The sequence below is a fragment of the Pseudomonas sp. GW821-FHT09E12 genome, assembly GCF_059416085.1.
This window is the reverse complement of record NZ_JBWKOM010000009.1, coordinates 221522-278484: the sequence shown is the minus strand read 5'-3', so window position 1 is coordinate 278484 and position 56963 is coordinate 221522. Positions and strand designations below refer to the sequence as shown.

52 protein-coding genes and 4 tRNA genes (2 of these 56 running past the window's edge) are annotated in these 56963 nt (G+C 62.9%); 32 read left to right on the top strand and 24 right to left on the bottom strand.

All coding sequences use genetic code 11. The annotated features are described in order from the left end of the window. The 4 genes from AC07PQ_RS25390 to AC07PQ_RS25375 all read left to right on the top strand — a co-directional run. Window positions 1-179: the final stretch of an oxygenase MpaB family protein gene (locus tag AC07PQ_RS25390; protein WP_493186750.1), read on the top strand. It extends 688 nt beyond the left edge of the window; the window shows 179 of its 867 coding nt (coding positions 689-867); the start codon falls outside the window, past its left edge; it ends in the stop codon at window positions 177-179. 151 nt (window positions 180-330) lie between these two features. Next, window positions 331-1509: an acetyl-CoA C-acetyltransferase gene (locus AC07PQ_RS25385; protein ID WP_493186749.1), complete on the top strand. Its 1179-nt coding sequence runs from the start codon at window positions 331-333 to the stop codon at window positions 1507-1509. Window positions 1510-1693: 184 nt separating this feature from the next. Next, complete coding sequence (locus AC07PQ_RS25380) at window positions 1694-2710, top strand: class I SAM-dependent rRNA methyltransferase (RefSeq protein ID WP_007924670.1); 1017 nt, start codon at window positions 1694-1696, stop codon at window positions 2708-2710. 113 nt (window positions 2711-2823) lie between these two features. Further along, window positions 2824-5742: a DUF748 domain-containing protein gene (locus AC07PQ_RS25375; RefSeq protein ID WP_493186748.1), complete on the top strand. Its 2919-nt coding sequence runs from the start codon at window positions 2824-2826 to the stop codon at window positions 5740-5742. A 203-nt stretch (window positions 5743-5945) separates the two neighbouring features. Here AC07PQ_RS25375 and AC07PQ_RS25370 read toward each other — a convergent pair whose 3' ends face one another. Beyond that, window positions 5946-6302, bottom strand: coding sequence for a BON domain-containing protein (locus AC07PQ_RS25370; protein ID WP_493186747.1), 357 nt, complete (start codon window positions 6300-6302; stop codon window positions 5946-5948). Between the two features lie 286 nt (window positions 6303-6588). After that, on the bottom strand, window positions 6589-7005 hold the full coding sequence (locus AC07PQ_RS25365; RefSeq protein ID WP_007924673.1) for a pilin: 417 nt from the start codon (window positions 7003-7005) through the stop codon (window positions 6589-6591). A 363-nt stretch (window positions 7006-7368) separates the two neighbouring features. Here AC07PQ_RS25365 and AC07PQ_RS25360 point away from each other — a divergent pair, with 363 nt between their 5' ends. Genes AC07PQ_RS25360 through yacG form a run of 4 tightly spaced genes read left to right on the top strand, consistent with a single transcriptional unit; the run spans window position 7369 to window position 10281 of the window. Further along, window positions 7369-8586, top strand: coding sequence for a type II secretion system F family protein (locus tag AC07PQ_RS25360; protein ID WP_493186746.1), 1218 nt, complete (start codon window positions 7369-7371; stop codon window positions 8584-8586). A gap of 2 nt (window positions 8587-8588) precedes the next feature. After that, on the top strand, window positions 8589-9461 hold the full coding sequence (locus tag AC07PQ_RS25355; RefSeq protein ID WP_007924675.1) for a prepilin peptidase: 873 nt from the start codon (window positions 8589-8591) through the stop codon (window positions 9459-9461). Then, window positions 9458-10081: a dephospho-CoA kinase gene (gene coaE / locus AC07PQ_RS25350; protein ID WP_007924677.1), complete on the top strand. Its 624-nt coding sequence runs from the start codon at window positions 9458-9460 to the stop codon at window positions 10079-10081. The genes AC07PQ_RS25355 and coaE overlap by 4 nt, the downstream gene beginning before the upstream one ends. Further along, window positions 10078-10281, top strand: coding sequence for a DNA gyrase inhibitor YacG (yacG, locus tag AC07PQ_RS25345; RefSeq protein WP_007924679.1), 204 nt, complete (start codon window positions 10078-10080; stop codon window positions 10279-10281). Before coaE ends, yacG begins: the two co-directional genes overlap by 4 nt. Before the next feature lie 4 nt (window positions 10282-10285). Here the strand turns inward: yacG and AC07PQ_RS25340 are convergent, their stop codons facing one another. From AC07PQ_RS25340 to AC07PQ_RS25330, 3 genes are all read right to left on the bottom strand, one after another. Then, entirely contained in the window at window positions 10286-10501 is a 216-nt protein-coding gene (locus AC07PQ_RS25340) for a hypothetical protein (protein ID WP_007924682.1), read from the bottom strand. A 65-nt stretch (window positions 10502-10566) separates the two neighbouring features. Then, window positions 10567-11256, bottom strand: coding sequence for an energy-coupling factor ABC transporter permease (locus tag AC07PQ_RS25335; protein ID WP_007924684.1), 690 nt, complete (start codon window positions 11254-11256; stop codon window positions 10567-10569). After that, the gene (locus tag AC07PQ_RS25330; protein WP_007924686.1) at window positions 11253-11720 is read right to left on the bottom strand and encodes a hypothetical protein; all 468 of its coding nucleotides are present in this window, start codon (window positions 11718-11720) and stop codon (window positions 11253-11255) included. Before AC07PQ_RS25330 ends, AC07PQ_RS25335 begins: the two co-directional genes overlap by 4 nt. Window positions 11721-12175: 455 nt before the next feature. On the opposite strand from AC07PQ_RS25330, the gene AC07PQ_RS25325 reads away from it, so the two are divergent. The 20 genes from AC07PQ_RS25325 (at window position 12176) to AC07PQ_RS25230 (ending at window position 35508) form a co-directional block, all read left to right on the top strand. Next, window positions 12176-13612 (top strand): undecaprenyl-phosphate glucose phosphotransferase, encoded by a 1437-nt coding sequence (locus AC07PQ_RS25325; protein ID WP_037034433.1) that lies wholly within the window; start codon window positions 12176-12178, stop codon window positions 13610-13612. Next, complete coding sequence (locus AC07PQ_RS25320; protein ID WP_053262709.1) at window positions 13612-15072, top strand: mannose-1-phosphate guanylyltransferase/mannose-6-phosphate isomerase; 1461 nt, start codon at window positions 13612-13614, stop codon at window positions 15070-15072. The genes AC07PQ_RS25325 and AC07PQ_RS25320 overlap by 1 nt, the downstream gene beginning before the upstream one ends. After that, entirely contained in the window at window positions 15072-15983 is a 912-nt protein-coding gene (locus tag AC07PQ_RS25315) for a glycosyltransferase family 2 protein (RefSeq protein ID WP_037034435.1), read from the top strand. The genes AC07PQ_RS25320 and AC07PQ_RS25315 overlap by 1 nt, the downstream gene beginning before the upstream one ends. A gap of 6 nt (window positions 15984-15989) precedes the next feature. Beyond that, complete coding sequence (locus tag AC07PQ_RS25310) at window positions 15990-16823, top strand: polysaccharide biosynthesis/export family protein (RefSeq protein WP_007924693.1); 834 nt, start codon at window positions 15990-15992, stop codon at window positions 16821-16823. A 67-nt stretch (window positions 16824-16890) separates the two neighbouring features. Next, window positions 16891-18873: a GumC family protein gene (locus tag AC07PQ_RS25305; protein WP_007924694.1), complete on the top strand. Its 1983-nt coding sequence runs from the start codon at window positions 16891-16893 to the stop codon at window positions 18871-18873. Beyond that, window positions 18873-20054 carry a glycosyltransferase gene (locus AC07PQ_RS25300; RefSeq protein WP_101339490.1) on the top strand — a complete coding sequence of 394 codons (1182 nt, stop codon included), beginning with the start codon at window positions 18873-18875 and terminating at the stop codon, window positions 20052-20054. The genes AC07PQ_RS25305 and AC07PQ_RS25300 overlap by 1 nt, the downstream gene beginning before the upstream one ends. Next, window positions 20051-21400, top strand: coding sequence for a glycoside hydrolase 5 family protein (locus tag AC07PQ_RS25295; protein ID WP_493186745.1), 1350 nt, complete (start codon window positions 20051-20053; stop codon window positions 21398-21400). The genes AC07PQ_RS25300 and AC07PQ_RS25295 overlap by 4 nt, the downstream gene beginning before the upstream one ends. A 25-nt stretch (window positions 21401-21425) precedes the next feature. Continuing rightward, window positions 21426-22640, top strand: a complete 1215-nt coding sequence (locus AC07PQ_RS25290) for a glycosyltransferase family 4 protein (protein WP_493186744.1) — start codon at window positions 21426-21428, stop codon at window positions 22638-22640. Next, window positions 22631-23734 (top strand): glycosyltransferase family 4 protein, encoded by a 1104-nt coding sequence (locus AC07PQ_RS25285; protein ID WP_007924700.1) that lies wholly within the window; start codon window positions 22631-22633, stop codon window positions 23732-23734. Before AC07PQ_RS25290 ends, AC07PQ_RS25285 begins: the two co-directional genes overlap by 10 nt. After that, complete coding sequence (locus AC07PQ_RS25280) at window positions 23734-25131, top strand: O-antigen ligase family protein (protein ID WP_007924702.1); 1398 nt, start codon at window positions 23734-23736, stop codon at window positions 25129-25131. Before AC07PQ_RS25285 ends, AC07PQ_RS25280 begins: the two co-directional genes overlap by 1 nt. Then, complete coding sequence (locus AC07PQ_RS25275) at window positions 25128-25949, top strand: acyltransferase (protein WP_007924704.1); 822 nt, start codon at window positions 25128-25130, stop codon at window positions 25947-25949. Before AC07PQ_RS25280 ends, AC07PQ_RS25275 begins: the two co-directional genes overlap by 4 nt. Further along, a complete protein-coding gene (locus AC07PQ_RS25270; protein ID WP_007924706.1) occupies window positions 25949-27355 on the top strand; it encodes a lipid II flippase MurJ in 1407 nt (468 codons plus the stop codon). The genes AC07PQ_RS25275 and AC07PQ_RS25270 overlap by 1 nt, the downstream gene beginning before the upstream one ends. A 115-nt stretch (window positions 27356-27470) precedes the next feature. Further along, on the top strand, window positions 27471-28100 hold the full coding sequence (locus AC07PQ_RS25265) for a DUF1780 domain-containing protein (RefSeq protein ID WP_007924708.1): 630 nt from the start codon (window positions 27471-27473) through the stop codon (window positions 28098-28100). Between the two features lie 210 nt (window positions 28101-28310). Further along, a complete protein-coding gene (locus AC07PQ_RS25260) occupies window positions 28311-28484 on the top strand; it encodes a DUF3094 family protein (RefSeq protein WP_007924710.1) in 174 nt (57 codons plus the stop codon). Window positions 28485-28544: 60 nt separating this feature from the next. Further along, window positions 28545-29843, top strand: coding sequence for an NAD(P)/FAD-dependent oxidoreductase (locus AC07PQ_RS25255; RefSeq protein WP_087091958.1), 1299 nt, complete (start codon window positions 28545-28547; stop codon window positions 29841-29843). A gap of 648 nt (window positions 29844-30491) precedes the next feature. After that, the gene (locus AC07PQ_RS25250) at window positions 30492-31085 is read left to right on the top strand and encodes a fimbrial protein (RefSeq protein ID WP_007924713.1); all 594 of its coding nucleotides are present in this window, start codon (window positions 30492-30494) and stop codon (window positions 31083-31085) included. Window positions 31086-31135: 50 nt separating this feature from the next. Then, a complete protein-coding gene (locus tag AC07PQ_RS25245; protein WP_007924714.1) occupies window positions 31136-31861 on the top strand; it encodes a fimbrial biogenesis chaperone in 726 nt (241 codons plus the stop codon). 113 nt (window positions 31862-31974) lie between these two features. Then, complete coding sequence (locus AC07PQ_RS25240) at window positions 31975-34467, top strand: fimbria/pilus outer membrane usher protein (RefSeq protein WP_493186743.1); 2493 nt, start codon at window positions 31975-31977, stop codon at window positions 34465-34467. A gap of 29 nt (window positions 34468-34496) precedes the next feature. Further along, window positions 34497-34898 carry a hypothetical protein gene (locus AC07PQ_RS25235; RefSeq protein ID WP_493186742.1) on the top strand — a complete coding sequence of 134 codons (402 nt, stop codon included), beginning with the start codon at window positions 34497-34499 and terminating at the stop codon, window positions 34896-34898. Between the two features lie 67 nt (window positions 34899-34965). Next, the gene (locus AC07PQ_RS25230; RefSeq protein ID WP_493186741.1) at window positions 34966-35508 is read left to right on the top strand and encodes a fimbrial protein; all 543 of its coding nucleotides are present in this window, start codon (window positions 34966-34968) and stop codon (window positions 35506-35508) included. A gap of 145 nt (window positions 35509-35653) precedes the next feature. Here the strand turns inward: AC07PQ_RS25230 and AC07PQ_RS25225 are convergent. From AC07PQ_RS25225 to rluD, 7 genes are all read right to left on the bottom strand, one after another. Next, a tRNA-Pro gene (locus AC07PQ_RS25225) sits at window positions 35654-35730 on the bottom strand. A 93-nt stretch (window positions 35731-35823) separates the two neighbouring features. Next, window positions 35824-35899 (bottom strand) — tRNA-Lys (locus AC07PQ_RS25220). A gap of 5 nt (window positions 35900-35904) precedes the next feature. Further along, window positions 35905-35981 (bottom strand) — tRNA-Pro (locus AC07PQ_RS25215). A 9-nt stretch (window positions 35982-35990) separates the two neighbouring features. Next, window positions 35991-36066, bottom strand: a tRNA-Asn gene (locus AC07PQ_RS25210). A 314-nt stretch (window positions 36067-36380) separates the two neighbouring features. Further along, window positions 36381-38945 (bottom strand): ATP-dependent chaperone ClpB, encoded by a 2565-nt coding sequence (gene clpB / locus AC07PQ_RS25205; protein ID WP_493186520.1) that lies wholly within the window; start codon window positions 38943-38945, stop codon window positions 36381-36383. Between the two features lie 130 nt (window positions 38946-39075). Then, entirely contained in the window at window positions 39076-39801 is a 726-nt protein-coding gene (pgeF, locus tag AC07PQ_RS25200; RefSeq protein WP_493186521.1) for a peptidoglycan editing factor PgeF, read from the bottom strand. Then, window positions 39798-40760, bottom strand: coding sequence for a 23S rRNA pseudouridine(1911/1915/1917) synthase RluD (gene rluD / locus AC07PQ_RS25195; protein WP_007924719.1), 963 nt, complete (start codon window positions 40758-40760; stop codon window positions 39798-39800). Before rluD ends, pgeF begins: the two co-directional genes overlap by 4 nt. Before the next feature lie 152 nt (window positions 40761-40912). On the opposite strand from rluD, the gene AC07PQ_RS25190 reads away from it, so the two are divergent. The 3 genes from AC07PQ_RS25190 to AC07PQ_RS25180 all read left to right on the top strand — a co-directional run bounded on the left by AC07PQ_RS25190 (window position 40913) and on the right by AC07PQ_RS25180 (window position 43913). Continuing rightward, window positions 40913-41935, top strand: coding sequence for an outer membrane protein assembly factor BamD (locus tag AC07PQ_RS25190; protein ID WP_007924720.1), 1023 nt, complete (start codon window positions 40913-40915; stop codon window positions 41933-41935). Between the two features lie 134 nt (window positions 41936-42069). After that, the gene (locus AC07PQ_RS25185) at window positions 42070-42303 is read left to right on the top strand and encodes a PP0621 family protein (RefSeq protein ID WP_007924721.1); all 234 of its coding nucleotides are present in this window, start codon (window positions 42070-42072) and stop codon (window positions 42301-42303) included. Between the two features lie 281 nt (window positions 42304-42584). Then, the gene (locus AC07PQ_RS25180; protein WP_493186522.1) at window positions 42585-43913 is read left to right on the top strand and encodes a sigma-54-dependent transcriptional regulator; all 1329 of its coding nucleotides are present in this window, start codon (window positions 42585-42587) and stop codon (window positions 43911-43913) included. Here AC07PQ_RS25180 and thiO read toward each other — a convergent pair. From thiO to AC07PQ_RS25145, 7 genes are read right to left on the bottom strand one after another with little or no spacing between them, the layout of a single operon-like run. Then, window positions 43910-45010, bottom strand: a complete 1101-nt coding sequence (gene thiO, locus AC07PQ_RS25175) for a glycine oxidase ThiO (RefSeq protein WP_493186523.1) — start codon at window positions 45008-45010, stop codon at window positions 43910-43912. The genes AC07PQ_RS25180 and thiO overlap by 4 nt on opposite strands. Before the next feature lie 54 nt (window positions 45011-45064). Further along, window positions 45065-45466: a type IV pilin protein gene (locus tag AC07PQ_RS25170; RefSeq protein WP_007924724.1), complete on the bottom strand. Its 402-nt coding sequence runs from the start codon at window positions 45464-45466 to the stop codon at window positions 45065-45067. Between the two features lie 13 nt (window positions 45467-45479). Further along, window positions 45480-48551 carry a pilus assembly protein gene (locus AC07PQ_RS25165; protein ID WP_493186524.1) on the bottom strand — a complete coding sequence of 1024 codons (3072 nt, stop codon included), beginning with the start codon at window positions 48549-48551 and terminating at the stop codon, window positions 45480-45482. Further along, window positions 48538-49014 carry a pilus assembly PilX family protein gene (locus tag AC07PQ_RS25160; RefSeq protein ID WP_238437658.1) on the bottom strand — a complete coding sequence of 159 codons (477 nt, stop codon included), beginning with the start codon at window positions 49012-49014 and terminating at the stop codon, window positions 48538-48540. Before AC07PQ_RS25160 ends, AC07PQ_RS25165 begins: the two co-directional genes overlap by 14 nt. Window positions 49015-49025: 11 nt before the next feature. Beyond that, window positions 49026-49736: a PilW family protein gene (locus tag AC07PQ_RS25155; RefSeq protein ID WP_007924728.1), complete on the bottom strand. Its 711-nt coding sequence runs from the start codon at window positions 49734-49736 to the stop codon at window positions 49026-49028. Beyond that, complete coding sequence (gene pilV, locus AC07PQ_RS25150; RefSeq protein ID WP_007924729.1) at window positions 49733-50188, bottom strand: type IV pilus modification protein PilV; 456 nt, start codon at window positions 50186-50188, stop codon at window positions 49733-49735. The genes AC07PQ_RS25155 and pilV overlap by 4 nt, the downstream gene beginning before the upstream one ends. After that, complete coding sequence (locus AC07PQ_RS25145) at window positions 50185-50655, bottom strand: GspH/FimT family pseudopilin (protein ID WP_493186525.1); 471 nt, start codon at window positions 50653-50655, stop codon at window positions 50185-50187. Before AC07PQ_RS25145 ends, pilV begins: the two co-directional genes overlap by 4 nt. Before the next feature lie 133 nt (window positions 50656-50788). On the opposite strand from AC07PQ_RS25145, the gene AC07PQ_RS25140 reads away from it, so the two are divergent. Then, complete coding sequence (locus AC07PQ_RS25140; protein ID WP_007924731.1) at window positions 50789-51313, top strand: GspH/FimT family pseudopilin; 525 nt, start codon at window positions 50789-50791, stop codon at window positions 51311-51313. Here AC07PQ_RS25140 and ispH read toward each other — a convergent pair whose 3' ends face one another. The 5 genes from ispH to ribF all read right to left on the bottom strand — a co-directional run. Further along, window positions 51314-52261, bottom strand: a complete 948-nt coding sequence (gene ispH, locus AC07PQ_RS25135) for a 4-hydroxy-3-methylbut-2-enyl diphosphate reductase (protein WP_007924732.1) — start codon at window positions 52259-52261, stop codon at window positions 51314-51316. Between the two features lie 123 nt (window positions 52262-52384). Continuing rightward, on the bottom strand, window positions 52385-52822 hold the full coding sequence (gene fkpB, locus AC07PQ_RS25130) for an FKBP-type peptidyl-prolyl cis-trans isomerase (protein WP_177323788.1): 438 nt from the start codon (window positions 52820-52822) through the stop codon (window positions 52385-52387). Window positions 52823-52829: 7 nt separating this feature from the next. Continuing rightward, window positions 52830-53342: a signal peptidase II gene (gene lspA / locus AC07PQ_RS25125; RefSeq protein ID WP_025807545.1), complete on the bottom strand. Its 513-nt coding sequence runs from the start codon at window positions 53340-53342 to the stop codon at window positions 52830-52832. Then, a complete protein-coding gene (gene ileS, locus AC07PQ_RS25120; protein ID WP_007924735.1) occupies window positions 53335-56166 on the bottom strand; it encodes an isoleucine--tRNA ligase in 2832 nt (943 codons plus the stop codon). Before ileS ends, lspA begins: the two co-directional genes overlap by 8 nt. 13 nt (window positions 56167-56179) lie before the next feature. After that, on the bottom strand, window positions 56180-56963 hold the 3' portion of the coding sequence (ribF, locus tag AC07PQ_RS25115; protein WP_007924736.1) for a bifunctional riboflavin kinase/FAD synthetase. The gene runs 161 nt beyond the window's last position; 784 of the gene's 945 nt are visible here — the last part of the coding sequence; its start codon lies beyond the right edge, outside the window — the gene reads right to left on this strand; it ends in the stop codon at window positions 56180-56182.

Here is a 56963-nt window from a genome sequence, read left to right as displayed (position 1 = left end):
TGATGATGCAGGCCGGCATCGACCTGTTGCCCAACTGGGCCAGCGATATGCTCGACGTCAACCAGGGTCTGCTGCAACGCCAGTTGATCCGCGCCAGCGTCAACCGCAGTGCGCCGATGCTGCGCTGGGCGGTACGCAACGGCTCGATACATCGCGCACGCCGACGCATGGGCCTGTAATACCCGACCGGGCGAACAGAACGCGACCCACCGGTTCGCGATTGGCGACGTCGCGACCTTCTATGCAACCATGATTTTCCAAGTTCTCGCGCACCGGTCACCTGCCAATGGCCGCCGACCGATGCCGCCAATAACGATGAGGATTCGCGCCATGCAAGACGTCGTAATCGTTGCCGCCACCCGCACCGCGGTCGGCAGTTTCCAGGGTTCGCTGGCGAACATTCCCGCGGTCGATCTGGGGGCCGCGGTGATCCGCCAGCTGTTGGCCCAGACCGGCCTGGACGGCGCCCAGGTCGATGAAGTGATCATGGGCCAGGTGCTCACCGCCGGCGCCGGTCAGAACCCCGCGCGCCAGGCCGCGATCAAGGCCGGCCTGCCCCACGCCGTGCCGGCGCTGACCCTGAACAAGGTCTGCGGCTCCGGCCTCAAGGCCCTGCACCTGGGCGCCCAGGCGATCCGCTGCGGCGACGCCGAGGTGATCATCGCCGGCGGCCAGGAAAACATGAGCCTGGCCAATTACGTGCTGCCCGGTGCCCGCACCGGCCTGCGCATGGGCCACAGCCAGGTCATCGATAGCATGATCAGCGACGGCCTGTGGGACGCCTTCAACGACTACCACATGGGCATCACCGCCGAGAACCTGGTGGACAAATACGCCATCAGCCGCGAAGCCCAGGACGCCTTCGCCGCCGCCTCGCAGCAGAAGGCCGTGGCCGCCATCGAGGGCGGGTGCTTCGTCGATGAAATCACCCCGATCCTGATTCCCCAGCGCAAGGGCGAGCCCGTGGCCTTCGCCACCGACGAACAACCGCGCGCCGGCACCACCGCCGAATCCCTGGGCAAGCTCAAGCCGGCCTTCAAGAAGGACGGCACGGTCACCGCCGGCAACGCCTCGTCGCTGAACGACGGCGCCGCCGCGGTGATCCTGATGAGCGCCGCCAAAGCCCGGGCCCTGGGCCTGCCGGTGCTGGCGAAGATCGCCGCCTACGCCAACGCCGGCGTCGACCCTGCGATCATGGGCATCGGCCCGGTGTCGGCCACCCGCCGCTGCCTGGACAAGGCCGGCTGGTCCCTGGAGCAGCTGGACCTGATCGAAGCCAACGAAGCCTTCGCCGCCCAGGCGTTGTCGGTGGGCAAGGAGCTGGGTTGGGATGCGAGCAAGGTCAACGTCAACGGCGGTGCCATCGCCCTCGGCCACCCGATCGGCGCCTCGGGCTGCCGGGTGCTGGTGACCCTGCTGCACGAAATGCTCAAGCGCGATGCCAAAAAAGGCCTGGCCACCCTGTGCATCGGTGGCGGCCAGGGCGTGGCGCTGGCCATCGAACGCTGATCACAATCCCCTTGTAGGAGCGGCCGGTCGACGCTCGATTGCTCGCGATGGACCTCAACGGTAACGCGGTCTGCCTGGTGCATCGCGGTGTTGCGGCCGATCTTTCGCGAGCAAGCTCGCTCCTACACAGAGGACAAAACGAAACTGGTAGACTGCCCCGCCCAATCATCCGCAAGGCGCCCGCATGTCTTCCTTGAATCAGGCGCTGCGCGCCGCCCTCGATCATCGCCAGGACCTGCTCGTCGAGCTGCATCAGCAAGGCACCGACTGCTATCGGCTGTTCCATGGCAGCCAGGAAGGCGCCGGGGGCCTGACCATCGATCGTTACGGCCCGCAGCTGCTGGTGCAAAGCTTTCACCAGACGCTGGAACGCGATGCCTTGCTGCAATTGCACGAGACCGTCCAGCAGCAACTGGGCCTGGACACCCTGCTGGTCTACAACGACCGCTCCCGGGGTAACTCACGCATCGACCGCGAGGACTCGGTTTACCGCGCCGAAGAAGAGGCGCTCAAAGACCTGGTCGGCCACGAATGGGGCTTGAACTACCGGGTACGCGGTCGCCATGCCGGCCAGGACCCACTGCTGTTTCTCGACCTGCGCAACGCCCGTGGCTGGGTCAAGGCCCACAGCGCCGGCAAGAGCGTGCTGAACCTGTTCGCCTATACCTGTGGCGTCGGCCTGAGTGCCGCGGCAGGTGGTGCCCGCGAGGTGTGCAACCTGGACTTCGCCGAGGGCAACCTGGCGGTCGGCCGCGAGAACGGCCAGCTCAATCCGCAATTGCCAGCCATGCAGTTCGTGCAATCGGATTACTTCCCGGCGATCCGGCAACTGGCCGGCCTGCCCATCAGCCAGCGCCGTGGACAAAAGCTGCCCAGCTACCCACGCCTGGAACAACGCCAGTACGACCTGGTGCTGCTCGACCCGCCGGCCTGGGCCAAGAGTGCATTCGGCACCGTCGACCTGCTGCGCGACTATCAGAGTCTGCTCAAGCCTGCCCTGCTGGCCACCGCCGACAATGGCGTGCTGATCTGCTGCAACAACCTGGCGAAAGTCACGCTGGACGACTGGCGCGAACAGGTGCTGCGCTGTGCCGAAAAAGCCGGTCGCCCGGTACGCGAATGGCAGGTGTTGACACCCGCTCGCGACTTCCCGTCCATGGACCAGCAACCGCCGCTCAAGACCCTGATCCTGCATCTGTGATCTGCTGCGAGGAATCTGAACAATCCTGTTTGCGACCGTCACGGGATTGTTTCGGAACCGGAAACGCATGCCATACTCCAACGCACTTCCGATTCAGATAGATGAAGCCTCGCATGTCCAAAGGATTGATCCGCGCTATCGGCGCCTTGTTGACCGCTCTCGCCCTGTACAGCCTGTTGGGCTTTCTGATTTTGCCGGGCATCGCCTTGCGAGTGGCCAATCAACAGTTGGCCAACTACGCGACGGTACCGGCAAAGATCCAGCGCATCGAACTCAACCCGTTCAGTCTCGAACTGACGCTCTGGGGCCTGAATATCGGTGAGTCGGGCAAGGAGCAGGTGGCCTTCGAACGTCTCTACGCCAACCTGCAACTGGACAGCCTCTGGACCCGCGCGCTGCACCTGGCCGATATCGAACTGGACAAACCCAAGAGCGAGATCCTGTTCGCCAAGGATGGCAAGCTCAACCTGCTGGGCCTGTTCAACCTGCCCGCCAGCGAACCGATTCCGGACGACCCCGAGGCCAAGCCATTCCCGCTGCGGATCGAACGCATCAAGCTGGCCGACGGTTATGTGCATTTCGAGGACCAGCGCCCCAGCGAACCCATCAAGTTTCTCTACGACAAACTCGACCTTGAACTGAAGAACCTCAGCACCCTGCCCGACGACAGCACCGACATGACCCTGGTCGCCATGGGCCCCGCGGGTGGCCAGCTCGACTGGAGCGGTAACTTCAGCCTGACGCCGATCGCCTCCGAGGGCCGCCTGAAAGTCACCAACGGCCAGATGAAAGCCTGGTGGCCCTATGTCCGCGACGCGGTACCACTGGTTCTCGAAGACGGCGTGCTGAACCTGGATACCCACTACAAGCTGAACCTGGCCAAGGAAACCGAGCTGTTGCTCAGCGATGCCTCGGTCAGCGTCGCCCCCTTCGCCATCAAGGCCCCCGACGGTCGGCCGCTGGCCCGCCTGGAGCGCCTGGACGTCAGTGAAACCACGGTCGACCTGGCCAAGCAGCAAGTGGTGGTCGGCAAGATCCGCAGTCAGAAACTGGAAACCTGGGCCGCCCTGGAGGCCGATGGTCAACTGGACTGGCAGAAGCTGTTCGCCAGCCAGCCGGCCAAACCGGCCGCCAAGCCCGCTCCGGCCGCCGCCGATACTCCGCCGGCTCCCGCTCCAGCGCCAAGCAAACCCTGGCAGGTGCTGCTCAAGGACGTGCAACTGCGCAATTACCAGGTGCACCTGGCGGACCGTCAGGCCAAGCCGGCCGTAGCTTTGGAAGTCGGCCCGCTGAACGTCGACGTGCAGAACTTCGACAGCCTCAACCAGTCGCCTTTCAACCTCAAGCTCGACACCGGAGTGGGCAAACAGGGCAAGATCCTGGCCAACGGCGTGGTCAACCTGCAACCGGTGACCGCCAAGCTGGCGGTGCAGACCAAGGACATCGACCTGCGGGTCGCCCAGTCCTACATCAGCCCGTTCATTCGCCTGGAGCTGCGCAGCGGCATGCTCGGCAGCGACCTGGCGGTGGACCTGAAAAACATCGATCCCCTGACATTCAGCGTGACTGGCCGCGCCCAGGTCGACCAGTTGCACACCCTGGACACCCTGAAAACCCGCGATTTCGTGAAATGGCAGCAACTGGTGCTCGAAGGCCTGAACTATCAGCACGGCGAAAGCCTGACGATCAACAAGGTCAACCTGATGCAGCCCTATGCGCGCTTCATGATCAACGATGACCGCACCACCAACATCGATGACCTGCTGATCCCGCAACCGGCCGACAGCGCGCCGAAAGGCGCAGCCAAGTCGGCCGCCAAGGAAAAACCCCTCGGCATCCATATCGGCCAGATCGCCATCAACGACGGTTCGGCCAACTTCGCCGACTTCAGCCTGACCCCCAACTTCGCCACGGCCGTCCAGCAACTCAATGGCCAGATCGGCACCATCGACAGCCGCCAGGCAAAACCGGCCAGCGTCGATATCAAGGGCAAGGTCGACCGTTATGCGCCGGTCACCATCAAGGGCAGCGTGAACCCCTTCGATCCAATGGCCGCCCTGGACATCGCCACCAGCTTCAAACGCGTCGAACTGACCAACCTGACCCCCTACTCCGGCAAGTTCGCCGGCTACCGCATCCGCAAGGGCCGGCTCAACCTCGACCTGCACTACGTCATCACCAACGGCCAGCTCAAGGCCGAAAACAAAGTGGTGGTCGAACAACTGGAGCTGGGGGAAAAAGTCGACAGCCCGGATGCCGTGAGCCTGCCACTGAAACTGGCGGTCGCCTTGCTCAAGGATGTCGACGGCAAGATCTCCATCGAACTGCCGGTGACCGGCGATCTGAACAACCCACAGTTCAGCGTCATGCCGATTGTCTGGCAGACCCTGCGCAACCTGATCGTCAAGGCTGCCGCGGCACCGTTCAAACTGATTGGCGGGCTGGTCGCGGGTGGCGGTTCGGAAGACTTGGGCAGTGTCTCGTTCGCCCCGGGCTCGAGTGACTTGAGCCCGGAATCGGAAGCAACGCTGGTCAAGCTGTCCAATGCGCTCAAGGAACGTCCGGCCCTGCGCCTGGAGATCGAAGGCACCGCCGCGCAGAGCAGCGATGGCCCGCTGATTGCCGAGCAACGCCTGGAGCGGGAATACCAGTACAACTACTACAAGATGCTCCAGCGTCGCGGCGACAAGGTGCCGGCCCAGGCGTCGCTGCTGGAAGTACCGGAGAAAGAGAAAGCCCCGCTGCTGGAAGGCATCTATCGCACACGCCTCAAGACCCAGCCACCGGCCGATTGGAAGGACCTGGGCAAGGAAGAGCGCACCGCGAAAATGCATGAAGGCGTGATCAAGTTCTGGAGTGGCAGCGATGTGCTGTTGCGCCAGTTGGGCCAGGAACGGGCCAGCAGCATCAAGGACTTCCTGGTGGACAAGGGCCAACTGGCGGACGACCGGGTCTACTTCATCGATGCCAACCTTGGCCAGGCCGAAAGCGATGGTCGGGTCATTACCCCCATGCACCTGGACGCCGAATAGCCCCCCTCCCCGCCGCCCCGGAAACGGGTCGGCCCGGCGGTTTTCCCCCGCCATAAACAGAACAGGCCCCGACACACTGTGCCGGGGCCTGTTCTGTTTACAAAAGGAGCCACTTCCCTGTGGCCATTCGCATGAACCTTCAAGGAAGCGGTAGATGAATCCTCTACCGCATCTTCTCCCTGTCCAGGAAAGAAGCTTGAGGCTTAGTCGGTTTTCAAACCGTCAGCCGATACTGCCTTCACGCCTTTGATGTTCTTGACGATGTTGACTGCGGTTTCTTTCTGCGCCGCGGTCAGAGCAGTGGTGGAGGACAGGGAAACCACACCCTTGTTGGTTTCGACCTTGATGTCGGTACCAGGAATGCCTTTTTCAGTTACGAGATCCGCTTTGACTTTGGTGGTGATCCAGGTGTCGGAAGTGGCTTCCTTGGCCTCGGTCACTTCACCCGCCGCGAGCACCATTGGCGCCTGAGTAGCTTGAGTGGTCTGGGCAAATGCGACGTTAGCCATGGTCAGGGTCAGAGCGGTAGCAGTTGCAGCAGCGATAGCGAACTTCTTCATACGAGTAACTCCTGTTCTTCTGGAAAACCTGCTCCAAGTCCTGGCAGCAGGGTTACTTAAGTAGATTGCAGGCGTTATGCCAAGTTCAGAAAAACAATAAAACCCTTAAATATCAATGAATTACAAAACCATCCAAACACTCGCGGTCATGCAAAATGCATGACCGGCGAATAATCTGCATGCAAGTTGCACTTCCCAGGCGAGCTAACTTCCTGAATTCTCGATACTTTCCCCAAAGGCGCGCTGGCGCGTGGCGTTTCACGCGCCGAGCAAGCGAGAACCGGGCTCAGCTGCCGCTGGCGGTGCAGCCTTTGGGGGAGTAGTCCGCGGGGACAGTGGTGGTGCAGACCCAGCCATCGGCCGTGGTGCGGGTCAGGGTGACGGTCTTGTTCAGCACCGGTGCCGGTGCATTGAGGATGGTGCAGCCGATTGTTCCCGCTCCGGTCGAGGCAGAACCCGCAGCGGTCATGGTGCAGTTCGACGTCGCCGCCTTGCCCCCCACCAGCTCCAGGGTCGGATCGCTGCCCTGGTTCAGCACGTCCTCGAAGTTGACCTTCAGCGCCGAGGCTTCGGCCAACGCCGCGGTGACCTTGGCCCGCGCCTGGTATTTGGAATACAGCGGCATGGCAAAGGTGGCCAGGATGCCGATGATCGCCACGACGACCAACAGCTCGATCAAGGTAAAACCTTTCTGATACTTCATCTATCTGCTCCAAGCAGGGGATATCCAGGGGTCTGGGCATTCACCACACAGCCATAGCACAGCCTGTGCCAGCGCCTGCGCCCCGGCTGAACAGGGCTTTAGCGGCGCGGAGCTGCGGCAGTGAGCGCCAGAAGTCGCACTATCTGACACTTTTTGTCAGCCAAGTGCCCTGGGCCGGTCGTCGTGACGGGCTACGCTGTCATTCGATCATCGATTGCATTCACTGCCCGCCCCATCCAAGGAACGTATCGGGCCATTCAAACTCTATGAGCCGGACGCCGCGCCCCGCGCAGCGGTCCACTCGCTAACGCACAGGGCACTGCCGGCCCTGAGGACATCCATCACAACCCGGGACTCGACACCATGGCGGTCAAAGCAGCAAAAGTCAGTGTTTACCTGTGGGAAGGCACCGACAGGCAAGGCAGCAAACTGCGCGGCGAATTGAGCGGCCATACCCCCTCGCTGATCAGGGCCCAGTTGCGCAAGCAAGGCATCAACCCGGCCAGGGTCAGGAAGAAGTCCAGCTCGCTGTTGCAGCGCACGCCCCCGATCAAGGCCCGCGACATCAGCCTGTTCACCCGGCAACTGGCGACCCTGATCAAGGCCGGCGTGCCACTGCTGCAATCGTTCGACATCATTGCCGAGGGCTTCGACAACCCGAACATGCGCAAACTAATGGGCGAGCTGAAACAGGACATCGCCGCCGGCAGCAGCTTCACCACCGCGCTGCGCAAGAGGCCGCGGTACTTCGACGAGCTGTACTGCAGCCTGGTGGATGCCGGCGAACAGGCCGGGGCCCTGGAAACCCTGCTGGAGCGGGTGGCGACCTACAAGGAAAAAAGCGAAAACCTCAAGACGCGGATCCGCAAGGCCATGACTTATCCCCTGGCGGTGATCTGCGTGGCGCTGGTGGTCACGGGGATCCTGCTGGTCAAGGTGGTGCCGCAATTCCAGTCAATGTTCCAGGGCTTCGGCGCGCAATTGCCCATGTTCACGCAACTGGTCATCGCCCTCTCGGAATTCGTGCAGCACTGGTGGTGGCTGCTGGCGGGCGCACTGTTGCTCAGTGTGTTCGGCCTGCGCCATGCCCGCCGGCGCTCACCACGCTTTCGCCACTGGCTGGACATGGGCCTGCTGAAACTGCCGTTGGTAGCGCCACTGATGTACAAGTCCGCGGTGGCCCGCTACGCCCGCACCTTGTCCACCACTTTCGCCGCCGGAGTGCCGCTGGTGGAAGCCCTGGGCTCGGTGGCCGGGGCCACCGGCAACCAGGTGTTCAAGCAAGCGGTGAACCGCATCAGGCAGGACGTGGCGACCGGCATGCAGTTGCATTTTTCCATGCGCGCATCCGGCATCTTTCCCGGCATGGCCATCCAGATGACCGCCATCGGCGAAGAGTCCGGGGCCCTGGACGGCATGCTGGAAAAGGTCGCGATCCATTATGAGGAAGAGGTCGATACCCTGGTCGACACCCTGAGCAGTCTCATGGAACCCGTGATCATGGTAGTTTTGGGCACCCTCGTCGGCGGCCTGGTGGTCGCCATGTACTTACCCATCTTCCAACTCGGCACAGCGATCTGAACATGTCATTGACTGAGGTCCTGGCCAGCTACCCGCTGGTCTTCGTAGCATCGGTGCTGATCCTGGGCCTGATTGTCGGCAGCTTTCTCAATGTGCTGATCTGGCGTCTGCCAAAGATGCTCGAACGCGACTGGCACGCCCAGGCCCGTGACATCCTCGGGCTGCCCGACGAGCCTGCCGGGCCGACCTACAACCTGTTGCTCCCGCACTCCCAGTGCCCGCACTGCGCGCACCCGATCCGCCCCTGGGAAAACATCCCTCTGTTCAGCTACCTGCTGCTGCGCGGACGCTGCTCCGCGTGCAAGGCCCCGATCGGCCGGCGCTACCCGCTGGTGGAGCTGACCTGCGGCCTGGCCTCGGCGTTCGTGGCCTGGCATTTCGGCTTTGGCTGGCAGTCCGGCTTGATGCTGTTCCTGAGCTGGGGCCTGTTGGCGATGAGCCTGATCGATGCCGATCATCAACTGTTGCCCGACGTGCTGGTGCTGCCCCTGTTGTGGCTGGGCCTGATCGTCAATGGCTTCGACCTGTTCGTCAGCCTCCACGATGCGCTGTGGGGCGCCGTGGCCGGCTACCTGTGCCTATGGTCGGTGTACTGGTTGTTCAAGCTGCTGACCGGCAAGGAAGGCATGGGGCACGGCGATTTCAAGCTGTTGGCCATGTTCGGCGCCTGGGGCGGCTGGCAGATTCTGCCGATGACTCTGCTGCTGGCCTCACTGACCGGAGCCCTGGCCGGGATCGCCATGCTGCGCCGCAACCGCGCGCAAATGTCCACGCCTATCCCTTTCGGTCCCTTTCTGGCCATTGCCGGCTGGATTGCCTTGCTCTGGGGTGGTCAAATAACCGACTCCTATTTGCAGTTTGTCGGTTTCAGATGACCAAGCCTGTTTTCAAACCCTGGATCCTCGGCCTTACCGGCGGTATCGGCAGTGGCAAAAGTGCCGCGGCCCAGCACTTCATCGACCTGGGCATCCATGTGGTGGATGCCGATCACGCCGCCCGCTGGGTGGTGGAGCCCGGCCGCCCGGCCCTGGCCCGCATTGCCGAACATTTCGGCGACAGCGTGCTGCAGGCCGATGGCCAGTTGGACCGCGCCGCACTGCGCAAGCTGATCTTCGAGGTGCCGCAACAACGCCTCTGGCTGGAAGCCTTGCTGCATCCATTGATTGCCGATGAAATCGCCGCCCACCTGGCCCGTGCCGAATCGCCCTACGCGATTCTGGTGTCACCGCTGTTGATCGAATCCGGGCAATACGCGATGACCCAGCGGATCCTGGTGATCGATGTGCCGCAGCAACTGCAGATCGAGCGGACCCTGCAACGCGACCGGATCAGCGAACAGCAGATCCAGGCGATTCTCAAGGCCCAGGCGACCCGCGAAGATCGCCTGAGCCATGCCGACGATGTGCTGGTCAACGACCGCGACCTCGTCTGGCTGCACAGCGAGGTCGAACGCCTGCATCACTTTTACCTTACCTTGCGTGGAGGCCAGTCATGAGCCAACCCCTGACCGTGGAATGTCCAACCTGCGGTGCGCCCGTGGAATGGACCGCGAGCAACCTCAACCGTCCGTTCTGCTCGGACCGCTGCAAACTGATCGACCTCGGCGCCTGGGCTGCCGAAGAACACAAGATTCCGGTCAGCCCGGATGCCGAGGACGATCTGTTTTCCGACGATCTGCCGCCTCGCGCCCACTAAAGCTTTAAGGCCGCATGAAAGCGTAATCCTGCGTATCGTCGAGGTTCTCCGCGAGAAACTGCAACTCGTCGGCCAGATCCTCGCCGCTGCGCACCCGCCGACTCTCCTGCACCACCGCGCTGAGCAGGGCGCGCAGGCTCAAGCCCGGTTCGAACCCCTCTTGCTGCGCAGTATCCAGACTCTTGCGTACTTCCTGTCGCGCCCATTCATACACACTCATGACCCTGCTCCCGAACGGTTTTTGCCGAGCATGGGACCGCGCCTGCCGAACGTGTTTGATATGGATCAAGAACGCGGATCGTCATCCTTCCACGGTGCCGACAGGTAACGGGTGCGGTTGAAGGTTTCCAGCCATTCGGGGCAGAACACCACCAGGGCGCTGACCACCATGCCGTTGATGAAGGCCTCGGGAAAGAGGATCAGCCACAGGTAGCCGACGAAGTCCTCCAGCCATTCCGGCATGGCAAAACGCCCGTCGAACCACAGCAGCCCCAGGCCCACCAGCAGGCACAACAAGGCCGACAGGGCGGCGGCAAAAAAACCGGAACAGAAGATATACACAAAGGGATTACGCGGCTGCGCGCGCTCCACCAGGATCGCGCAGCATTCGGTGACCAGCACCGGCAGCAGGATCAGCAAGGCGCCGTTGATGCCGACCGCCGCCAAGTCCTGGCGACCCAGCGCGACCAGCCCCACCTGGGCAATCAGGCCGCCGACGATCGCCAGCGGCCAGTCCAGCAACAGGGTCACCGCCGTCATGCCGATGAAGTGATAGGACACCCCGGTATCGAAATCCCGGCGCACCAGCCACAACATGAACAACGCGAACACCGTACCGAACAGCAGATGCTGACGCCGACTGTCGCTGAACAGCTCGACCCAGGGCGCGCGCCAGGCGGCCCAGACCAGCACTGGCACATAGATCAGCCAGCCGGCGCCGAGAGTGAGCGGCGCCAGCAGCGCGGCACTGATCATGGTTGCGCCTGCTCCAGCGCTGCGCGCAGTTCGGCGGCCGTGCCGTATTCCCGTTGAGCCACCAGCCGGCCATCGTCGAGCTGCAGCCACAGGACTTTATCCACAGCCCCGGCGTAGCGCGGCGCCACCCGCCCGTCACGGTCGAGCATGACCCGGTAGCCATAATCACGCATCGCCGGCACCGCGAACATCCTGGCGATCACCGCCGGCATGCGCTGGATGTCCGCGACGAATACCGTGTGCCGGGCCTCCAGATAACCCGCGGGACGATCCTGCAAGGCGGCGTTCACCAGCTTGGCGCCATCCATGCTGCGCGCCACCAGCAGGGTCCGTGCCTGCCCGTCGAGGCTGTAGGCCCGGTCGAATTGATCGAGCAAGGTCCAGGGCGCCAGACGCTCGCCGACCTCCACCGCGTGCGCCAGCAATGGCATCAAACCCAGCAACAGCAATGACCAATACTTCACAGCTTCTTCCCCTTCCTTCGGTTAGTTCGCAGCGTCCAGTCTACACCGCCAGAGCGCCCCACCCGAGGGCCGCATCAGCCATCAAGAACCCCGTAATCACGGGCGAAAGGGAATAAATCGCCACCGGTTGGACAAGAGTCGCCCCCTGAACAACACTCCATTTATCCGTCACGCCCTCGCTCACGAATGAGCCAACTTCGTGACACATGCCCAGGCTGCCATTCGTCCTGGATGCGCAAAACCGTCAAAAAACCGATGCATAATGCAAAAAAAGGATTAATCTGCCAGAATTAGTCAATTCATTGACCATCAAAGCAGAAAAATAGTATTGTCTGGCCATCATGGGCCGCCAAAAAACAGACTTTTTTGCAGTAAGCCTTAGTTTTTTCAGCCTGCCTCTGTAGTGGCTTTACCCTTAACAGAGCTGGGTTCTTACCTGGCAACGACGGGATTCGATGCTTACGAAATCGATTGATAGCAGGTTCCTGACCCGAACCGGATTCATGGAACTCTTCATTTCGGGGGTAAAACTGACGCACGCCCTGTCCGCCGCCCTGCCTGGAATCCTGCTGCTCCTGAGTCTTGAATCCGCCAGTGCGGATATCTGGCCAACCGTACTCGGCCTGCTGCTGTTCTTTGCCGTCATCACCGTCATCCTGTTCCAGGCCCAGGGGGTCTACTCCGAAGAGTTCTTCAGCAATCGCCTGCGTCTGCGCACGATGCTGGTGGCCTGGACCTCCGCCTTCTGCATCCTGCTGGTCATGTACCTGGGGCTGCACCTGCTGCCGGTCTTCAGCCTGCGGGACCTGGCTATCTGGTTCATCGCCAGCCTCGTGCTGTTTGGCATCGAGCGTCTGTTTCTGCTGCGCCTGTTCCATTCGTGGATGGCCAGGGGCAAATACCTGCAACGCACGGTGATCCTCGGTTTCAGCGAGAGTGCGCTGTTCCTTGCCGAACACATGCAGCGCCATGGCGATATCCGCTCCGGCCTGATCGGTTTCATCGACGATCGCAGCGACCGCGTGCCCAAGGCCTTCTGCGACCTGCCTTTTCTGGGCAACACCCAGAACCTGGAAGAGCTGATCCGTTCCGAGCAGGTCAATCAGGTCCTGATCGCCCTGCCCTGGGCCGCGCACGCGCGCATCGGCGAACTGGTGCAACGGCTGCGGCAGTTGTCGGTGAATGTCGCCCTGGTGCCCGACATCACCACCCTGCGCTTTGGCCACAACCGCACGACCGATGTCGGCGGCATCCTGATGTTCAACACTTCCGAGCTGCCATTGCGCGGCTGGGCGCCGCTGATCAAGCGCTGCGAGGACATCGTGCTCGCCCTGCTGGGCCTGGTCCTGTTGTCCCCTGTGCTGCTGGCCACTGCCGTGGCGGTGAAGCTCGATTCCAAGGGCCCCGTGCTGTTCCGGCAAAAGCGCTACGGCTACAACGACCGGCTGATCCGTGTGTTCAAGTTCCGCTCGATGTATGTCGAGCAGGCGGACCTCAATGCCGAACGGCAGACCACCCGGGAAGACCCGCGGATCACCCGGGTCGGACGCTTCATTCGCAAGACCAGCATCGATGAGCTGCCCCAACTGTTCAACGTGCTGATGGGCAACATGTCGATTGTCGGGCCTCGCCCACACGCCACCGCCACCAAGGCGGCGGGAGTGCCGTTCGAACAGGCGGTGCGCGAATACAGCTCGCGCCATCGGGTCAAACCCGGGATCACCGGCTGGGCGCAGATCAATGGCTACCGGGGAGAAACCGACACCCTGCAGAAAATCCAGAAACGAGTGGAGTACGACCTCGATTACATCTCCAAGTGGTCGGTCTGGCTGGATCTGTACATCGTTTTCATGACGGTTCCGGCCGTCCTCTCGACGAAGGAAGTCTACTGATGAGCGCATTCACTGGATTGATCCCCTGCATTATTTCCGGCGGCTCTGGCTCGCGCCTGTGGCCAGTCTCTCGGCAGAACATGCCCAAGCCATTCATACGCATGCGCGATGGGCAGAGCCTGCTGCAAAAGACCTTCGTCCGCGCCAGCAGCCTGGCGGACGTCAGCTGCGTGGTCACGGTGACCAACCGCGAGCTGCTGTTCCGCTCGCTGGACGAGTACCGCAATGTCAATCAGGGCAAGCTGGGCCTCGACCTGCTGCTCGAGCCGTTCGGGCGCAACACCGCCGTGGCCATTGCCGTGGCGGCCCTGCATGTGCGCGAGTACTGGGGCGACGAGGCGCAGTTGCTGATCCTTCCGGCCGACCACCTGATCCTCGACCAGGATGCCTTCGCCGCAGCCGTGGGCAAGGCGCGCAGCCTTGCCGAAGCAGGTTATCTGGCGACCTTCGGCATTCAGCCCGACAAACCCGAGACCGGTTTTGGCTACATCGAACAGGGCCCGGCGCTGAAGGAAGGTTTCCAGGTCGCGCGCTTCGTCGAGAAACCCAACCTGGCCACTGCCCAGGCCTACGTCGACAGCGGCAACTACTTGTGGAACGCCGGGATGTTCTGCTTCCGCGCCGATACTCTGCTGCAAGAGCTGACTCTGCATGCTCCCGAGGTGCTGAGCGCCGCCCAGGCCTGCCTGGAACAAGGCATGACCCTGGACAACAAGCACTGCCGCCAGCGTGAACTCGACGCCGACAGCCTGGCTCGCGCCCCGGACGTTTCGATCGACGTGGCCCTGATGGAGCGCTCCGAGCGGGTCGCCGTGGTGCCCTGCGACCTCGGCTGGAGCGACATCGGTTCCTGGGATGCGCTGCGCCAGCTGACCCCGAGCGACGCCGCCGGCAACCAGGTCAACGGCGAAGCCATCCTGCATGACGTGCGCAATTGCTACATCGATTCGCCCAAGCGGGTTCTCGGGGCCGTCGGCGTCAGCGACCTGATCATCGTCGACACCCCCGACGCGCTGCTGGTGGCCGATGCCTCGCGGACCCAGGACGTGCGCCATATCGTTACCGAACTCAAGCGCCTCGGCCACAGTGCCTACAGCCTGCACCGCACGGTCACCCGCCCTTGGGGGACCTACACCGTGCTGGAGGAAAGCAGCCGCTTCAAGATCAAGCGCATCATGGTCAAGCCCAAGGAATCGCTGTCGCTGCAGATGCATCATCACCGCAGCGAGCACTGGATAGTGGTCAGCGGCGCCGCCCTGATCACCAATGGCGACCTGGAGGTCCTGCTCAACAGCAACGAATCCACCTATATCCCCGCCGGCCATAAACACCGCCTGAGCAACCCCGGGATCATCGACCTGGTGATGATCGAAGTGCAAAGCGGCGAGTACCTGGGCGAAGACGACATCGTGCGTTTCGAAGACGTCTACGGCCGTGCCCCGGCGCAGGTAAAACCATGATGAAGGTGGCGCTGATCATTCCCGCCCGCAACGCCGCACCGCACCTCGAGCGGTTGCTCCCGGCGCTGGCCGCGCAGACGCTGCAACCGGACACGGTGCTGGTGGTCGACAGCAGCTCGACGGACGACACCGTCGACCGCTTCCGGCAGTTCGGCGCCCGGGTGGAGGTCATCGCCGCCCAGCAATTCAACCATGGCGGCACCCGCCGCTGGGCGAGCGAGCAGGTGGATGCCGACGCGCTGATTCTGCTGACCCAGGATGCGATTCCGGCCACGCCCCAGACCTTCGCCAACCTGATCCAGGAGCTGGAAGAAGACCCGCGGATCGGCCTCGCCTATGGTCGTCAACTGCCACATCCCGGGGCCGGGATTCTCGAGGCGCAGTCGCGCCACTTCAACTACAGCCCCCAGAGCCGCAGCAAAAGCCTGGCCGACGCCGGGGAGCTGGGGATCAAGACCTGCTTCAGTTCGGACTCGTTTTCCGTCTACCGGCGCAGCGCCCTGCAAGCGGTGGGTGGCTTTCCCGAGGATGTCATCGGCAGCGAGGACGCCCACGTCGCGGCGCGCATGCTGCTCAACGGTTATCTGGTGCGCTACGCCGCCAGTGCGTGCGTGCAGCATTCGCACAGCTACAGTCTGATGCAGGAGTTCCGCCGCTATTTCGATATCGGCGTGTTTTATGGCCGCGAGCCCTGGATCCGCGAAGCCTTCGGCACCGCGGGCGGAGAAGGCAAGCGTTACGTCCAGGCCGAGTTGCGCGCCTTGCGTGACGCCGGCCAGTTGCAACGCGTACCGGAAGTGCTGCTGCGCAGCGCGCTGAAGCTGTTGGGCTATCGCCTCGGCCACGCCGAACAGCATCTGCCGACACCGCTCAAGCGTCGCTTGAGCATGTTCTCAAACTACTGGACCTGAGCTGTCATGATGACTATTAACCGACCTTCCCGGCTTTGTCTGTTGAGCATCCTGACCGCCACCCTGTGGCTGGGCGGCTGCTCGACCCCCGCCCATGTCGCGCTCCCCGACAGCGACACCCTCAAGGCCCGCCACGCGGCGGCACTGACCCTGGCCGACCTGCCGCCCGCCCAGGTGCTGATCCAGAGCGGCGACACCCTGCGCATCGTGCGCGATGCCCAGGAGCCGGCCAGCTCCGACGACATGACGATGTTCGTGGTGCGACCGGACGGTTTCATCTCGATGCCCAACATCGGCCGGATCAAGGCCGCGCTGCTGACCCCGGAAGACCTGGGCAAGGAAATCACCAAACGCTACACCCGTGTCTACCGCGAGCCCGAAGTGACCGTGAACATCGCCATTGCCCCGAGCAACCGGGTGTTCATCGGCGGCGCGGTGGCCAACCCGTCGTTCTTCAACCTGGCCGGCACCGTGTCGGTAGAACAGGCCCTGCTCAGCTCCGGTGGCGTGCTGCCCTCGGCCGACAGCTCCAACATCGCCCTGCTCAGGACCGGCCCCGACGGCAAGTACAAGATGTACTTCGTCGACCTCGGCAGCATGCTCAGCAACCCCGATCATCCGCTGGTCGCCCTGCAGCGCGGCGACCTGATCTACGTGCCGCAATCGACCATCGGCAGCACGGTGGAAGCGGTGGACATGTACTTCACCAAGCTGTTCCCGATCAACAAGGGGATCGGCCTGGGCTTCAACTACGACCTGAATGATCAGGAAGTGAAGAACAGCGGCAACACAATCAACAACTTCACCAGCAGTTCCACCGGTACCGGGACGGGGCAGTAAACAGGATCGATACGTTTGATCGGCCTCCATCAGCCACTGCTACAAGTACTTTCAACGGAGTGATCCCGTGATCGAAATACGCTCTCTACGCGACCTGTTGCGCCTGTTCTTCATCTTCCGTCGCGAGTTCAAGCTGGCGGTCATCACCACTATCGTGGTCGCGGTGCTGGGCGCCTTCCTGCTGCCGACGCGCTACGAGTCGGACGCGCGCCTGCTGGTCAAGCCCGGGCGCGACAGCACCACGGTACCGATCGAAGCCGGCAATCGCCAGACGCTGATCTCGCCCAGTACCCAGCACGACCCGATCGTCGATGAGGAGAAGATGCTCACCGGCCGGCCGATCGTGCACATCGTCGCCCAGCGCTATCTGGAACTGAGCGCGGCCGCCGAACCCCAGGGTTTCTGGAAGACCCTCAAGTTCTACGCCAAAAAGGCCATGGGCACGGCCATCGATGCGCTGCGCAGCCTGCTGCAACTGGTCGGCCTGTCTGAGCCGCAGAGCCCGCTGGACCGCCTGGCGACCCGCCTGGAAAAGAACTTCCAGGCCAGCCACGAAGCGGGTTCGTCGGTGATCGATATCAGCTTTACCTGGGACGACCCGGAAATCGCCCAGCAGGTAGTGAAGATCTGGGTCGACACCTTCCTCGAGGAGCGCGCCCGGGTGCTCGGTCGCAAAAGCCTCTATGCCTTCTATGAGGGCGAAGGCAACAAGGTGGCCGCGCAGATCCTCAGCCTCAAGGAGCAATTGCAGGGCCGCCTGAAGCAGATCGATTCGATCAGCGTCGATGCCCGCCTGGAAAACCTCACCAGCCAGATCGACCGCCTGACCGACGCCCGGGTCAATGCGCAGAACCAGTTGTCCGGGATCAGCAGCTTCCTGATCAACGCCCGCCAGCAGATCCTCGATCAGCCCGTCGAAGTGGTGACCAGTCGCGAGACCAGCCTCAACCCGACCCAGCTCGACCTCAAGCGCCAGCTCAACACCCTGCAGGTGGAACGCGCGCGCTTGCTGCGCACCTATTTGCCCGAGGCGCCGGCGGTCAAGCAGATCGAACAGAACATCCACGACCTGCAGGCCCTCAGCGAACAGGAAGAGAGCCGCCTGGAACGCTCGAAGAACATCGCGCCCAATAGCCTGGTGACCAACGTCAAGCAGCAGGTCATCGATGCCCAGCTGCAACAGCGCCGGCTGACCGGGCAGATCGAGAACTACGACAAGACCCTGGCCGCCCTGCGTACCGAGCGCGACCGGGTACTGACCGACGAGCCCGAACTCAACCGCCTGACCCAGCAGTTGCGCACCGCGGAAAAGAGCTACGCGCTGTACTCGGAAAACCTGGAACAGGCGCGTATCGACCACGAGCTCGACAGCAGCCAGATCAGCAACATCGCGATCATCGAGCACGCCACCTTCAACCCGGCGCGGGTCTTCCCCAAGAGCCTGCTGATCCTGCTGTTCGCCATTCCCGCGGGCATCGCCGTGGGTCTGCTGACCATCTATGTCTGCTACCTGCTGGACCAGCGCATCCACGACGGCTCGCGCCTGCCGGAGCTGTTCCAGGTGCCGCTGTGGGGCAGCGTGCCGGACCTTGAGGACGCCACGCCCGCCGCCATGACCGCGAGCATCTACCGGCTCTACAGCCTGCTGCCCATGGAGCGCATCGAGAGCCAGGGCTTGACCCTGGGCCTGACCTCGGCGCGCCATGGCGAAGGCGTGAGTTTCATCCTCGAACGCCTGCGCCGCCTGCTAGAAGAACGCGGCCAGCGCGTGCGGGTCAACGACAGCGCACCGGCCCAGCCCGGTGAAGTCCTGCTGCTGGATGCCTCGGCCCTGCTGTCGAACCAGGAGGCCTTCCTGATCCTGCGCCGCGCCGACCTGATCGCCCTGGTGATCGAGGCCCGGACCAGCACCGTGCCGATGATCGAAAATGCAATGTCGTTGCTGACTACCGCCTTCGGCAAGGTCGACGGACTGATCCTCAACCGTCGCCGCTTCGAAGTACCGTCCAGGGTGCTGGAGCGGATCAACAGCTGGCGCGGTGCGGCCTGATGCGTATCGCCTTGCTGGCCCCGCTGCCGCCGGAACAGACCGGTATCGCCGACTACGCCGCGCATTTCAGCAATGCGCTGCGCGGCCTTGGCATCGAGGTGCTGACGCCGCTGGCCGGCTGTCACGATCCCGCGGAACAGCTGACGCGCCTGCGCGCCTTCGACTGGACGGGCGTCGACCTGGTGCACGCCGAACTCGGCGGTGGCCGCTTCGGCGAATTCCAGGCGCTCGACTACCTGAGCACCGAGCAACCGCGGATCCCCCGCACGGCCACCGTGCATGACCCGGAGCGCCTGATCTGGCGGCGCGCCCGGCTGTTCTGGCCACTGACCCTGCTCGAACGCCTGCCGCACCCGCTGCCGCAAGCGGCGGCGCTGCTCGCCGACCCGCTGACCCTGCGCGAAGAACGGCGCCTGGCCCGCGGCATGCGCCGGCTGATTACCCTGACCCGGCTGGGCGGCGACTGCCTGCGCCAGCGCATGGGCCTGCGACCGCAACAGGTGGCGGTGATCGCCCACGGCAACCTGCCGATCCCCGCGGCCGAGCTGCCGCCGCTGGTGCCGTTGCGCCTGCTGTACTTCGGCTTCATCTACCGCGGCAAGGGCATCGAAGACCTGATCGAAGCCCTGGCCCGCACCCTGGCGGCCAACCCGCAGTGCCGTGGCCAGGTCCGCCTGACCCTGGCCGGCGGCACCGCCCCGGAAATGACCTTCGACCCGGCCGGCAACTACCTCGACGGCCTGCGCCAGCGCATTCGCGAATTGCAGCTGGACGATGTGGTGGACTGGCAACTGGACCTGCCGTCCGCCGAGATCGCCCGCACCATCCAGGCCCACCATGTGATGGTGCTGCCGTACCGGGAATCGAAAAAGCTCGCCTGGCTCGGCCAGATGCGCGGCACCAGCGGCGCCCTGTCCTGGGCCAATGCCTGCGGTCGCGGGGTCGTCACCTCCAATGCCCGGGCCTTTGCCGAGGAGGTTGCCGGCGGCAATGGCGTGACTTATCAGCAAGGCGATATCGAAGCGCTGAGCCAGCACCTGAGCCGTCTGGTGCTGGAGCCCGAACTGGCCCGCCAGTGGGCCGCGCGGGCCAGCGAGACCGGGCAACAACGCGAGTGGAGCGCCACCGCGCGGCGCTTCGCCGAACTGTTCAATGAAGTGTGCAAGGAGCGATCGAAATGAAGACCCGAGCAGGCCTTAAACGTCGCCCTCTATTGCGCTATCTGCCACTGGTCGCCGCACTGGCGGTAGGCGGCGCCCTGCTGCTCAGCGAACAGGTCGATGCCACGCCGATCAACCTGGCCCCCGATCGCACCCTGGTGTGGAAGGACTACCTGGGGGTCAATGCGCATTTCCTGTGGTTCACCCCGCAGCAATACCGCAAACAGATCGCCGCCTATAAGCAGCTCGGCCTGCAATGGGTGCGGGTCGACCTGCACTGGGATCGGCTAGAACCCACCGAAGAGGGTTATCAACTCAGCACCCTCGACGAACTGGACCGGACCCTGAGCGACTCGAAACTCAAGTCGCTGTTCTACCTCGTAGGCTCGGCGCCCTTCGTGACCACCGCCCCCAAGGGCGGGCCGTTCCAGGATCAGTACCCGCCGCGCGATCCGAAAGTCTTCGCCACGCGCATGGCCATGCTGGCCCAGCGTTACCCGGACATCGACGCCTGGCAGGTGTGGAACGAGCAGAACATACCCAACAACTGGCGGCCGAAACCCGATGCCAAGGGCTACGGCGAGCTGCTGCTGGCGACCCATCAGGCCCTGAACCAGGTGGCGCCGGACAAGATCCAGGTCATGGGCGGCATGGCCTACTACAGCCAGATGCCGACCCAGCGCAACGCGCTGATGTTCGAGAAACTCGGCGAACTGGGCGTGCAGAGCCTGGGCATGGTCGCCGCCTACCACCCGTATTCGGAAACCCCGGAAAGCGATGAGCCGGGCAAAAACGAAGTGCTGCTGCGCGGCAAGCAGCTCAACGACATGCTGCACGGCGCCGGTCTGAAGAGGATCTGGGCCACCGAGTGGGGCTGGTCGAGCTACGCCGGGCCCAAGGAGATGCAGCGGCTGATCGGCGTCGACGGCCAGGCCGACTACACCCTGCGTCGCCTGGCGTTGATGAGCGACCAGGACTACGAGCGGATCTTTCTCTTCGCCCTTTCCGATCTCGACTCGCGCGCCTCGGCTCGCGACCAGCATTACGGCCTGCTCGATCTCAACGGCGAACCCAAGCCGGTGTACAAGGCGCTCGCGCGGTTTCTCGAGATTACCGGCGCGCGCCTCAAACCCGGCAAGACGCCGGAGCTTGCGAACCTGCCCGACACCTTCTACAGCGTGTCCTGGACCCGCGACGACGGTAAGCGCCTGCTGATGTTCTGGAGCGCCAAGGCCGGCACCATCAAATTGCCGCAAGTGCACCAGGCCGAGCTCTACGATCCGCTCAGCGGAACCCGGGCCAGTCTCGAGGCCGCGGACGGCATCCAGCCGGCCGTGAAATCGTCCCTGCAGATTCTCGTGTGGTAATCGATCTCGACCTGGAGTGCCGTACGTGAAGATTCTCTGGATTCTCCCCTACCTGCCCTGGCCCATGACCAGCGGTGGCAAGACTCGCCAGTTTCACTTGCTGCGGACCTTGAGCGAGCGGGGTCACCGCATCACCTTGCTGGTGCAGTCGAAGACCGAGGCCGATGCCGCCACCCGCTCCGCCCTCGAGCCCTGGCTGGAACGCCTGATCGTGGTGCCCCGGCGCCCGCTGAAGCACCCGGTCACGCTGCTGGCCGGGCTGTTCGCGCCGTGGCCGCTGCTGACCACGGTCAACGGTGTGTCGCGCCCTTTGCGCGAACGCTTCGACAGCCTGCTGCAAGAGCCCTGGGATGTGATCCAGGTCGAGCACAGCTACAGCCTGCAACCCTATCTGCAACCGCTGCGGCGGGCCGGCCGGGATTTCGTGCTCACCGAGCACAACCTCGAATCCAGCCTGGGCGGCGCGACCTATGACCGCTTCCCGGCCTGGGCCAGCCTCTTCGTGCGCTACGACCAATGGCGCTGCCGGCAGTGGGAACGCAAGGCGTTCGACACGGCCCGCCAGGTGGTCGCGGTGACCGAAAGCGACGCCCGAGCCATGCGCCAGCTGACCCGTACCCCGGTCGAGGTGGTGGTCAACGGCGTCGACAGCCGCAGCTTTGCCGAGGTCTCGGCCGACCCGCAGAGCCAGCGGGTGCTGTTCGTCGGCAACTACGAATACGCGCCGAACCTGGACGCTGTGCTGTGGATGCTCGACGAGATTTTCCCGCGGGTCTGGAGCCACTGCCCCGAGGCGCGCCTGGCGGTGGCCGGGTATGCCTTGCCGGCCCACTGGCCCGAACGCTGGACCGACAGCCGCATCGAGTGGGTCGGCTTCGTGCCGGACCTGCCCGATCTGCAACGACGTTGCGCGCTGTTCATCGCGCCGTTACGCCAGGGTGGCGGCTCCAAGCTCAAGGTGCTCGAAGCCATGGCCGCCGGCCTGCCGCTGGTCAGCACCGCGCAAGGCGCCTCGGGCCTGGCCATCCGCCCCGAGGAACATTACCTGGCAGGCGACAATGCCCAGGCCCTGGCCGATGCCGTGATTCGCCTGTTGCGCGAGCCAACCCTCGCCGCCCAACTGGCCGGCGGCGCCCGACTGTATGCCCGCCAGCATCACGACTGGACCGTGGCCGGCGACGAACTGGAACAGATCTACCGGACTCTGCCCTCCACACAGGAGCATCCCGCATGCGTGTAGCCCTCGATTATCGTCCGGCCACGGTCGCTCCCTCCTCGGGCATCGCCCGTCAGGTCAAGGCTCTGGAACAGGCCCTGCGTGCCCGTGAAGACACCGAATTGCTGCTGGTGAGCGAAGCGCCACTGGAGCATGAGCAACGCCAGACCGCCTTCTGTCCGGCCTGGCCGAGCCCCCTCGATGGCGTGCAACGCCCCGGCGTGCGCCTGCGCTTCGAACGCAAATTCTTGCCGGCGACCATTCGCGAGCAGTCGGTCGACCTGTATATCGCCACCGCCAACATGGGCCTGCCCATCGGCCACAAACCGGCAGGCACCCGTTATGTGCTGATCCTGCATGACCTGTTCCAGTTGACCCAGCGCAACTTCCACCGTTCGCAGCTCAAGGCCGTGGCCTATCGGCTGATCGACGCCGTGTCGATCGCCTGGTCGATCTGGGTCGCCGATGAGGTCTGGTGCCCTTCGCGGTTTTCCTGCAGCGAAGCGGCCCGGCTGTTTCCCTGGGCGCGGCCGAAATTCCGCGTGCTGAACAACCTGGTGCCGGAGTTCCAGGGCGTCATCGGCCCACTGCCGACGGGCCTGCCCGAGCGTTACTGGCTGGCCGTCGGGACACGGGAGCCGCGCAAGAACATGCCGTTCTTCATCGAGCAGTGGCAGCGCTGCCGCCAGGAAAACCCGCAAGTACCGGAGCTGGTCCTGGTCGGCCATGCCAGCGACCTGCCCGCGAACCTGAGCCAGTTGCCCGGCCTGCATTGGGTCAACGGCGTCAGCGACGAGCAGTTGCAGGCCCTGTACCGGCATGCCGACTGCCTGTGGCAGCCCTCCTACGCCGAAGGCTTCGGCCTGCCGGTGGTCGAAGCGCTGTGGCAGGGCACGCCGGTCGCGGTGGCCAGGGGGTCGGCGCTCGACGAGGTCACGCCACCCGGCGCGCGGCGCTTCAATGCCCGCGATCGCGCCAGCCTGCGCAACGCGCTGATCGAACAGGCGCAGGACAGCGCCAGACCCGATCCGGATACCCTGCGCGACTGGGCCCGGCAATTTGCCGAGCCGGCCCACCGCCAGCGCCTCGACACCTTGCTCACAGGGCTCTTTCACTGATGCTGCCAGGAAAATTCATTGGCCTGACCCTGGGGTTGATCTTCGGGATCCTGTTGTGGGCCCTGCCACCGGCAAAAGTCATCTTCGTGGTGATCGGCCTGGCCGTGACCCTGACGCTGATCCGCAAGCCGCTGTGGGGCCTGCTGATCTTCGCCGTGCTGGCCACCTGCATTCCCTACACCACGCTGCAGCTGGGGATTCGCACCACGGTCAGTGAAGCGGTGCTCGGCCTGACGTGGGTCGGGCTGTTCTGGCAATCGTTCATCGGCAAGACCCGCAACCTCATGCTCTGGCGCCCCACCGAGCGGGCCATGGTCTGGCTGATGCTGTTCAGCGCCATTCCCTTTGTCTGGGGCATGCTGATCATTCATGCCGATGGCAACGGCCCGGTGAACTGGGTGCGCTGGCTGATGAACCTGTCGCTGCTGTTCATGGTGCCGCTGCTGCTGCGTACCGATGCCGACCGCGACAAACTGGTGATCGCCCTGCTGCTGGGCACTCTGCTGATGCTGCTGTTGTCGATCGGCATGTTCATCAAGTCGCGCAATGCCATGTCGATGATCCCGATCCTCACCGACCTCAAGTACGCCCACCCGGAAGCGGTGAAGGACATCTTCTCCGCCAACTACCAGCGCATGGCATCACCCTGGGTTCACCCCAACCTCACGGGCGGCGTGCTGGTGCTGTTCATTCCCCTGGCGCTGCTCTATGGCTGGACCCGCACCGGCGCGCGCCGGGCCCTGGGGCTGGCGGTGGCGATCCTCGGTTGCGCGGGGCTGCTGCTGAGTATTTCCCGCGGGGCGATCCTGGCCCTGGCCCTGGTGCTGATCTGGCTGACCTACAAACGCGTGCCCTACAGCGGCCGGATCATTGGCCTCGGGGCGGCTTTCGCAGTGGCCCTGGTGATGTTCTATCCGCCGCTGCAGGAACGCCTGATGACCATGTTCTCGGCGACCAACGCCAGTACCGAAGTGCGTTTCGACGAGTACGCGAAATTCCCCGAGGCGATGATGCGCTACCCGCTGGGCATCGGCTTCAAGGTCGATCCGCCGGTACCGGGCACCGACCTGCCGGGCATCTCCAACCTGTGGCTGAACTTCATCTATAAGATTGGCATTCCGGGGATGCTGCTGTTCATCGCCGTCACCCTGTTGTGGTGGCGCGAAGTGCGCCCGCTGGCGCCGATCCGTCAGGTGACTGCCGACAACGCGCTCTGGCTGGGCTGCATTTCCGGCCTGCTGGCGGCGTTGCTGACGGGTCTGTTCGACCACTACTTCAGCTTCACTTTCGTGTTGATCGGTCTGTTCTGGCTGTTGATGGGCATGAGCCTGCAACAGGTCCGGTTACGCCCGGCCATCACCCTCCCCCTCATCAACCCCAAGGATCGCCAAGCATGAAACACCGTATTTTCCATTCTGCGGATCTGCCGGAACGCCTGCCTGCCCTGGCCTCGGAGCTGGGTGTCAGCCACGATGAACTGCTCGAGGCCTACAGCTGGGGGCTGAACAACGACGTGCTGTTCGTCGAGGGCGACGGCGAGCAGGCGCGCTACAGCATCTCCTCGGTGGACATCGAACAGATCATCGAACATCCCCTGGCCCGAAGCCTGTATCGCCGCTTGAAGCAGGACATCCCCACCACCCTGGTGCCGCGCTACGGCAAGAACCTGGCCACCCTCAAGGACCGCTGGTTGCGGGCCTGGGAACAGGCCTACAACATCCTGATCAACAAGATCCCCAGCCATCACGTGCGCATCGCCTGGCTGCGCCTGGGCGGCGCGAAAATCGGCAAGGGCTCGACCATCTGGCGCAACACCGAGGTGCTGGGGGTGGAGAACCTGGTGATCGGCGATGACAGCGTGATCGCCTGGCATTGTCAGATCGACGCCCGGGCCGGGCTGATCATCGGCGATCATGTGACGATCGCCTCTCACGTGCTGATTCTCGCCGGCGGCCATGACCCGATGAGCCCCGAGTTCTGGTCGGTGTCCGCGCCCATCTACATCGATGACTACGCCTGGATCGCCACCCGGGCGCTGCTCGCCCATGGCTCGCATATCGGTCGCGGGGCCGTAGTGACCGCCAACACCCTCGTGGCCAAGGCCGTTCCCCCCTACAAGATCATCGGCGGCAGCGGTGCCAAACCCATGGGCGAGCGCCCTCACGACCTGAACTACAAGGTGGGTGGCAAAGGCCTGTTCACCCTGTTCTATTGATGCTCGGCAGCACCCTGCTACTGACCCTGGCGACCCTCGCCGGGCTGCTCGCCGGTTTTGCCCGCGAATGGCTGCTGGTGGCGGCCTGGGGCGCGGGCAGCCGCAGCGATGCGTTCCTGGTCGCGGTGTTCATTCCCGAAGCCCTGCGCATGACCCTGGCCGCCGGCATTCTCGCGGCCGCGGCCCTGCCGCTCTATCAGGAGCGCGACGCCCAGCGCCAGCACGCCTGGCTGGCCGGCCTGTGCCCACGCCTGCTGGGCCTGGGTCTGGGGCTGTATGCCCTGCTGGCCTTGAGCGCGCCGTTGTGGATCCGCCTGATCGGCCCCGGGCTCGACAGCGAAGCCCAGGCCGAAGCCGCCGCCAACCTGCGCAGCCTGGCCGCCTGCATCCCCGGCCTGCTCATGCACGCGCTGTTCAGCATCCCGCTGCACGCCCGGCAGCGTTTTGTCCTGCCGGGGCTAGGCTCGCTGCTGTTCAACCTGCCACCGGTGCTTTACCTGTTTTTCTACGGCCAGGCGAGCCTTGGCTCCGGCCTTTCGCTGGCATTTTTTCTCGGCAGCCTGCTGATGTGCCTGTCGCTGGTGCCGGCGGTCTGGCAGGCCGGCTGGCGCCCCTGGCAAGTCCGCGGGGATGCCGGTGCCGGCCGGGAACTGCTCGGCCGCCTCGGCCCGTTGTTGACCAGCAACCTGGCCAGCCAGGGCCTGGCGCTGGTGGAACGGCTGGTCGCCAGCTACCTGGGCGAAGGCGTGGTGACCTGGGTCAACCTGGCGCGCAAGCTGATCAACCTGCCGCTGATTGCCTTGATGAGCCTGAACCAGGTCCTGCTTGGCTTGATGAGCGGCAAGTCCGGCGATCAGCGCCTGGGGCTGCTGCATCGGGGACTCGACGCCGCGACCCTGCTGAGCCTGCCAGCCGCGCTCGGCCTGGTGGGCGCCAGCCCGGCGCTGATCCACTGGCTGCTGCCCGCCCAGAGCGCCGACGGCCCGCTGCCGGCACTGCTGGGCTGGTTCGCCGTGTCCCTGGTGTTCGGCGCCTGGAACGCCATGCTCGCCCGTTACGCCTATGCCGCCGGTGATACCAGCACGCCACTGCATTGCGAGCTGCTCGGCAGCCTGCTCAACGCCTTGCTGCTGGCGGGCCTGCCGCTGGTTCTGGGGCTGACCGCGATTCCTCTGGCGGCCCTCGGCGGTGTGCTCCTGACCAACCTGTTGCTGATGCAGCGCCAGCAATTGCTCACCCTCATCAACTGGCCGGTGCGCTGGGCAGTCAGCGCCGTTCTGCTGAGTGCCGCGGCGCTGCTGTTGCATCCGCTATTGAATGTCTGGCTGCAACTGGGGCTCAGCACAGTGGCCGGGCTGCTCTTGCTGATCGCCTTGGGGCTCTGGCTGAAACCCTGGCGGGCCTGAACGAGCGGCAGAGGGTTGACCTGATGTCACACTTATCCGTTATAAGTGCAGTCAGCCCCCGCCGACCCGGCAGAGTGTATTTCTTGGATCAGCGTTTGGACGCTAAGCTTGGACTATGGATGACTCAGATTACTTGCGCCTGCTCACCATTCAGGCCGAACAAGCCAACGCGTTCCTGTCCAATGCGCGCAAATGGGAGCGTGAGCGTTGGGTCTGCCAACGCCTGCTGCAAGGCTTGAACATCCCCTACCGTGCCGACGAGTTCACGCCCGCCGGGCAGGAGCCGCCGGACGTACTGTTTCGCGAGGCCTGTTTCGAGGTGTTCTTCGTGCTGGACGAAGGCCGCCGCCTCAACGACGAATGGCGCGACGAGTTGCAACGGCGCCGCAGTGCCTTCTCCCTTAGCCAACTGGTGCGCCGCGAGGCCAAGCCCAAGCGCATCCCGGCCAACGAACTGTTGCTCAGGCTGGCCCCGACCCTGCGCAAAAAAGCCCACAACTACAAGGAACGCGGCATGGACCTGGGGGAGCTGGACATCATCGCCTTCGCCAGCCTCAAGCGCGAAGTGCTGGACCTTAACAGCCATTTCCCGCCGCCGACCGAATACCTGCGCCAGGGCTGGCGCTCGTTGTCGCTGGTCGGGCCGACCTTCGCCCGCGTGCTGTTCGCCCACCCCGACGCGCCGGACTTCCTGCGCGGCAACCTGGGGCGCAGCATCCTCTTCGATGTCGGTATCAGCCTGTAGGCCGCCTGGAGCGGAATTTCCCGGACCTCTTCAGGCCATTCGTGGCATGGCGCAAACACCGCGCGAGTGTTACAAAGCGCAATCACTCACGGGATGACAAGGCCGGCATCCGCGAGCAGCTATGCTCCGTTCCATGCCGCATAGCCCGACAAGATGGCACTGCGCTGTAACCTTCATACTTTTCGCAACGTCTAGCTGACGAGGCTTTTTATGACCAGCCGCCTGAACCCCGACGACCAACGCCATGTCGAAGAATACCTGCAACTGGCCCAGCACCGAGTCGAGCGCCGGCCCTTCCGGCCGTGGATGCTCCTCGTGATAGTCGTGACCATCACCATTGGCCTGGGCCTGCTGAGCCGATTTATCAGTTACCTGACGCTATGAGCTGCATCGCGCTCGCTCGGGTAACCGTACCGATTTCTTTTAGCCTTGCGAGATATCCCCATGACTCATCGTATTGTCATCGTTGGCGGCGGCGCCGGCGGTCTGGAGTTGGCTACCCGTCTGGGTAAGACTCTGGGCAAGCGCGGTACCGCCAGTGTGATGCTGGTCGACGCGAACCTGACCCACATCTGGAAACCCTTGCTGCATGAAGTGGCCGCCGGCTCGCTGAACTCTTCCGAAGACGAACTCAACTATGTCGCCCAAGCCAAATGGAACCATTTCGAGTTCCAGCTGGGCCGCATGAGCGGGCTCGATCGCCAGCAGAAGAAGATCCAGCTGGCCGCCACCTACGACGAAAACGGCGTGGAGCTGCTGCCCGCTCGTGAGCTGGGCTACGACAGCCTGGTGATTGCCGTGGGCAGTACCACCAACGACTTCGGCACCCAGGGCGCCGCCCAGCACTGCCTGTTCCTCGACACGCGCAAACAGGCCGAACGTTTCCACCAGCAACTGCTCAACCACTATCTGCGCGCCCATGCCGGGCAGACCGATGTCGTGGAGCAGATCAGCGTGGCCATAGTCGGTGCCGGTGCCACAGGCGTCGAACTGGCCGCCGAGCTGCACAACGCCGCCCATGAACTGGCGGCCTACGGCCTGGACCGGATCAAGCCGGAAAACATGCACATCACCCTGATCGAGGCCGGCCCACGGGTACTGCCGGCCCTGCCGGAGCGGATCGGCGGCCCGGTGCACAAGACCCTGGAAAAACTCGGGGTCAAGGTCATGACCAATGCCGCGGTCAGCGAAGTCACCGCCGACAGCCTGATCACCGCCGATGGCCAGGTGATTGCCGCCAGCCTGAAAGTCTGGGCCGCCGGGATTCGCGCACCGGGCTTCCTCAAGGACATCGACGGCCTGGAAACCAACCGCATCAACCAGCTGCAGGTCTTGCCGACCCTGCAGACCACCCGCGACGAGAACATCTTCGCCTTTGGCGACTGCGCCGCCTGCCCGCAACCGGGCACCGATCGCAACGTTCCACCGCGGGCCCAGGCGGCTCACCAGCAAGCATCACTGCTAACCAAGTCGCTGAAACTGCGTATCGAAGGCAAGGCCCTGCCGGAATACAAATACACCGACTACGGCTCGCTGATCTCGCTGTCGCGTTTTTCCGCCGTGGGCAACCTGATGGGCAACCTGACCGGCAGCGTGATGCTCGAAGGCTGGCTCGCGCGGATGTTCTATGTGTCGCTGTACCGCATGCACCAGATGGCGCTCTACGGCCCGTTCCGTACCGCCATGCTGATGCTCGGCAGCCGGATCGGCCGCGGCACCGAGCCACGCCTCAAGCTGCACTGAATCTGAGCCTGTAGACCAAGACAAGAGTGCCCCGAGCGATCGGGGCATTTTTTTGCGCCCTGTTCAACACGGACTCAGGCAAACAGGCAGACTGTTAAAGATCGAAGTGCCTAGAGACTTCCTGCACTCTATTTCCAACTTTCCGCGCAACTTTAAGATTAATCTTAATTCTAAAATAGAAGAGCCACCGGACTTAACCCCCACATCAAAAAGTTGCTATCCCCCGGGCGTACCGAATACATACTCCGGCCTCCGCGCCACCTCTTACTGCGGCATATAGATAGCTGACCCGATAGTATTCAAGACGCCACTCATGCTCTATCTAGTTGCATTGATAGTTTGCCCTGCACGCTTAATCCTTCGACTCCAACCTGCTACCCCTGAGGATTAGCCCCTGCAAAACAGTTGCTTATATACAAAGATCGAAGACTTTGGCGGCGATCGTCCCGTTTAGCTGCCGACAGGTATTCCGACAACTTCATGCCACCCGATCAAATTTTAAGAATCTTCTTATTGAAATCATATCAGGCAAAAAAGTATCAGCCGCCATTCAAACCCATAGAGCATTCAATACTTTAAGAATGGTCTTATTGTAACGACCAAAGTGAAGATACAAGATTGCACCTCCAACTTTAGCAGGTACATGAAATGTCCAAACTTCTCAAAAGCATCGTCTCCATGGCTATCGCTGGCGCGGTCAGCACTTCCGCTCTCGCAGCAGATGGCACCATCAACTTCACCGGTGACATTATCGCCGCCTCCTGCAAAATCGACGCTGGTTCCGGCACCAACGTTGGTGGTAGCAAGGGCAACCAGAACATCGATGTCAACCTCGGCAAAGTCAGCACCGACTCGCTCTCTGGCACTGCAGGAGGCAGCATCGTCGGCGGTCAGAGCATCAACCTGAATCTGGATTGCGGCGGCACCGCAGAGGGCCTGAAGTCCGTCAAGCTGCAGTTCGACCCGAGCAGCGGCTCCGGCATCGACAGCAAGAACGGCTCGCTGCTGAAAGTCACAGGGGGCGCAGAGGGTGTGGCTATCGGTCTTTACGACGGCAGCAGCAAGCTGGTGAACCTCGGCGCGAACGAGACCATCAAGGGAGACTTGGTGCCACTCAAAGACGGTGATGTCACCACGTACACCGCCAAGCTGAACATGCGTGCAGGTTATGTGGCGAACGGTGAACCGGTCAAAGCAGGTCCTGCAAACGGCACCCTGCCGTTTACCTTGACTTACGAGTAACCCGCGCCAAAGGGAGGGGTCTGCGCCCCTCCCTCCGACCTGGAGCCGCTATGAAAACCTCACTATTGACACGTCTTGCACTCGCCAGCGTCATGACGCTTTTTGCGTCGATGGCCAGTGCCGGCATTACGCTGGATGGCACTCGCGTCGTCTTTGCTGCGCCAGCCAAGGAAACGTCCGTCGTCGTCAGGAACCAAGGCTCGAATGACATCATGGTCCAGTCCTGGGTCGAGCCAGACACCAACGGGCCCGTGACCGACGTACCGTTCGCCATTACCCCTCCCCTGGTTCGCCTGGGAGGCAACAAGCAACAGGTCCTGCGCATCCTCTATCAAGGCCAGGGGCTGCCGACCGACAAGGAATCCGTGTTCTGGTTGGCCGTGCAGGAGATTCCGCAAAAAGCCAAGGACGAGAACACCCTGCAAATTGCCATACGCCAGCGAGTGAAGCTGTTCTACCGCCCGGCCAATCTGCCGGACACTGCGGCAAATGCAGCCAAGAGCCTGCAATGGAAGCTGGTGGAACAAAACGGCAAAACCATGCTTTCCGTGAGCAATCCTTCTGCGTACCACGTGTCCTTTTCTGGTAGCACTGTGACGCTGCGCAATGGCAAGGACACGGGCACCGCCACCGCAGAAATGCTGGCACCAGGAGCAACACGCACCGTCGCGATCAAAGGCTCGACTGGCATGAGGGCCGGAACCACAACAGTGGAATTCGACAGCATCAACGATTACGGCGGACTGGACCGAGTCACCAGCAAACTTTCCAACTAACGGAAACACAGCCATCACTCGTGTCGCTCGCTAGAGCGCACCGCCTTACCTAATCCGACTTTTTAATCAGGTCAGTGCTTCGGGCATCCGATGCATGATCGAAAGGATTTCGCATGCCCATTTTTCAGAGAGAGCTCAGTTTCAGGATCGCCCGGCGGGCGTGCGCGACCTGCCTCGTGGCACTGGGGCTGACCTCGAAGCTGTCCGCCGCAGAAGCCGAGTTCGCCGACTCCTTTCTGAAAATGGGGGGTGCTCCGGTAGACCTCAAGTATTTTGAGAAAGGCAGTGCAGTTCCGCCTGGCGCCTACAGCGTCGACCTTTACCTGAACAATGTACTGATCAAGCGCCAGGAGATCACCTTCGCCGCCGACGCCTCCGGGCAGGTCAAGCCCGTCATCTCGCTCGGGCTGCTCAAAGAGCTCGGCCTCAACGCGGGCAAAGCCCAGCAGGATGGACTCATCGCCGCGGACACCAAGGATGAGCAGCCGTTCGATGTCAGCGCCCAGATCGCCGGCGCCGCGGTGGACTTCGACGCCACCAACCTGGCATTGCAGTTCAGCATTCCGCAGGCATACGTCCAGCGCTATTCCCGCGGTTACGTCGACCCCTCGGTTTGGGACGAAGGCATCACGGCCTTCTACAGCGACTACCAGGCCAACTTCAACCGCAACACCAACCGGGGAACGAAAAGCGATTACCACAACCTGAACCTGCGCAACGGCTTCAATATCGCCGGCTGGCGCTTTCGCAACGAATCCGCGCTGACCGGCGGAACCGGCACAAAAAGCGAATTCAAGAGCAACCGCAACTATCTGGAGCGCGACGTCCAGCGCCTGAAAGGCAAGTTTTCCCTCGGCGAGCTGTACACCCCTGGCGAGATCTTCGACAGCGTGCGTTTTCGCGGTGCACAGATCGCTTCGGACCTCGGCATGCTGCCCGACAACGAGATCGGCTACGCACCCGTGATCCGTGGCATCGCTGAAACCAATGCCACCGTAGAAGTACGGCAAAACGGCTACGTGATCTATTCCGCGTCGGTGCCGCCTGGCGCCTTCGAGTTCACCGACATCTATCCCAGCGGCTCCAACGGCGACCTGCAGATCAAGATCATCGAAGCGGATGGCCGGGTACGCGAATATCAGCAGTCCTATGCCTACCAGCCGGTCATGACCCGGCGCGGCAACCTTCGCTACAGCGTCACCGCCGGTGAATATCGCTCCGCCGACCAGCCGTCGCCGTCGTTCACCCAGGGCACGGCCGTCTACGGTGTGACCGACAACCTCACCGGTTATGGCGGTGCGCTGCTCGCGCAAGACTATCGCGCCGTCAACCTTGGCGCGGGCGTGAACTCCAGCATCGGCGGTATTTCCTTCGACGTCACCAGCAGTGAATCGAAGACCCAGAACGGCAAGACAAACAAAGGTCACAGTGCGCGCTTCCTGTACTCCAAGACGCTGAACGCCACCAATACCACCTTCACCATGGCCGGCTATCGCTACTCCACCGAAGGCTATCGCAGCTTCGGCCAGCATGTGGACGACCTCATGTATCAGGACCGTGCCGGCTTCAGCGCACAAAAGAGCCGAATCAACCTCCGGGTGAACCAGAGCCTGTCACAGCGAGGCTCGCTGTACCTCAGCATGGATGAAACCAACTACTGGAATCAGCAGGGCCGTACGCGCAACTGGCAATTTGGTTATGGCAGCAGCATTGCCAGCGTCAGCTACAACCTGGCGGTATCACGCACCCAGAGCGATCCCATGAACGGTGGTTCGGATACGCAACTCACCGCCAGTATCAGCATGCCGCTGGGAGGCCGGGGTAGTTCTCACCGCCTCTCCAGCAACGCCATCAGCTCGAGCAAAGGTGATTCCTCGCTGCAGTCGAACGTGTCCGGCTACCTGGACGACCAGGCAACCCTCAGCTACTCGGCGCAGGCCGGCCACAGCAAGAGAAATGGCAGCACCGCCGGCGCCAGCCTGGACTGGGATACCCCCGTCGCCAAGCTGCGTGGTGGCTATAACCAGGGGCGTGACGACAAGCATATCGACCTGGGTGCGTCTGGCTCGCTGGTGGTGCACAGCGGCGGCGTTACCCTCGGCCAGCCGCTTGGCGAGACTTTCGGTTTGCTGGAAGTTCCGGACGTCGACGGCGTCGGGGTATCCGGTTGGAACGCCGTACGCACCAATGGCAAGGGTTACGCGGTGGTGCCCTATATGCAGCCTTATCGCTACAACTGGCTGAACCTGGATACCCAGACCCTGGGGACCGACACCGAGATCAACGAAACCTCCAAGGTGCTGGTGCCAACCCGTGGCGCCATCGTCAAGGCCACCTATACCGCACAAACCGGTCGTCGCCTGCAATTCGTCCTGCGCGCGGACAAGGGCGATCCAATCCCCTTCGGCGCCCAAGGCTACGACGAACAAGGCAAGCCCCTGGGCATGGTCGACAACCTGTCGCGCCTGCTGGTCTTTGGCGTTCCCGACCAGGGCCGGCTGGAGATTCGCTGGGCCGAAGGCAGCTGCATGGTGGACTACAAGCTCCCCCCAACAAACAAGGAGCTGGCTTACGAACGCGTGGACGGCCTTTGCCGAGTCTTGTGACCCACACCCTTTCAAACCAGAGCGGACATATGCACAAACTGATCACTCTTCCCATTGGCCTGCTTGCCCTGGTGCTGGCCGAGCCAGCGCTCTCATGGTGCCTATGGGGCAGCATTTCTGGCCCTCCTGGCGCGTCATATAACCAGGTGAATGTTCCATCCAGCCTGACCGTCAAGCGGGTCCCAGTCGGCGAAATACTCGCAAGTTACTCCCAGCAGATCCCTGTCCAAGGAGGGATTACTTGTAGCAGCAACGAGATCATGAACATAACCTTTGAAAACGGCCTCGAACCCTCCGCCATCCCCGATGTGTACAAAACCGGCGTGGCGGGCATCGGTATGCGCATCATCGCTTCAAGACACGTGGGGGGGGGACAGGAGTTTAAGGTACCCCCTGCCTTCCCAACACACATTTACTGGACAAGGTTATAGCGTCCACCTGCCTACTTACATTCATGTCGAATACGTCCGCACGGAAATCGCAGTTGGCTCAGGCAAGGTGCCAACCAACTTTACAATCAACTTCATTATCCCTCCGAATACTGGCCTGACCCCGAGCACAGTGACTTACACATCCTCAGGATTCACCAACCTGGAGAACAACTTCTACTTCAGCAGTTGCGAGGCCCGGGAGCCCTCCATGAACGTACAAATGGGCAAGGTCCCGATTTCCAACATCAAGTCTGGCGCCGCACCGGAAAAACCCTTCGCCCTCGATATTCGCTGCCGCGGTATGCGGCCTGAAAAGCCGGTTCCGCTGAAGATTTATTTCGAAGGCAACTCGACAGGCCCAGGCATGCTGAATCTGACAGGAGCTGGGCAGACCAGTGTTGCCCAAGGCGTGGCTATCGAGCTGAAAAACGACAAGGGCACCAAACTCCCCTTCAACAAGCCCGGCGCGGTCAGCCTGGACTGGCAGCACAGCGAAACCGATGCCGAGGTCTACCGCTTCGCGGGGTCCGCTCGCTATACGCCGAGTGGCGGCGAAATAAAGGCCGGCAAGGCAGATGCAACGATGACTTACGTACTCGACTACAACTGACCGGACTCAGCCAGCATGGGCCACCCCATACAAAAGCCCCGAATGATCGGGGCTTTTTTTGTGCGTCGCATTCGCCGGCAAGCACCGCGTGTCAAATTCCGGGCAAAAAAAATCCCCGTATCTGTCGATACGAGGATTTTTAATATGGTCGGGGTAAGGGGATTCGAACTCCTGACATCCTGCTCCCAAAGCAGGCGCGCTACCGGACTGCGCTATACCCCGGTAAAAAAAAGGCACCTTTTAAAGGCGCCTTCTGCGAACAGAGCTTTTGGCGTCTGATCTTAAGATTCGATTCCAGCGAACTGGTTTCAAAAATGGTGGGTCGTGTGGGATTCGAACCTACGACCAATTGGTTAAAAGCCAACTGCTCTACCAACTGAGCTAACGACCCAAATATGGTCGGGGTAAGGGGATTCGAACTCCTGACATCCTGCTCCCAAAGCAGGCGCGCTACCGGACTGCGCTATACCCCGGCTTGAAATTGGCTCCGTGACCAGGACTCGAACCTGGGACCCAATGATTAACAGTCATTTGCTCTACCGACTGAGCTATCACGGAACTGAACATTTCAATTTACAACCTTTACAGCAGGCTTTTATTTCTAGAAGCCCCCTCGTCGACCTGGTCCGTATCGCTACGTTCATGTCTCTGAGGCGCGCTATTCTACAATCTTAAAAACCTCTGTCAACCCCCTAAATTGCTTTCAAGACAATGATTTGCAACTTATTTCAGTTTTTTCCTCAGGGAGGAAAAAGCCTTGGGGTGACGTACTGCGGGGCGCACTTTACAAGCCTTTGCCTTACAGTTCAACGCCCTATGCAAAAAAAGGCCTCGCAATGCGAGGCCTCCTTTACAACGACGCCCTATCGGGCTCAGGCGAAGACGATTTCGTCGTTTTCCACCTTGGCCGTCACAGTGGCTCCCGGCAGAAAACTGCCGGACAGAATCAACTGCGCCAATGGGTTCTCGATCCAGCGCTGAATCGCCCGTTTCAGCGGACGCGCGCCATAGACCGGGTCGTAGCCCACGGCAATCAGTTTGTCCAAGGCCTCGCCACTCAGCTCCAGCTTGAGCTCGCGCTCGGCCAGGCGGCCGCGCAGGCGCCCCAACTGGATCTCGGTGATGCCGGCGATCTGATCCCGGGCCAATGGCTCGAAGATCACCACTTCGTCGATCCGGTTGATGAACTCCGGACGGAAATGGCTCGACACCGCATCCATCACCGCCGCCCGCTGTGCTTCGCGATCCCCCACCAGCTCCTGGATCTGCGCCGAGCCCAGGTTGGAGGTCATAACGATCACCGTATTACGGAAGTCCACGGTACGCCCGTGGCTGTCCGTCAGGCGGCCGTCTTCCAGCACTTGCAGCAGGATGTTGAACACGTCCGGATGGGCCTTCTCGACCTCGTCCAGCAGGATCACCGAATAAGGCTTGCGCCGCACCGCCTCGGTCAGGTAACCGCCCTCCTCGTAGCCGACGTAGCCTGGAGGCGCACCGATCAAGCGAGCCACGGAGTGTTTCTCCATGAACTCGGACATATCGATCCGTACCATCGCCTCTTCGGTATCGAAAAGGAATTCGGCCAGCGCCTTGCACAACTCGGTCTTACCCACACCGGTCGGGCCGAGGAACATGAACGAACCACTCGGCCGGTTCGGATCGGACAACCCGGCGCGAGAACGCCGCACTGCGTTGGCGACCGCCACCACGGCTTCGTCCTGGCCAATGACACGCTGGTGCAGCAGGCTTTCCATCTTCAGCAGCTTGTCGCGCTCGCCTTCGAGCATCTTCGACACCGGAATACCGGTCCACTTGGACACGACTTCGGCGATTTCCTCTTCGGTCACCTTGCTGCGCAACAGCTGGTTCTCGCTTTGGCCATGCTGGTCGACCATCTGCAGGCTGCGCTCCAGGTCCGGGATCACCCCGTACTGCAACTCGGCCATGCGGTTCAGGTCGCCTTTGCGGCGCGCGGCTTCCAGCTCCTGGCGGGACTGCTCGATCTTCTGCTGGATCTGCGCCGAACCCTGCACTTCAGCTTTCTCCGAGGTCCAGACTTCTTCCAGATCGGCGTATTCGCGCTCCAGGCGGGTGATTTCCTCCTGGAGTTTCTCCAGGCGCTTGATCGCCGCTTCGTCGTCTTCTTTCTTCAGGGCCTGGGATTCGACCTTCAGTTGAATCAGGCGCCGTTCCAGGCGGTCCAGCACTTCCGGCTTGGAGTCGATCTCCATGCGGATACGGCTGGCGGCTTCGTCGATCAGGTCGATCGCCTTGTCCGGCAACTGCCGGTCGGTGATGTAGCGATGGCTGAGCTTGGCTGCGGCGATGATCGCGCCGTCGGTGATCGCCACCTTGTGGTGCACCTCATAACGCTCTTTCAGGCCACGCAGGATGGCGATGGTGTCTTCTTCGCTCGGCTCATCCACCAGGACTTTCTGGAAGCGCCGCTCGAGGGCCGCGTCCTTCTCTATATATTGGCGGTACTCGTTGAGCGTGGTGGCGCCGACACAATGCAGCTCACCCCGAGCCAGGGCCGGCTTGAGCATGTTGCCCGCATCCATCGAACCTTCACCCTTACCGGCACCGACCATGGTGTGCAGTTCGTCGATGAACAGAATGATCTGCCCTTCCTGCTTGGACAGCTCGTTGAGCAGGGATTTCAGGCGCTCTTCGAATTCACCGCGGTACTTGGCGCCAGCGATCAGCGCGCCCATGTCCAGGGACAGCAGGCGCTTGCCTTTCAGGCCGTCCGGCACTTCGCCATTGATGATGCGTTGAGCCAGGCCTTCGGCAATCGCGGTTTTACCCACGCCAGGCTCACCGATCAGCACCGGGTTGTTCTTGGTCCGACGTTGCAGCACCTGGATGGTCCGGCGGATTTCGTCGTCACGGCCGATCACCGGGTCGAGCTTGCCGTCTTCGGCGCGCTTGGTCAGGTCGACGGTGTATTTATCCAGGGCCTGACGCGACTCCTCGACGTTGGCGTCATTCACCGCCTCGCCGCCTCGCAGGTTATTAATGGCGTTTTCCAGCGCTTTTTTGCTGACGCCCTGGCCCAGCAGCAATTTGCCGAGCTTGCTGTTTTCGTCCATGGCCGCCAGCAGCACCAGTTCGCTGGAGATGAACTGGTCGCCTTTCTGTTGCGCCAGGCGATCGGCCTGGTTCAGCAGGCGCGCCAGATCCTGCGACATGTTCACGTCGCCGGTGGGGTTCTGGATTTTTGGCAAGTGGTCGAGCTCTTTGCTCAGTTCCTTGCGCAGGCTGTTCACGTCGAAGCCCACTTGCATCAGCAGCGGCTTGATCGAACCGCCCTGCTGTTCGAGCAGCGCCTGCATCAAGTGCGCCGGCTCGATGGCCGGATGGTCGAGGCCAACCGCCAGGGATTGAGAATCGGATAACGCCAGCTGAAGCTTGCTGGTTAATCGGTCTATACGCATTAGTCACCTTCCTTTTGAGCAGGTCGGAGCGATGGACACACCTAAATAGAGAAACCTGCCAGATACCCCTGTAGATGCGGTCGATTCTGGAAGATTCAAGCCTTGCGAGCTTGACACAGGTCAGAAGAGTCTAGCGTTCCAGCCAGATCAGGGAAGCGAAGCGCCCGGTGCGCAGGCTGCGGCGGTAGGAATAGAAACGCGGATCGCTCACGGTGCAGAAACCGCCGCCATACACGGCGGTGACGCCGCATGCCGCCAGGCGCAGGCGGGCCAGCGTATAGATATCAGCCATGAGCTTGCCGGGGTTGTGGCTCGGTACAAAGGCCTGTTCGGTCTGTGGTAAGTGCCGGACGAAAGCGTCACGCACTTCCGGTCCGACCTCGAAGGCTTGCGGACCAATGGCCGGCCCCAGCCAGACCAATACATCCTCTGGCGCGACTTTCAGGCTATCGAGCGTCGCTTCCAGCACCCCGGCCGCCAGCCCACGCCAACCGGCATGGGCCGCCGCCACCCGAGTACCGGCGCGGTCGCAGAACAGCGCTGGCAGGCAATCGGCGGTCATGGCACTACAGGCAATGCCGGGCGTGGCGGTCCAGCTGGCATCGGCGGTGGCGACAACGGACGGATCCGCCTCGACCACATCAATACCGTGAACCTGTTTCAGCCAGGCTGGCTTTATAGAGAAACGATCGGTCAGGCGACGGCGGTTTTCGGCCACCGCCTCTGGGTTGTCATCGACATGATCGCCCAGGTTGAGGCTGTCGAACGGCGCCAGGCTGACGCCACCCGCACGGGTGGTGACGCAGGCTTTGACCCCGGCCGGCGCGGGCCAGTCAGGAATCAGCCAGTCACTCATCCGACGAAAGCCTCGCGATCCTGCTTGAGCAGGGTCAGCAGCCAGACGAAATCTTCCGGCAGCGGCGATTCCCAGCTCATGCGCTCGCCGGTGGTCGGATGATCCAGCTCAAGGAACCGCGCATGCAGCGCCTGACGCGGGAAGTGCTTGAGGGATTCGACCATGGTCGGGTTCGCGGCGGGCGGAATGCGGAAACGGCCACCGTAGGCCGGATCGCCGACCAACGGGTAGTTGATATGGGCCATGTGCACACGGATCTGGTGGGTCCGCCCGGTTTCCAGTTTCACCCGGACATGGGTGTGGGAACGGAAACGCTCCAGCACGCGGTAGTGGCTGACGGCCGGCTTGCCGCCTTCCATCACCGCCATGCGCTGGCGTTGCTGACCATGCCGGCCGATCGGGGCGTTGATCTTGCCACCGGCGGTGACCACGCCGATCACGATGCATTCATAGATGCGGCTGACGCTGCGGCTCTGCAACTGGGCAACCAGCTGGGTCTGCGCCTGGATGGTCTTGGCCACCACCATCAGACCGGTGGTGTCCTTGTCCAGGCGATGGACGATGCCGGCGCGCGGCACGTTGATGATGTCCGGGACATGGTGCAGCAGGGCATTGAGCAACGTGCCATCGGCGTGACCGGCGGCGGGGTGGACCACCAGGCCGGCAGGCTTGTTGATCACCAGGATGTCGTCGTCTTCATAGACGATATCCAGTTCGATGTCCTGAGCGATCCATTCTCCCTGAGCTTCCTGCTCGGCGGTCAGCTCAAGAACCGCGCCGCCATGGACGATGTCTCGCGGGCGGATAACCGCTCCATCCACAGTCAGGCGGCCGTCTTTGATCCAGGCGGAAAGGCGCGAGCGCGAGTGCTCAGCGAATAATTGGGCGGCGACTTGATCGAGGCGTTGGCCGCCCAGTTCGGACGGCACCTCTGCGCGAAGTTCAATTTTATCGGACATGCTCAGACTAGGCGTCGGCACAGCCTTTGGTTTCGGCTGCGCGCTTGTGGTTAAATACGGCGTCTTTTGCCCCGAGGCTTTTTCAACGGGGCGCTCATCATAACAGGACGGCCCCGCCCAAGACAGCGGCCGTCATAGGGACGCAAGCCGCCATGCAAGTGAAACACCTGCTGCTGATCGCCATCCTCGCACTGACCGCTGCTTGCTCATCGAAGGAAGTCGTTGACGAAAACCTGAGCGAGGTCGAGCTGTACCAGCAGGCGCAGACCGACCTGGACAACAACAGCTATACCAGCGCCACCGCCAAGCTCAAGGCCCTGGAGTCGCGTTATCCGTTCGGCCGCTACGCGGATCAGGCACAACTCGAACTGATCTATGCCAACTACAAGAACGCCGAGCCGGAGGCCGCCAAGTCCGCCGCCGAGCGTTTCATCCGCCTGCACCCACAACACCCGAACGTGGACTACGCCTACTACCTCAAGGGCCTGACCTCCTTCGACCAGGACGTCGGCCTGCTGGCGCGCTTCCTGCCGCTGGACATGACCAAGCGTGATCCGGGTGCCGCGCGCGACTCCTACAACGAGTTCGCCCAGCTCACCAGCCGTTTCCCGAACAGCCGCTACGCGCCGGACGCCAAGCAGCGCATGATCTACCTGCGCAACCTGCTGGCCTCCTACGAAATCCACGTGGCCGACTACTACCTGACCCGTCAGGCCTATGTGGCCGCCGCCAACCGTGGTCGCTACGTGGTGGAAAACTTCCAGGAAACCCCATCGGTGGCCGATGGCCTGGCGGTGATGACCGAGGCTTACCAGCGTCTGCACCTGGACGAACTGGCCGCCACCAGCCTGGAAACCCTGAAGCTCAACTACCCCGATCACCCGACTCTGGTCGACGGCCAGTTCGTGCCACGGGTCGCCGAGGCGGACAACCGCTCCTGGCTGAGCAAGGCCACCCTGGGCCTGATCGAGTCCCGTCCACCGCTGCCGCCGGGAGAAACCCGCGCCAACCAGGACGTGATGAAGCAATACCAGGATGCCAAGGACGCGATTCCGGCCGAGCTCAAGCCTAAAGACGCCAATGGCGACGCTGTCGAAGAAGAACAGCATGAAGCCGAAGGCAACAACAGCGACCGCTCGTGGTTCAGCTACATGACCTTCGGCGTGTTCGACTGACACCGCCGCGGTCACAAAAAAGGGAGACTTTCGAGTCTCCCTTTTTTTGTCCGTGGATTTCAGCGCTGATTGCACTGTGCGCCCGGCATGACCTTGGCTAAACTGCCGGTTCCTCACTCACATAGCTGGCTACCATGCTTCGTCTACTGTTCTGGATCGCCCTGATTGCCGCTGCGGTATGGCTCTGGCGCAAATTCAAGCAGCCCGCCTCCGGCACCGCTGCGCCCCGCGAACCCAGCACCACGCCCATGGTGCGTTGTGCCCACTGCGGCGTGCACCTGCCCCGCGACCGGGCGCTGAGCCTCGAGCAACAGTGGTATTGCAGCCAGGCGCACCTGGAGCAAGGTCCGATCTCCCGCGATCGCTGAACCTCGACCGCAGCGGTGCATATGACGTCAAAAGCACGTTGTTTGCACCGCTGAATAATTCGCTACAAAAAAGCCACCGCCCCTCCTCACCTCGCTTCCGGCCGGCAACCCTCGGCAAATCGGGGCTATTACCCTGCACGTCATCTTGAATCCGACCAAACGGCCCCGCACCGCCCGGCCTTGAGCGGGCCAACGACCTCAAGCCTGCCTAGACTTCACGACACGCCAGGATGGCGGGTGCTCTCGCACCTCTTTCGCTCACGGATGAAGCAGTAAGCGGCATGAGCCCACGACAAAAAGTCTTGATCGTCGATGACGATCCAGGCATTCGCGAATATCTGGAAATCAGCCTCGGCCGGATGCAACGCCATACCCGCAGCGCCCGCACCCTGGGCGAAGCGCGTCACTGGCTGGCCCGGGAAGGCTTCGACCTGTGCCTGAGCGACCTGCATTTACCCGACGGCACGGGGCTGGAGTTACTCGAGCATATCCAGTGCCGCCAGCTGCGAATGCCGCTGGCAATACTCAGCACCTGCGCCCGCCAGGAAACCGCGATCCACGCCCTGAAGGCCGGCGCCATCGACTTCCTGAGCAAACCCGTGGCCCTGGCGCGCTTGCGCGAGCTGCTGAATGGTGCCCTGCCCGGATCGACACCCCCGCCCCCTGCCACCGGTCCATTGCTCGGCGATTCGGCCGCCATGCACAAGCTGCGCGGACAAATCGGCAAACTGGCCCGGAGCCAGGCCTCGGTCTATATCAGCGGAGAGTCCGGAAGCGGCAAGGAACTGGTCGCCCGCGCAATCCACGACCAGGGTCCTCGAGCCAGCCACGCCTTCGTGCCGGTCAATTGCGGAGCCATCCCACCGGAACTGATGGAGAGCGAGTTTTTCGGCCATCGCAAAGGCAGCTTCAGCGGCGCTATCGAAGACAAGCCCGGCCTATTCCAGGCGGCGCACGGCGGCACGCTGTTTCTCGATGAGGTGGCCGATCTGCCGCTGGCGATGCAGGTCAAATTGCTCCGCGCACTGCAGGAGAAGGCGATACGTTGCGTCGGCGAACAGCAGGAAGTCCAGGTCGATGTGCGCATTCTCTGCGCCACTCACAAGGCGCTGCAGGCGGAAGTGCATGCCGGGCGCTTTCGCCAGGATCTCTACTACCGCCTGAACGTGATCGAGTTGCCGGTGCCACCGCTACGGGCGCGCAAGGCTGATATCGAACCCTTGACCACCGCCATCCTCGAGCGCCTGGCGCAGGGCAACGACCAACAACTGGCACGGCTTCAGCCAGGCGCGTTGCTGGCACTCCAGGGCTACGACTTTCCCGGTAACGTGCGCGAACTGGAGAACCTGCTCGAACGGGCGCACACCCTGTGCGAGAACCGGCGGATCGAAGCACGTGACCTGCGCCTGACGCCAAACGGCGCCCACCCAGCCATCACGCCCGGCCCGGCACAGGTGATCAATCTTGAGAAACATCTGCAAGAGGTCGAGCGCCGGCTGATCCTCCAGGCTCTGGAGCACACCCGCTGGAACCGCACGGCGGCGGCCCAGCGCTTGAGCCTGTCGTTTCGTTCGATGCGCTACCGGTTGAAGAAACTCGGCCTGGATTAAATTCGCCCACTGGGCGCATAAGGCGCCGGGTCGATGATCGGCTCCCGGCCCAGCATCAGATCGGCGAACAGCTGGCAGGACGCTGGCGCCAGGACCAAACCGTTGCGGTAGTGCCCGCAGTTCAACCACAGCCCCGCCAACCCGGGCACCGGGCCAATATAGGGAATGCCCTCGGGCGAACCTGGGCGCAACCCCGCCCAATGGCCCACCACCTCGGCCTGCGCCAGCGCCGGAATCAACTCGATGGCCGAAGCCTTCAGGCTTTCCAGGGCAGACGAGGTCGGGGTCTTGTCGAAGCCTTCGTGCTCCAGGGTACTGCCGATCAAGATGTGACCGTCGCGCCGGGGAATCGCGTAACGCCCCTTGGCCAGGACCATGCAGGAAAGAAAATCCGACGCGCACTTGTAGAGGATCATCTGGCCTTTGACCGGCTCCACCGGCAACGCCAGACCCAGGCTCTTGAGCAATTCGCCGCTCCAGGCCCCTGCCGCCAGCACCACCTGATCGCCACGGATTTCGCCCAGGGAGGTCTGCACCCCGAGCACCCGCTCCCCTTCGCGGATAAACCCGCTGACTTCGCACTGCTCGTGAAGGGTCACCGTCGGCAGGGCCGACAGAGCGGCCTTCAGCGATTTGACCAGGCGCGGGTTGCGCACGTTGGCCACGTCGGCCATGTAGATCGCCCGCGAAAAACCGCCACCCAGCACCGGCACCGCGTCATGGGCCGCCGAGATATCCACAGCGCTCAATGGCCGCTGTTCGCGCCGCGCCCAGGCCAGCGCTTCGGCCTCGTCGTCGAGGTCCAGCCAGTACAGGCCGGTGGTGTGCACTTCGGGATCGACACCGGTGGTGGCGAACAGGCGTTCGGCCAGTTGTGGATAAAAGTCCTGCGACCAATGCGCCAACGCGGTGACCGCCGGGCTGTAGCGCCAGGGGTACAGCGGCGAGACGATCCCGCCGCCAGCCCAGGAAGATTCCTGGCCGACATTCGAGCGTTCGAGCAACACCACCTGCTGCCCGGCGGACGCCAGGTTGAACGCGGTCAGCAGGCCGATCACTCCACCGCCGACAATCACCACTTGCTGTTGCTTTGCCATAGTCCAGTCCAGGAAATGAAAACACCGGGCGCCGCCGGCGCCCGAGAAGGATGTTCAGCGACCCCAGCAATCCTTGCTGGTCACCCCGTCGGCCATATTGTTGTTGCCCATGGCACCGGTGTGGCTAAGGGTGAACTCGCCGCACTTGTCGCCGGCCATCATGCTCTCGGTTTTCGGCGTCGCGGTCAGGGTAAAGCTCTGGTCGGCCAGGACTGGCGTGATGCTGTAGTCATCGTTGCCGGCGCTGAGGCCCGGAGCGTTGCTGTAGACACCGCCCTTGGAATGAAACCGCTCGAGACTCTGCGCCTGTTCCGACAGCAGGCCGGCGATTTGCGTGCGATGGGTTTTCTTCACGTACTCGGTGATGCTGGGCAAGCTCAGGGTGACGACGAGCCCGATGATCGCAATCACGATCATGATTTCGATCAGGGTAAAACCTTGGTTGGATCTACGCATGCCTCACTCTCACTTACTGTATTTGTCGCCACATGATGCGGCGGCTGCCACCGCCCGGTTTCTCGACCAGGGAGGCGATACCGCCGCCGGAATCGCTGACGATTTTGCGGGTAGCGCGGTTAAGCACAGCACTCAATGCAGGAATGCCGCCGGTAAAGATGACACCGCTGGAAGGCGTATCCAGGCCATCGACCACTTCATCGCCATTGGTGTCGAGCACCGCGTCATCGAGCATCTTACCGCTGAATGCGTCCAGCTCGACCAATTTGCCGTTGCCGGCGCTGGAACAAGGGTCACCCGCCTCGACAGCGGCGGTGCTGAAGACAATGCGACCCGCCACCAGCGTGGCCTGATTGATGACCCGCTCGCCACTCGACGCCTCCCCCAGCGGCAGGTACCAGCCCTGCTCGGCCGGATAACTGACGTCCGCCTGGGTGCTGGTGATATAGGAGCCCGCGCTGCCGGCAAACAGCCCGGTAATCGCTTGCGCCTGCAGGTCAGCCACGGTGATGCGGCCCGTCCCAGCCGGGGCATCCCAGACCGCATAGAAACCCTGGGCATCCTTGCTGCGCTTGTCGGCCAGCTCGCTGAGCTTGCCGGTGCCAAACAGCACCAGCTTGCCGCCCTCGGGATGATCCACCAGCAACGGCTGCGCGGTGATCGGCTGGCTCGCGCCACCCGGAGCGCTGAACAACGGAGCACCGCCAAAGGCCGGACCCCAGCTGTCCGGCGCCGAACCGCTCAAATCGAACTTCCACAGATGGCCCTGAAGGTCGCCGCCATAGGCCGCCTGGACCACATTCTGGCTGTCCACCCGCACCTTCACCGAGGACAAGCCGCTCTCCTGACCATTGCCATCGACCGGGATTTTCCTGATCAACGAGCCATCGCGAATATCCACCACATACAGGGCGGCGAGCCCGGAATGACTGCCATAGCCATTGCCGATAAAGACCGCCCAGCGTCCGTCGGCCAAGCGTGCCACTTCCGGACGGGCGTAGGCATAACCCAGGTCATTGAACGGGTGGCTGTTATCGGCAACCTCAGGCGCGGCAATTTCCCACAGCGCCTGCGGCGTATTGCCGGCCTGGCCATACAGCTGCACCGCGTAAAACACCTTGCCTCCGGCCCCCGTGCCCGCTAGCGCCAGGGTTGCCCAGGCCGTGCCGAGTTGGGCATCGAAGACCGCCACCGGGCCATCGGCCAAAAACCGGTGACGCTCCCCGTTGACGTAGCCGGGGTCGGCGATGTGATGCAGCAGCGGCAAGGCACTGGAGGGCATATAGGCGTAGCGGCGCCGGCCATTCTCAGGGTCGATCAGCGAAAGCAGGCCGTCATTGGCGTTGACCAGCAGGCTCGGGGTCATGCCTTGGGCCTTGCTCGCCAGGTAGGCGCTGTAGTCGCTGTCGCCCTGCAGGTCGGCGGCGTCCTGCGCGGTCGGCGCTGCCATGACCAGCGGCGAGTTGACGATGTCTCCCAGCAATCGGCTCCGCACCTTGAGCCCGGCCCGGTTACTCCCCTGGCTCCAGGCCAGTAGATCGGCCGCGGTGGTGCCGGGCGGCAGGTTCTGGGCGAGCGCGGCCTGCTGCGCACCGGACAGTTGGTCATGGCGCAAGGCAACGGCGGTTCGGGAGGCACTGTTCCAGGTCTGGAAGATCCCCGGCGACGCATCGGCAACCAGGGTCGAGTCCGTGCTCCACAGCGGCGTACTGGTGTCGACCGCACCAGCGGGGCTGATGCCATACGCCCTGATGGTGCCGTGCCAATCGGCGGGGTCATAAGACGCCTGGAAATAACTCGAACCGCTGGCCAGCCCGGCGGCCCCCGCCGTGGCGCTGCCCGCCTGGGCGGTGGAAGCCGAAACCTCGCCCAGGGCCGAGGCCAGCGCGGCGTCGAGCCCCGCCTTGTCGGTCACCGGGTAGAACTTGCCCCGGCCATAGTTCGCCGCATCCAGCAGCATGGGGTACTGCGCGTTGAGACCGATGGTGTAAGTGTTCATGTGCTGTTGCGCGAAGCCCGCCGAATCCCAGCTTTTCCCCGCGATATCCATGCCTGCCGCGCGCATGTCGATATCCACCGCCAGCTTGGCGATGTCATCCAGATACAAGCTGCTGCCCTCCTCGTTACCACCAGGATTAATGCCGTCATTGGGCACCCCATCCCAATCTGGCAGGCTGCTCGCCCCCTGGGGTTCACGGGAGGGAAAACTGTGGTCGTAACTGGGCAGGCCATCGGTCACCACCAGGCCGTAATTGCGCTGGCAGCGATACTGGATCGGGCTGCCATAGGTAGAGGGCGTGCTGTTGTAGTAAGGCGTCAGCCCCCGAAAATAACGGCTGATCTCGTAATAGGTTTCCGCCAGCGGCGCCTCGGCCGAGGCCCTGAGCCCGCCGATGGCGGACAGCAATACCCGGTAATTGTCGTCAGCCTGAGCCCGGCTGACCTGATCGCCGACCGGAGCCAGATCGCTGATGGCGCGCACGATACGCCCACCCGGAGCCAGATCGCCGCCCGCTGGCGGGTTGAAGCTCGCCAGGCCAATGCGCAGCGCGCGGTTGTCAGCCACCAGCTTGCTGGCGGCCTCACGCACCAGGGTCATCCGGTCTTGAACGGGAATCGAGCCATCGGTGAAATCCCGATCGCGACCGTCGGCCAGGGCCAGCAGGTAAGCCAAATAGGCAGCCGAATAACGGGTGCGGCCGTTCCCCGCGGGATCAGGCAGCTTGAGGCACTGTGACCGGGCATGGTCGCGGTAGAAACCGACATAACCGCTGGCGCAGCCCGCCTGGCTCAGCGTTGAGAGAGCAAGCGAATCCGCGCTCGGACTGGCTCCGGCCAGGCATTCGCCCGCCTGCATCCGGCACGGCCTGACCGGCGCCCGCGCCAGCCCGGGATCGAAGCCCGGGGCATAGACAATGCTGTTCATGCTCTGCGAATCGTCGAGCAGCAGCATCACATTCGGTGCCACCGCCGCCGCGTTCGCCAAAGGTGCCTGCGCCGGGCTGAAGCCATAGGCCGGGGCACTCAGATAGAGGCCCAGCAAAGCGCCAGCCAGCAATCCCCCAGGCCTTTCAATACTTGGCATAAATGCTCTCCAGCACGCTGCGCGAGTGGCCGGCCAGCCCGACAGCGGTCACCCGGTACAGGGTCGCGGAAGTGTTGCTCGGCACATGGACTGCCCCCAGCGTCGTACCGAGGTTCTGTACAGCGTAAAATCCGTTACCGGTGGCGATCCAGGTCACGCCCGAATGGCTGTTGTGGCCCGCGGCGCTGACAGCCGCGGACTCGCCGGGCGGCGCGCACTGGCCGCCGCTACAGGCCGCCAATACATAACTGTCCTGCTGCACCGCGCTCTCACCGATGCGCAGCGCCATCTCCGCCGCCTGGAACGACTGATTGCGCAGCCACAGGCCGCCGGCCATCTTTTCCTGCAAGGTCGCATTCTGCATCGACGAAATGCCAATCAAGGTCAGCAGCAACAGGAACACCAAGCTCATCAACAGCGCCATGCCGCGCTGCGCCCCGGGAGCCGTTCGATACGAAGTCATCGGCAACTCCCTCACAACAGGCGATTGCGCAAGGCGGCCACCACATTGAACGTCTGCGGCCGCACTCGCGCCTGGGGATCGCTCAGGGTCAGGCTCAAACGCACGCTGCGGATCCGTGCCGGGTCTGCGGGATCACGGCTATAGCTGGAGGCCGCGACATCCGTGGCGGTGCTGGCGATGCCGAACGACACGTCGAACGCGCTGACATTGTTCACCAGCACCGCCTGGCCGGAGCCAGTGCCGGTGCCCATCAGCAGTTGATCGTCCTTCAAGCTGTACACCAGGCGCCGCACCGCAAACGCCTGCTGCCCCGAGAGGGCCTTGCGGGCACCGGTATAAGCGGTGGCGCTATTGCGGCAATCGCTCAGCACGGTCCAGGTCGGGGCGCCACCGCTGTCGCCGATATCGGCCGTGACCAGCGTCAGCCGGTGGTTGGCGTTGTCCCAGCGGATCGGCGTTTGCGCATGGCCGGCGAAGTCCGCGGCAATGCTGGCATCGGCGATGCTCTGCAGGCAGCCGAACATGCCGACCATGCGTATCTCCTGGATCATCTTGCTCAGCACGAAGCGCGCATCCTCTTGCAGGCTGGCCGAAGCGTTCTGGCTGACATAGGTGTTTTTGGCCGAGATGAAAATCTGCGTCACGCCCAAGGCCACGATCAGGCTCAACGCCAGCGCCACCAGCATTTCGATCAGACCGAAACCGCTGTTCCCGCGTCTCATGGCTTGCTCCCCGGATCCACCGCCACCCGGCTGCTCAGGACAAAACTGCGGGAGCCTTCAGCAGGCTGGGCAGAAACATGGGCGGCACGGGCGTCGTCCCAGGTGATGCTGATGGTGAACACGCCCTGTTTGAGGCTGATATGGCCCTCGGCGGTCGGCCCGCCGAAACTCTCGACATTGCGCTGGAAGTCATAGAGGTCCTGGTCCCGAACCACACCGAAATTGCCGGCCTCGGGAGCTGCCACGGTGTAGTCCGCGGCGCTGTTGGCGCGGATGCGATCGAGCATGTCATAGGCGATGAAGCTGGCCTGGCTGGTCATCAATGCACTGTCGGTGTAGCGCAGGGCATTGAGCTGGACCGCCGCCGCACCGAGCAGGCCGACGCCGAGAATCAGCACCGCCACCAGCACCTCGATCAGCGTCATTCCGGCCTGCACGCTCCTGCCCGTCATTGGCACTCCCCGTTTACCGCTATCCGTCCATTCAGGCACAGCGTGATCGTCCTGTGTTGCTCGCCCAGCACATAAGTCATGACCGGCGGGACCGCTGCCGATACACCGCCCAACGCGTTGAAGCCAATGCTGTCGAATTCAGAGGTTAGCGTCAGCCGGGCGCCGCGACTGACCGCGGGAACAACCCGCAATACATTCGTCGCCGGTCCGTCGCCTTGATAAATCGACAGCCCCCGGCTCCAGTTCGAATCGACCGCGGCCGGGCGCAGGTGCACCGGCAAGCCGCTGTCGATCGCCTCCAGACGCGCGTAATTCAAGCTGCGCAGCAGTTCGCTGATGTCGCTGTCGGCCTTGGAGCGCTGCGCCATCTGACTGAACGCAGGAACCACCAGGGTCAACAAAACCGCCGAAACTGCCAGGGCCACCAGTAATTCGATCAGCGTGAAACCTTCTGTACGGTGACGCATGCCATCCCCTTGAGCGGCCAGCGGCTATAACTGGCCCTGGCACTTCGAACCTTCATAGACCGAGGGTTTGAGGTTTTGCTCAATGGCCGGGCAAGGATTGTCCGGACCTGGCGCACTCCATGGAGGGAGAACCATGCCGCAGAAGGGTTTCGGCCTGATCGAAATAATCGTGGGCCTGGCGCTTGCCAGCCTGCTGATGCTGTTCGCCACCACCTCATTCGGGGAGTTGTTCCAGTCGACACGCCGGCTGGATGCCGCGCAGATGCTTGCCAGCGGTATTCGCAATGCGCGCACCGAAGCCATCCTGCGTCAGCAGCGAACCGTGATTCACGGGTTGAACGACGACTGGAGCCAAGGCTGGCGGATCATTCTGGATATCAGCGGCGAGGGCCCGCAGGACAGCGATAACCCGGTATTGCTTGAACGCCGGGGGGACGCCCGGGTGGCGATTGTCGGCAATCGCCCAGTGGAGCATTTCGTGCGCTTCAGTGGCCTGGGTGATCCGCAGCTGCCCAGCGGCGCCTTTCAGGCCGGGACGCTGCACATCTGCGCGGCCGATCCGGGAACGAGCCAGCACCAGGTGGTGCTTTCCCGCAGTGGGCGGGTCAGCCTGCGCAGCGACAAGGCCGCGCAGGCGTTATGCGACAGACAGGGCTGATCAGAGCAGGGAGCGAACGCGCAGCTCTTTGGGCATGGAGAAAGTGATGTTTTCTTCGCGGCCGGCCAATTCGTCGGCGCCGGTAGCGCCCCAGGCGTGCAACTGCTCGATCACGCCCCGTACCAGCACCTCGGGAGCCGAAGCCCCGGCGGTGATGCCGATGCGCTCGACGCCATCGAACCAACTGCGTTGCATGTCCTCGGCGCCGTCGATCAGGTACGCCGGGGTGGCCATGCGCTCGGCCAGCTCACGCAGGCGGTTGGAGTTGGAGCTGTTCGGGCTGCCCACCACCAGTACCACATCGCACTCGTCGGCCAGTTGCTTGACCGCGTCCTGACGGTTCTGCGTGGCGTAGCAGATGTCGTCCTTGCGCGGCCCGCCAATCGCCGGGAAACGCTGGCGCAAGGCATCGATGACCCGGCTGGTGTCGTCCATCGACAAGGTGGTCTGGGTAACGAACGCCAGCTTTTCAGGATTGCGCACCTGCAGCTCGGCGACGTCTTGCTCGTCTTCCACCAGGTAGATCGCACCGCCATTGCTGGCGTCGTACTGGCCCATGGTGCCTTCGACTTCCGGGTGGCCGGCATGGCCGATCAGGATGCATTCGCGACCGTCGCGGCTGTAGCGCGCCACTTCGATATGCACCTTGGTCACCAGCGGGCAGGTCGCATCGAAGACTTTCAGGCCACGGCCCGCCGCTTCGCTGCGCACGGCCTGGGAAACGCCGTGGGCGCTGAAGATCACGATGACGTCATCCGGCACCTGGTCCAGCTCCTCGACAAAGATCGCGCCGCGAGCGCGCAGGTCTTCGACGACAAATTTGTTGTGCACCACTTCATGACGCACGTAGATCGGCGGCCCGAAGACCTCCAGGGCGCGATTGACGATTTCGATCGCGCGGTCCACGCCAGCGCAGAAGCCACGGGGGTTGGCGAGTTTGATTTGCATGCTGTGCCTCGTGTCTTGCGGGCAAGGAATATTCGGTGCAACCGCTTCGCGATTGCTCGCTGGCCTGCTCGCGCCTACAGCAACCCTACGGAGACTGTAGACGCGAGCCGGCTCGCGATGCCTTTAAAGCGCTTTAACGTCGATGATCTCGACATCAAAGGTCAAGGTTTTACCGGCCAACGGATGGTTGAAATCAACCGTCACCTGGGCGTCATCAAAAGCTTTGACCACGCCTGGCAGCTCGGTATTCGCCGCATCGTTGAAGATCACCAGCAGGCCTTCGGACAGCTCCATATCCTGGAACTGCGAACGCGGGATGATCTGCACGTTTTGCGGGTTCGGCTGGCCAAAGGCGTTTTCCGGCTCGATGTTCAGGCTGCGCTTGTCACCCGCCTTGAAACCGAACAGGGCCGCTTCAAAACCTGGCAACAGGTTGCCGTCACCGACCTTGAAGGTCGCCGGGGCCTTGTCGAAGGTGCTGTCCACCGTGTCGCCGTTCTCCAGGCGCAATGCGAAATGCAAAGTGACTTCCGTGTTCTGGCCGATGCGTTGTTCAGCCAATACCTGTTCAGTCATGAACGGCTTCTCCGGTTTTCTTGCTTTTGAACATATCCAGCGCAAGCATCACCGCACCTACGCTGATGGCGCTGTCGGCAAAGTTGAACGCCGGGAAATACCAGCGGTTCTGCCAATGCACCAGGATGAAATCGATCACATGGCCCAGGGCGATGCGGTCATACAGGTTGCCCAGCGCGCCGCCCAGCACCAGTGCCAGGGCGACCGCCAGCCAGGTTTCGTTGCGCCCCAGGCGCTTGAGCCAGACCACCAGCACCGCGCTGACCACCACCGCGATCAGGGCAAACAACCAGCGCTGCCAGCCCGAGCTGTCCGCCAGGAAGCTGAATGCCGCGCCGGTGTTGTAGGCCAGGGTCCAGCTGAAGTAATCCGGGATCACCACGATCTGCTGATACATCGACAGCGAGCTTTCGAAGTGCAACTTGCTGGCCTGGTCGATGACCAGGACCAGCACGCTCAACCACAGCCAGCCCAGACGGCCGAAACGGCCCGCGGCATTAGGCATAGTGACGAACCTCGCCTGCGCCGCTGATGTTGTCGACGCAGCGACCGCAGATTTCCGGGTGCTCGGGGTGCACGCCGACATCTTCACGGCAGTGCCAGCAACGGGCGCACTTGGCGAAGCTCGACTTGACCACTTTCAGCTTGAGGCCGGCGACTTCGGTTTCCACCGCATCCGCCGGTGCCTGCGCGAAAGGCGCAACGCTGGCGGTGGAGGTGATCAGCACGAAGCGCAGCTCGTTGCTCAGCTTGGCCAGGTCGGCGCTCAACGCTTCCTCGGCGTACAGGGTCACTTCGGCTTGCAGGTTGCCACCGACGGCCTTGGCCGCGCGCTGGATTTCCATTTCCTTGTTGACCGCGACCTTGACCGCCATGATCCGCTCCCAGTAGGCACGGTCCAGCTCGAAGCCTTCCGGCAGCTCGCTGAGGCCCTGGTACCAGGTGTTGAGCATGACCGACTCGTTGCGCTCGCCCGGCAGGTACTGCCACAGCTCGTCGGCGGTGAAGGCGAGGATCGGCGCGATCCAGCGCACCAGCGCTTCGGAGATGTGGAACAGCGCGGTCTGGCACGAACGACGGGCCTTGCTGTCGGCGCCAGTGGTGTACTGGCGGTCCTTGATGATGTCCAGGTAGAAACCGCCCAGCTCCTGCACACAGAAGTTGTGCACCTTGGAGTAGACGTTCCAGAAGCGGTACTCGCCGTAGTGCAGTTCCAGCTCGCGCTGCAGCAGCAGGGTACGGTCCACGGCCCAACGGTCCAGGGCGAGCATTTCTTCGGCCGGCAGGATATCGGTGGCCGGGTTGAAGCCGCTCAGGTTGGAAAGCAGGAAGCGCGCGGTGTTGCGGATACGCCGGTAGGCGTCGGCGCTGCGCTGCAGGATCTGGTCGGAAACCGCCATTTCACCGGAGTAGTCGGTGGCCGAGACCCACAGGCGCATGATGTCGGCGCCCAGGGTGTCGTTGACCTTCTGCGGCGCGATCACGTTGCCCAGGGACTTGGACATCTTGCGGCCGTTCTCGTCGACGGTGAAACCGTGGGTCAGCAGTTCGCGATACGGCGCATTGCCATCGATCGCGCAGCCGGTCAGCAGGGACGAGTGGAACCAGCCGCGGTGCTGGTCGGAACCTTCCAGGTACAGGTCGGCACGCGGGCCGCTGGCGTGGCCCATCGGGTGCGAGCCGCGCAGCACGTGCCAGTGAGTGGTACCGGAGTCGAACCAGACGTCCAGGGTGTCGCTGATCTTGTCGTATTGCGGGGCTTCGTCACCCAGCAACTCGGCCGCGTCCATCTTGAACCAGGCTTCGATGCCTTCGTGCTCGACACGCTTGGCAACGATTTCCATCAACTCGACGGTGCGTGGGTGCAGTTCGCCGCTTTCCTTGTGCAGGAAGAACGGGATCGGCACGCCCCAGTTGCGCTGACGGGAGATGCACCAGTCCGGACGGTTGGCGATCATCGAATGCAGGCGCGCCTGGCCCCAGGCCGGCACGAACTGAGTCTCTTCGATGGCCTGCAACGCACGCTGGCGCAGGGTGTTACCGCTGGTTGGCTGCTTGTCCATGCCGACGAACCACTGCGCGGTGGCGCGGTAGATCAGCGGGGTCTTGTGGCGCCAGCAATGCATGTAGCTGTGGCTGATGGTTTCGGTGTGCAGCAGCGCACCGACTTCAGTCAGCTTGTCGACGATGGCCGGGTTGGCCTTCCAGATGAACTGGCCGCCGAAGAACTCCAGCGAGGTGGCGTAAACACCATTGCTCTGCACTGGGTTGAGGATGTCGTCGTTGACCATGCCGTAACGCTTGCAGGTCACGAAGTCGTCTTCGCCGTAGGCTGGCGAGGAGTGAACCACGCCGGTACCCGCGCCCAGCTCGACGTAGTCAGCCAGGTACACCGGCGACAGACGATCGTAGAACGGGTGACGGAAGTTGATCAGCTCCAGCGCCGAACCCGGGGCGGTGGCGATGACCGAGCCTTCCAGGTTGTAGCGAGCCAGGCAGGACTCCACCAGCTCCTCGGCCAGCACCAGCAGCTTGTCGCCAGCGTCGACCAGGGCGTAGTTGAACTCAGGGTGAACGTTCAACGCCTGGTTGGCCGGGATGGTCCACGGAGTGGTGGTCCAGATCACGATCGAAGCCGGCTTGCTCAGCTTGGCCAGGCCAAAGGCGGCGGCCAGCTTGGCTTCGTCGGCAATCGGGAAGGCCACGTCGATGGTCGAGGACTTCTTGTCCTGGTACTCGACTTCCGCTTCAGCCAGGGCCGAGCCGCAGTCGAAGCACCAGTTCACCGGCTTGAGGCCCTTGAACACGAAACCGCCCTTGACCATTTCCGCCAGGGCGCGGATTTCCCCGGCTTCGTTGGCAAAATCCATGGTCTTGTACGGGTTGGCCCAGTCGCCCAGCACGCCGAGGCGGATGAACTCGGCTTTCTGGCCTTCGATCTGCTCGGTGGCGTAGGCACGGCACAGCTCACGGGTCTTGTCCGAGGACAGGTTCTTGCCGTGGGTGACCTCGACCTTGTGCTCGATCGGCAGACCGTGGCAGTCCCAACCCGGAACATAAGGCGCGTCGAAGCCCGCCAGGGTCTTCGAGCGGATGATCATGTCCTTGAGAATCTTGTTGACCGCATGACCGATGTGAATCGAGCCGTTGGCGTAGGGCGGACCGTCGTGAAGTACGAACTTCGGACGATCCTTGCCAATTTCGCGCAACTTACCGTACAGGCCAATGCTGTCCCAGCGCTGCAGAATCTGCGGTTCGCGCTGAGGCAGGCCGGCCTTCATTGGGAAGGCGGTGTCCGGAAGGTTTAGCGTGGCTTTATAGTCGGTCATTTAAGGCTCTTCATTAGCGATTGGCGCTATGGATACGTGCAACTTCGGCACGGGCGGCGGCGACATCCGCGTTGATCGCCGTCTTCAGCGCCTCCAGAGAGGCGAAACGCTGCTCTTCACGCAGCTTGTGGTGGAAAACCACCGTCAAACGCCGGTCATACAGATCGCCGGCAAAATCTAAAAGATGGACTTCCAGGTGGGCCTTGCCATCACCTGCTACCGTCGGCCGCACGCCGATATTGGCGACGCCCGGCCAGGTCTTGCCGTCGATGTCGACATCGACCAGGTACACCCCGGACAACGGTACGCGACGGCGCTTGAGCTGCACATTGATGGTTGGCGTACCCAACTGGCGCGCCAGCTTCTGCCCGTGCAGGACCCGCCCGGCGATGCGGAACGGGCGACCGAGCAGACGCTCGGCCAATACGAAATCGGCAGCCGCCAGCGCATTGCGGACCTGGGTGCTGCTGACGCGCAGGCCATCCAGTTCGACGGTCTGCGCGGCCTCGACGGTAAAACCGTGGGTGATACCGGCCTTTTGCAGGAAATCGAAATCACCGACCCGGTCGCAGCCAAAACGAAAATCATCGCCGACTTCCAGGTGCTGCACACCCAGGCCGTCGACCAGGATGGTCTCGACGAATTCACTGGCGCTGAGCTTGCTCAAGCGCTGGTTGAACGCCAGGCACAGGACCCGGTCGACGCCCTCCTCGGCCAGCAACTGCAGCTTGTCGCGCAAGCGTGCCAGGCGGGCCGGGGCGGTATCCGGAGCGAAGAACTCGCGAGGCTGCGGCTCG

Excerpts from the sequence above, each read along its gene's own strand:
- AC07PQ_RS25380 (WP_007924670.1), top strand. The coding sequence starts at position 1,694 with ATGTCTTCCTTGAATCAGGCGCTGCGCGCCGCCCTCGATCATCGCCAG.
- AC07PQ_RS25145 (WP_493186525.1), bottom strand. The coding sequence starts at position 50,655 with ATGCGTCACCGTACAGAAGGTTTCACGCTGATCGAATTACTGGTGGCC.
- AC07PQ_RS25285 (WP_007924700.1), top strand. The coding sequence starts at position 22,631 with ATGCGTGTAGCCCTCGATTATCGTCCGGCCACGGTCGCTCCCTCCTCG.
- AC07PQ_RS25315 (WP_037034435.1), top strand. The coding sequence starts at position 15,072 with ATGAAGGTGGCGCTGATCATTCCCGCCCGCAACGCCGCACCGCACCTC.
- AC07PQ_RS25360 (WP_493186746.1), top strand. The coding sequence starts at position 7,369 with ATGGCGGTCAAAGCAGCAAAAGTCAGTGTTTACCTGTGGGAAGGCACC.
- AC07PQ_RS25255 (WP_087091958.1), top strand. The coding sequence starts at position 28,545 with ATGACTCATCGTATTGTCATCGTTGGCGGCGGCGCCGGCGGTCTGGAG.
- AC07PQ_RS25165 (WP_493186524.1), bottom strand. The coding sequence starts at position 48,551 with ATGCCAAGTATTGAAAGGCCTGGGGGATTGCTGGCTGGCGCTTTGCTG.
- AC07PQ_RS25155 (WP_007924728.1), bottom strand. The coding sequence starts at position 49,736 with ATGAGACGCGGGAACAGCGGTTTCGGTCTGATCGAAATGCTGGTGGCG.
- AC07PQ_RS25325 (WP_037034433.1), top strand. The coding sequence starts at position 12,176 with ATGCTTACGAAATCGATTGATAGCAGGTTCCTGACCCGAACCGGATTC.
- AC07PQ_RS25185 (WP_007924721.1), top strand. The coding sequence starts at position 42,070 with ATGCTTCGTCTACTGTTCTGGATCGCCCTGATTGCCGCTGCGGTATGG.
- AC07PQ_RS25160 (WP_238437658.1), bottom strand. The coding sequence starts at position 49,014 with ATGACTTCGTATCGAACGGCTCCCGGGGCGCAGCGCGGCATGGCGCTG.
- AC07PQ_RS25275 (WP_007924704.1), top strand. The coding sequence starts at position 25,128 with ATGAAACACCGTATTTTCCATTCTGCGGATCTGCCGGAACGCCTGCCT.
- AC07PQ_RS25180 (WP_493186522.1), top strand. The coding sequence starts at position 42,585 with ATGAGCCCACGACAAAAAGTCTTGATCGTCGATGACGATCCAGGCATT.
- AC07PQ_RS25320 (WP_053262709.1), top strand. The coding sequence starts at position 13,612 with ATGAGCGCATTCACTGGATTGATCCCCTGCATTATTTCCGGCGGCTCT.
- ispH (WP_007924732.1), bottom strand. The coding sequence starts at position 52,261 with ATGCAAATCAAACTCGCCAACCCCCGTGGCTTCTGCGCTGGCGTGGAC.
- AC07PQ_RS25300 (WP_101339490.1), top strand. The coding sequence starts at position 18,873 with ATGCGTATCGCCTTGCTGGCCCCGCTGCCGCCGGAACAGACCGGTATC.
- coaE (WP_007924677.1), top strand. The coding sequence starts at position 9,458 with ATGACCAAGCCTGTTTTCAAACCCTGGATCCTCGGCCTTACCGGCGGT.
- AC07PQ_RS25265 (WP_007924708.1), top strand. The coding sequence starts at position 27,471 with ATGGATGACTCAGATTACTTGCGCCTGCTCACCATTCAGGCCGAACAA.
- AC07PQ_RS25260 (WP_007924710.1), top strand. The coding sequence starts at position 28,311 with ATGACCAGCCGCCTGAACCCCGACGACCAACGCCATGTCGAAGAATAC.
- lspA (WP_025807545.1), bottom strand. The coding sequence starts at position 53,342 with ATGCCTAATGCCGCGGGCCGTTTCGGCCGTCTGGGCTGGCTGTGGTTG.
- pilV (WP_007924729.1), bottom strand. The coding sequence starts at position 50,188 with ATGACGGGCAGGAGCGTGCAGGCCGGAATGACGCTGATCGAGGTGCTG.
- ileS (WP_007924735.1), bottom strand. The coding sequence starts at position 56,166 with ATGACCGACTATAAAGCCACGCTAAACCTTCCGGACACCGCCTTCCCA.
- rluD (WP_007924719.1), bottom strand. The coding sequence starts at position 40,760 with ATGTCCGATAAAATTGAACTTCGCGCAGAGGTGCCGTCCGAACTGGGC.
- clpB (WP_493186520.1), bottom strand. The coding sequence starts at position 38,945 with ATGCGTATAGACCGATTAACCAGCAAGCTTCAGCTGGCGTTATCCGAT.
- AC07PQ_RS25270 (WP_007924706.1), top strand. The coding sequence starts at position 25,949 with ATGCTCGGCAGCACCCTGCTACTGACCCTGGCGACCCTCGCCGGGCTG.
- AC07PQ_RS25385 (WP_493186749.1), top strand. The coding sequence starts at position 331 with ATGCAAGACGTCGTAATCGTTGCCGCCACCCGCACCGCGGTCGGCAGT.
- AC07PQ_RS25310 (WP_007924693.1), top strand. The coding sequence starts at position 15,990 with ATGATGACTATTAACCGACCTTCCCGGCTTTGTCTGTTGAGCATCCTG.
- AC07PQ_RS25140 (WP_007924731.1), top strand. The coding sequence starts at position 50,789 with ATGCCGCAGAAGGGTTTCGGCCTGATCGAAATAATCGTGGGCCTGGCG.
- AC07PQ_RS25190 (WP_007924720.1), top strand. The coding sequence starts at position 40,913 with ATGCAAGTGAAACACCTGCTGCTGATCGCCATCCTCGCACTGACCGCT.
- AC07PQ_RS25280 (WP_007924702.1), top strand. The coding sequence starts at position 23,734 with ATGCTGCCAGGAAAATTCATTGGCCTGACCCTGGGGTTGATCTTCGGG.
- AC07PQ_RS25235 (WP_493186742.1), top strand. The coding sequence starts at position 34,497 with ATGCACAAACTGATCACTCTTCCCATTGGCCTGCTTGCCCTGGTGCTG.
- AC07PQ_RS25375 (WP_493186748.1), top strand. The coding sequence starts at position 2,824 with ATGTCCAAAGGATTGATCCGCGCTATCGGCGCCTTGTTGACCGCTCTC.
- AC07PQ_RS25240 (WP_493186743.1), top strand. The coding sequence starts at position 31,975 with ATGCCCATTTTTCAGAGAGAGCTCAGTTTCAGGATCGCCCGGCGGGCG.
- AC07PQ_RS25365 (WP_007924673.1), bottom strand. The coding sequence starts at position 7,005 with ATGAAGTATCAGAAAGGTTTTACCTTGATCGAGCTGTTGGTCGTCGTG.
- AC07PQ_RS25245 (WP_007924714.1), top strand. The coding sequence starts at position 31,136 with ATGAAAACCTCACTATTGACACGTCTTGCACTCGCCAGCGTCATGACG.
- AC07PQ_RS25250 (WP_007924713.1), top strand. The coding sequence starts at position 30,492 with ATGTCCAAACTTCTCAAAAGCATCGTCTCCATGGCTATCGCTGGCGCG.
- thiO (WP_493186523.1), bottom strand. The coding sequence starts at position 45,010 with ATGGCAAAGCAACAGCAAGTGGTGATTGTCGGCGGTGGAGTGATCGGC.
- AC07PQ_RS25340 (WP_007924682.1), bottom strand. The coding sequence starts at position 10,501 with ATGAGTGTGTATGAATGGGCGCGACAGGAAGTACGCAAGAGTCTGGAT.
- yacG (WP_007924679.1), top strand. The coding sequence starts at position 10,078 with ATGAGCCAACCCCTGACCGTGGAATGTCCAACCTGCGGTGCGCCCGTG.
- AC07PQ_RS25370 (WP_493186747.1), bottom strand. The coding sequence starts at position 6,302 with ATGAAGAAGTTCGCTATCGCTGCTGCAACTGCTACCGCTCTGACCCTG.
- pgeF (WP_493186521.1), bottom strand. The coding sequence starts at position 39,801 with ATGAGTGACTGGCTGATTCCTGACTGGCCCGCGCCGGCCGGGGTCAAA.
- AC07PQ_RS25355 (WP_007924675.1), top strand. The coding sequence starts at position 8,589 with ATGTCATTGACTGAGGTCCTGGCCAGCTACCCGCTGGTCTTCGTAGCA.
- AC07PQ_RS25295 (WP_493186745.1), top strand. The coding sequence starts at position 20,051 with ATGAAGACCCGAGCAGGCCTTAAACGTCGCCCTCTATTGCGCTATCTG.
- AC07PQ_RS25170 (WP_007924724.1), bottom strand. The coding sequence starts at position 45,466 with ATGCGTAGATCCAACCAAGGTTTTACCCTGATCGAAATCATGATCGTG.
- AC07PQ_RS25335 (WP_007924684.1), bottom strand. The coding sequence starts at position 11,256 with ATGATCAGTGCCGCGCTGCTGGCGCCGCTCACTCTCGGCGCCGGCTGG.